This is a genomic window from Streptomyces sp. NPDC091271 (assembly GCF_044757505.1).
Lineage (GTDB): Bacteria > Actinomycetota > Actinomycetes > Streptomycetales > Streptomycetaceae > Streptomyces.
In genome coordinates, this window is record NZ_JBIVVD010000005.1 from 109,844 (window position 1) to 165,400 (window position 55,557).

Annotated in this window: 53 protein-coding genes and 1 pseudogene (2 of these 54 only partly in view); 15 read left to right on the forward strand and 39 right to left on the reverse strand. The window is 70.8% G+C overall.

All coding sequences use genetic code 11. The features are described 5' to 3' along the window. From ACIQM3_RS21655 to ACIQM3_RS21730, 16 genes are all read right to left on the reverse strand, one after another. On the reverse strand, positions 1–982 hold the 5' portion of the coding sequence (locus tag ACIQM3_RS21655; RefSeq protein ID WP_401626700.1) for a pectinesterase family protein. It extends 122 nt beyond the left edge of the window; the window shows 982 of its 1,104 coding nt (coding positions 1–982); it begins with the start codon at positions 980–982; the stop codon falls past the left edge of the window. Positions 983–1,076: 94 nt separating this feature from the next. Further along, complete coding sequence (locus tag ACIQM3_RS21660) at positions 1,077–2,405, reverse strand: polysaccharide lyase family 1 protein (protein ID WP_401626702.1); 1,329 nt, start codon at positions 2,403–2,405, stop codon at positions 1,077–1,079. A gap of 60 nt (positions 2,406–2,465) precedes the next feature. Further along, positions 2,466–3,293, reverse strand: a complete 828-nt coding sequence (locus ACIQM3_RS21665; protein ID WP_401626704.1) for a rhamnogalacturonan acetylesterase — start codon at positions 3,291–3,293, stop codon at positions 2,466–2,468. A 135-nt stretch (positions 3,294–3,428) separates the two neighbouring features. Beyond that, on the reverse strand, positions 3,429–4,763 hold the full coding sequence (locus ACIQM3_RS21670) for an ABC transporter substrate-binding protein (protein WP_401626706.1): 1,335 nt from the start codon (positions 4,761–4,763) through the stop codon (positions 3,429–3,431). A gap of 45 nt (positions 4,764–4,808) precedes the next feature. Next, positions 4,809–5,873 carry a polysaccharide lyase family 1 protein gene (locus ACIQM3_RS21675; RefSeq protein WP_401626708.1) on the reverse strand — a complete coding sequence of 355 codons (1,065 nt, stop codon included), beginning with the start codon at positions 5,871–5,873 and terminating at the stop codon, positions 4,809–4,811. Positions 5,874–5,904: 31 nt separating this feature from the next. Further along, a complete protein-coding gene (locus ACIQM3_RS21680) occupies positions 5,905–7,452 on the reverse strand; it encodes a glycoside hydrolase 43 family protein (protein WP_401626710.1) in 1,548 nt (515 codons plus the stop codon). Continuing rightward, positions 7,449–8,273 (reverse strand): PmoA family protein, encoded by an 825-nt coding sequence (locus tag ACIQM3_RS21685; protein ID WP_401626712.1) that lies wholly within the window; start codon positions 8,271–8,273, stop codon positions 7,449–7,451. Before ACIQM3_RS21685 ends, ACIQM3_RS21680 begins: the two co-directional genes overlap by 4 nt. After that, positions 8,270–9,442 (reverse strand): Gfo/Idh/MocA family protein, encoded by a 1,173-nt coding sequence (locus ACIQM3_RS21690; protein WP_401626714.1) that lies wholly within the window; start codon positions 9,440–9,442, stop codon positions 8,270–8,272. The genes ACIQM3_RS21685 and ACIQM3_RS21690 overlap by 4 nt, the downstream gene beginning before the upstream one ends. Beyond that, the gene (locus ACIQM3_RS21695; protein ID WP_401626716.1) at positions 9,439–10,806 is read right to left on the reverse strand and encodes a polysaccharide lyase family 1 protein; all 1,368 of its coding nucleotides are present in this window, start codon (positions 10,804–10,806) and stop codon (positions 9,439–9,441) included. The genes ACIQM3_RS21690 and ACIQM3_RS21695 overlap by 4 nt, the downstream gene beginning before the upstream one ends. Before the next feature lie 5 nt (positions 10,807–10,811). Beyond that, positions 10,812–11,729, reverse strand: coding sequence for a carbohydrate ABC transporter permease (locus ACIQM3_RS21700; RefSeq protein ID WP_401626718.1), 918 nt, complete (start codon positions 11,727–11,729; stop codon positions 10,812–10,814). Next, positions 11,726–12,664 (reverse strand): carbohydrate ABC transporter permease, encoded by a 939-nt coding sequence (locus tag ACIQM3_RS21705; protein WP_401626719.1) that lies wholly within the window; start codon positions 12,662–12,664, stop codon positions 11,726–11,728. The genes ACIQM3_RS21700 and ACIQM3_RS21705 overlap by 4 nt, the downstream gene beginning before the upstream one ends. Before the next feature lie 123 nt (positions 12,665–12,787). After that, a complete protein-coding gene (araD, locus tag ACIQM3_RS21710) occupies positions 12,788–14,530 on the reverse strand; it encodes an L-arabinonate dehydratase (RefSeq protein ID WP_401626721.1) in 1,743 nt (580 codons plus the stop codon). After that, a complete protein-coding gene (locus tag ACIQM3_RS21715) occupies positions 14,527–15,429 on the reverse strand; it encodes a dihydrodipicolinate synthase family protein (RefSeq protein ID WP_401627429.1) in 903 nt (300 codons plus the stop codon). The genes araD and ACIQM3_RS21715 overlap by 4 nt, the downstream gene beginning before the upstream one ends. A 50-nt stretch (positions 15,430–15,479) precedes the next feature. Next, positions 15,480–16,136: a GntR family transcriptional regulator gene (locus ACIQM3_RS21720; RefSeq protein WP_401626723.1), complete on the reverse strand. Its 657-nt coding sequence runs from the start codon at positions 16,134–16,136 to the stop codon at positions 15,480–15,482. Positions 16,137–16,361: 225 nt separating this feature from the next. Then, positions 16,362–17,546: a hypothetical protein gene (locus ACIQM3_RS21725; protein ID WP_401626724.1), complete on the reverse strand. Its 1,185-nt coding sequence runs from the start codon at positions 17,544–17,546 to the stop codon at positions 16,362–16,364. Beyond that, positions 17,543–18,502, reverse strand: a complete 960-nt coding sequence (locus tag ACIQM3_RS21730; protein WP_401626725.1) for a 5-dehydro-4-deoxyglucarate dehydratase — start codon at positions 18,500–18,502, stop codon at positions 17,543–17,545. Before ACIQM3_RS21730 ends, ACIQM3_RS21725 begins: the two co-directional genes overlap by 4 nt. Before the next feature lie 341 nt (positions 18,503–18,843). On the opposite strand from ACIQM3_RS21730, the gene ACIQM3_RS21735 reads away from it, so the two are divergent. From ACIQM3_RS21735 to ACIQM3_RS21745, 3 genes are all read left to right on the forward strand, one after another. Beyond that, positions 18,844–19,653, forward strand: a complete 810-nt coding sequence (locus ACIQM3_RS21735) for an NAD-dependent epimerase/dehydratase family protein (protein ID WP_401626726.1) — start codon at positions 18,844–18,846, stop codon at positions 19,651–19,653. A gap of 57 nt (positions 19,654–19,710) precedes the next feature. Further along, entirely contained in the window at positions 19,711–19,944 is a 234-nt protein-coding gene (locus tag ACIQM3_RS21740) for a hypothetical protein (protein ID WP_401626727.1), read from the forward strand. A 64-nt stretch (positions 19,945–20,008) separates the two neighbouring features. Beyond that, complete coding sequence (locus ACIQM3_RS21745) at positions 20,009–21,232, forward strand: TerD family protein (RefSeq protein ID WP_401626728.1); 1,224 nt, start codon at positions 20,009–20,011, stop codon at positions 21,230–21,232. Positions 21,233–21,340: 108 nt separating this feature from the next. On the opposite strand, the gene ACIQM3_RS21750 is transcribed toward ACIQM3_RS21745, so the two are convergent. The 7 genes and pseudogenes from ACIQM3_RS21750 to ACIQM3_RS21780 form a co-directional block, all read right to left on the reverse strand. Continuing rightward, on the reverse strand, positions 21,341–21,571 hold the full coding sequence (locus ACIQM3_RS21750) for a hypothetical protein (protein ID WP_014156926.1): 231 nt from the start codon (positions 21,569–21,571) through the stop codon (positions 21,341–21,343). A 79-nt stretch (positions 21,572–21,650) separates the two neighbouring features. Beyond that, positions 21,651–21,867 (reverse strand): annotated as a pseudogene (locus tag ACIQM3_RS21755) (TROVE domain-containing protein); the annotation flags it as partial. A 131-nt stretch (positions 21,868–21,998) separates the two neighbouring features. Then, positions 21,999–23,465, reverse strand: a complete 1,467-nt coding sequence (locus ACIQM3_RS21760; RefSeq protein WP_401626729.1) for an alkaline phosphatase PhoX — start codon at positions 23,463–23,465, stop codon at positions 21,999–22,001. 279 nt (positions 23,466–23,744) lie between these two features. Further along, positions 23,745–26,063, reverse strand: a complete 2,319-nt coding sequence (locus ACIQM3_RS21765; RefSeq protein ID WP_401626730.1) for an esterase-like activity of phytase family protein — start codon at positions 26,061–26,063, stop codon at positions 23,745–23,747. A gap of 156 nt (positions 26,064–26,219) precedes the next feature. Beyond that, positions 26,220–27,692 carry a hypothetical protein gene (locus ACIQM3_RS21770; RefSeq protein ID WP_401626731.1) on the reverse strand — a complete coding sequence of 491 codons (1,473 nt, stop codon included), beginning with the start codon at positions 27,690–27,692 and terminating at the stop codon, positions 26,220–26,222. Positions 27,693–27,807: 115 nt separating this feature from the next. Next, positions 27,808–28,512, reverse strand: coding sequence for an antibiotic biosynthesis monooxygenase (locus ACIQM3_RS21775; RefSeq protein ID WP_401626733.1), 705 nt, complete (start codon positions 28,510–28,512; stop codon positions 27,808–27,810). 83 nt (positions 28,513–28,595) lie between these two features. Next, complete coding sequence (locus ACIQM3_RS21780) at positions 28,596–29,210, reverse strand: DUF4232 domain-containing protein (RefSeq protein WP_401626735.1); 615 nt, start codon at positions 29,208–29,210, stop codon at positions 28,596–28,598. A gap of 141 nt (positions 29,211–29,351) precedes the next feature. On the opposite strand from ACIQM3_RS21780, the gene dapA reads away from it, so the two are divergent. Beyond that, complete coding sequence (gene dapA, locus ACIQM3_RS21785) at positions 29,352–30,239, forward strand: 4-hydroxy-tetrahydrodipicolinate synthase (protein WP_401626737.1); 888 nt, start codon at positions 29,352–29,354, stop codon at positions 30,237–30,239. Here dapA and dapD read toward each other — a convergent pair. The 4 genes from dapD to ACIQM3_RS21805 all read right to left on the reverse strand — a co-directional run bounded on the left by dapD (position 30,236) and on the right by ACIQM3_RS21805 (position 33,662). Then, a complete protein-coding gene (gene dapD, locus ACIQM3_RS21790; RefSeq protein ID WP_401626739.1) occupies positions 30,236–31,234 on the reverse strand; it encodes a 2,3,4,5-tetrahydropyridine-2,6-dicarboxylate N-succinyltransferase in 999 nt (332 codons plus the stop codon). The two genes, dapA and dapD, sit on opposite strands and share 4 nt — an antisense overlap. A 9-nt stretch (positions 31,235–31,243) precedes the next feature. Further along, on the reverse strand, positions 31,244–32,521 hold the full coding sequence (locus ACIQM3_RS21795; protein WP_401626741.1) for an MFS transporter: 1,278 nt from the start codon (positions 32,519–32,521) through the stop codon (positions 31,244–31,246). Between the two features lie 272 nt (positions 32,522–32,793). Then, positions 32,794–33,342, reverse strand: a complete 549-nt coding sequence (locus tag ACIQM3_RS21800) for a TetR/AcrR family transcriptional regulator (protein ID WP_401626742.1) — start codon at positions 33,340–33,342, stop codon at positions 32,794–32,796. Continuing rightward, on the reverse strand, positions 33,342–33,662 hold the full coding sequence (locus tag ACIQM3_RS21805) for a multidrug efflux SMR transporter (protein WP_356712075.1): 321 nt from the start codon (positions 33,660–33,662) through the stop codon (positions 33,342–33,344). Before ACIQM3_RS21805 ends, ACIQM3_RS21800 begins: the two co-directional genes overlap by 1 nt. 158 nt (positions 33,663–33,820) lie before the next feature. On the opposite strand from ACIQM3_RS21805, the gene ACIQM3_RS21810 reads away from it, so the two are divergent. Continuing rightward, positions 33,821–34,972 (forward strand): hypothetical protein, encoded by a 1,152-nt coding sequence (locus tag ACIQM3_RS21810; RefSeq protein ID WP_401626744.1) that lies wholly within the window; start codon positions 33,821–33,823, stop codon positions 34,970–34,972. 100 nt (positions 34,973–35,072) lie between these two features. Here ACIQM3_RS21810 and ACIQM3_RS21815 read toward each other — a convergent pair whose 3' ends face one another. Continuing rightward, on the reverse strand, positions 35,073–35,936 hold the full coding sequence (locus tag ACIQM3_RS21815) for an NAD(P)H-binding protein (RefSeq protein WP_401626746.1): 864 nt from the start codon (positions 35,934–35,936) through the stop codon (positions 35,073–35,075). A 135-nt stretch (positions 35,937–36,071) separates the two neighbouring features. Here ACIQM3_RS21815 and ACIQM3_RS21820 point away from each other — a divergent pair, with 135 nt between their 5' ends. Further along, entirely contained in the window at positions 36,072–36,818 is a 747-nt protein-coding gene (locus ACIQM3_RS21820) for a TetR/AcrR family transcriptional regulator (RefSeq protein ID WP_401626748.1), read from the forward strand. 56 nt (positions 36,819–36,874) lie between these two features. On the opposite strand, the gene ACIQM3_RS21825 is transcribed toward ACIQM3_RS21820, so the two are convergent. The 8 genes from ACIQM3_RS21825 to ACIQM3_RS21860 are packed head-to-tail and all read right to left on the reverse strand — an operon-like array spanning position 36,875 to position 43,482. Beyond that, positions 36,875–37,213, reverse strand: coding sequence for a metal-sulfur cluster assembly factor (locus ACIQM3_RS21825; protein ID WP_093539690.1), 339 nt, complete (start codon positions 37,211–37,213; stop codon positions 36,875–36,877). Continuing rightward, positions 37,210–37,665 (reverse strand): Fe-S cluster assembly sulfur transfer protein SufU, encoded by a 456-nt coding sequence (gene sufU / locus ACIQM3_RS21830; RefSeq protein WP_104789963.1) that lies wholly within the window; start codon positions 37,663–37,665, stop codon positions 37,210–37,212. The genes ACIQM3_RS21825 and sufU overlap by 4 nt, the downstream gene beginning before the upstream one ends. 26 nt (positions 37,666–37,691) lie before the next feature. After that, a complete protein-coding gene (locus ACIQM3_RS21835; RefSeq protein WP_401510148.1) occupies positions 37,692–38,960 on the reverse strand; it encodes a cysteine desulfurase in 1,269 nt (422 codons plus the stop codon). Beyond that, on the reverse strand, positions 38,957–39,748 hold the full coding sequence (sufC, locus tag ACIQM3_RS21840; RefSeq protein ID WP_401626751.1) for a Fe-S cluster assembly ATPase SufC: 792 nt from the start codon (positions 39,746–39,748) through the stop codon (positions 38,957–38,959). Before sufC ends, ACIQM3_RS21835 begins: the two co-directional genes overlap by 4 nt. A 7-nt stretch (positions 39,749–39,755) precedes the next feature. Continuing rightward, positions 39,756–40,073 (reverse strand): bifunctional 3-phenylpropionate/cinnamic acid dioxygenase ferredoxin subunit, encoded by a 318-nt coding sequence (locus ACIQM3_RS21845; protein WP_018555702.1) that lies wholly within the window; start codon positions 40,071–40,073, stop codon positions 39,756–39,758. Further along, positions 40,073–41,254: a Fe-S cluster assembly protein SufD gene (gene sufD / locus ACIQM3_RS21850; RefSeq protein ID WP_401626753.1), complete on the reverse strand. Its 1,182-nt coding sequence runs from the start codon at positions 41,252–41,254 to the stop codon at positions 40,073–40,075. The genes ACIQM3_RS21845 and sufD overlap by 1 nt, the downstream gene beginning before the upstream one ends. Before the next feature lie 60 nt (positions 41,255–41,314). Beyond that, positions 41,315–42,736, reverse strand: coding sequence for a Fe-S cluster assembly protein SufB (sufB, locus tag ACIQM3_RS21855; protein ID WP_031094525.1), 1,422 nt, complete (start codon positions 42,734–42,736; stop codon positions 41,315–41,317). Next, entirely contained in the window at positions 42,733–43,482 is a 750-nt protein-coding gene (locus tag ACIQM3_RS21860) for a helix-turn-helix transcriptional regulator (RefSeq protein WP_401626755.1), read from the reverse strand. Before ACIQM3_RS21860 ends, sufB begins: the two co-directional genes overlap by 4 nt. A 234-nt stretch (positions 43,483–43,716) precedes the next feature. Here ACIQM3_RS21860 and ACIQM3_RS21865 point away from each other — a divergent pair, with 234 nt between their 5' ends. The 4 genes from ACIQM3_RS21865 (at position 43,717) to ACIQM3_RS21880 (ending at position 47,106) form a co-directional block, all read left to right on the forward strand. Next, the gene (locus ACIQM3_RS21865) at positions 43,717–44,643 is read left to right on the forward strand and encodes an ABC transporter ATP-binding protein (protein WP_401626757.1); all 927 of its coding nucleotides are present in this window, start codon (positions 43,717–43,719) and stop codon (positions 44,641–44,643) included. Then, positions 44,640–45,407, forward strand: a complete 768-nt coding sequence (locus ACIQM3_RS21870) for an ABC transporter permease (RefSeq protein ID WP_401626758.1) — start codon at positions 44,640–44,642, stop codon at positions 45,405–45,407. The genes ACIQM3_RS21865 and ACIQM3_RS21870 overlap by 4 nt, the downstream gene beginning before the upstream one ends. Positions 45,408–45,488: 81 nt before the next feature. Then, positions 45,489–46,472, forward strand: a complete 984-nt coding sequence (locus ACIQM3_RS21875) for a heme A synthase (RefSeq protein WP_401627430.1) — start codon at positions 45,489–45,491, stop codon at positions 46,470–46,472. A 46-nt stretch (positions 46,473–46,518) separates the two neighbouring features. After that, entirely contained in the window at positions 46,519–47,106 is a 588-nt protein-coding gene (locus ACIQM3_RS21880; RefSeq protein ID WP_401626760.1) for a hypothetical protein, read from the forward strand. Here ACIQM3_RS21880 and ACIQM3_RS21885 read toward each other — a convergent pair. After that, positions 47,103–47,471: a hypothetical protein gene (locus tag ACIQM3_RS21885; RefSeq protein ID WP_401626761.1), complete on the reverse strand. Its 369-nt coding sequence runs from the start codon at positions 47,469–47,471 to the stop codon at positions 47,103–47,105. The two genes, ACIQM3_RS21880 and ACIQM3_RS21885, sit on opposite strands and share 4 nt — an antisense overlap. Positions 47,472–47,566: 95 nt before the next feature. After that, a complete protein-coding gene (locus ACIQM3_RS21890; protein WP_401626763.1) occupies positions 47,567–48,520 on the reverse strand; it encodes a heme o synthase in 954 nt (317 codons plus the stop codon). 285 nt (positions 48,521–48,805) lie between these two features. Here ACIQM3_RS21890 and tkt point away from each other — a divergent pair, with 285 nt between their 5' ends. From tkt to pgl, 5 genes are read left to right on the forward strand one after another with little or no spacing between them, the layout of a single operon-like run. Further along, positions 48,806–50,893 carry a transketolase gene (gene tkt / locus ACIQM3_RS21895; protein ID WP_401626764.1) on the forward strand — a complete coding sequence of 696 codons (2,088 nt, stop codon included), beginning with the start codon at positions 48,806–48,808 and terminating at the stop codon, positions 50,891–50,893. A 34-nt stretch (positions 50,894–50,927) separates the two neighbouring features. After that, positions 50,928–52,046, forward strand: a complete 1,119-nt coding sequence (tal, locus tag ACIQM3_RS21900) for a transaldolase (RefSeq protein ID WP_401626766.1) — start codon at positions 50,928–50,930, stop codon at positions 52,044–52,046. A 5-nt stretch (positions 52,047–52,051) separates the two neighbouring features. Beyond that, complete coding sequence (zwf, locus tag ACIQM3_RS21905) at positions 52,052–53,584, forward strand: glucose-6-phosphate dehydrogenase (RefSeq protein ID WP_401626768.1); 1,533 nt, start codon at positions 52,052–52,054, stop codon at positions 53,582–53,584. Further along, the gene (gene opcA, locus ACIQM3_RS21910) at positions 53,581–54,612 is read left to right on the forward strand and encodes a glucose-6-phosphate dehydrogenase assembly protein OpcA (protein WP_401626770.1); all 1,032 of its coding nucleotides are present in this window, start codon (positions 53,581–53,583) and stop codon (positions 54,610–54,612) included. The genes zwf and opcA overlap by 4 nt, the downstream gene beginning before the upstream one ends. Then, positions 54,609–55,391, forward strand: coding sequence for a 6-phosphogluconolactonase (gene pgl / locus ACIQM3_RS21915; RefSeq protein ID WP_401626771.1), 783 nt, complete (start codon positions 54,609–54,611; stop codon positions 55,389–55,391). The genes opcA and pgl overlap by 4 nt, the downstream gene beginning before the upstream one ends. Before the next feature lie 81 nt (positions 55,392–55,472). On the opposite strand, the gene ACIQM3_RS21920 is transcribed toward pgl, so the two are convergent. Continuing rightward, positions 55,473–55,557, reverse strand: partial view of an esterase/lipase family protein gene (locus ACIQM3_RS21920; RefSeq protein ID WP_401626773.1) — the 3' end only. The gene runs 956 nt beyond the window's last position; only the last 85 of its 1,041 coding nucleotides appear in the window; the start codon falls outside the window, past its right edge; it ends in the stop codon at positions 55,473–55,475.

Below are 55,557 nucleotides of genomic sequence, written 5' to 3' on the forward strand. Positions count from 1 at the left end.
ACTCGGCGAAGCGCTGGTCCTGCCACGGGAAGCCCGAGGACATCGTGCCGTACGGCGTGACCGCGTCGATGCCCGCGCCGAGGTGGCTGTCGCGGACGGTCAGCATCGGGTGCGCGGTGAGATCCGAGGACGGCACCCAGGGGCGGGCCAGCTTGTAGTAGGCGTCGGGGGCGGTGCTGGTGATCCGGGAGCGCAGGACCAGGTAGCCGCGCGGGTTGGCTCCGGCGGTACTGGGGGCGAAGACGAAGCCGTACGGGGCCGAGGCCAGGTCGGTGCGGGTCAGGGTGCGGAAGTGGCAGCGGTCGTAGACGGCGGTGGCGCGGCCGAAGACGAAGTCGACGTCGCCCTCCACGTAGCAGTCGCGGTAGTACTGCCGGGCGAAGGCGGTGAGGGCGAGGGAGTCGGCGTACAGGGTGTCCTGGTGGCCGAGGAAGCGGCAGCCGTAGAACGCGGAGCGGTCGCCCTGCACCTTGACCGCGACGGCCTGGGTGCCGGTGTACTCCGGGTTGTCGGAGCGCAGCCAGTCGTTGGCGAAGGTCACGTCGCGGGCGGTGAAGCCGGCCGCCTGGACGGTGACGGTGGCCGATCCGCTCGTGCCGTAGGTGCCGGACCCGTCGGGCTTGGGCGTACCGGCGGCGTTGTCGTACACGATGACGGTGTCACGGGGGTCACCGCTCGCGCCGATCAGCGTGAGCTCCGCGCGGTCGGCGGTGACGAGGACCGTGGAACGGTAGGTGCCGGGCGCGAGCACCAGGGTGCGGCCGGTGCCGGACGCGGCGTCGACGGCGGACTGAACGTCGGTGTGGTCGCCCCTGCCTCGCGGGTCGACGTAGAGCGTGCGTGCGTCGAGCCGGCGGGACGGCGAGCCGTAGCGGCCGAAGGGGCGCGGGTGCGCGGGCCGGGCCTCGGCGGCGGGCGCACCGAGGGCGAGGGCTGCGCCCGCACCCGCGAACAGGGTCAGCGCACTGCGTCTGCTGGGCATGGCGGTACTCCTTGCGAAGAGGGGGCGGGCCGGAGCGGCGCCTTCCGGGGTGGTGGAAGGGTGCGGTGCCGCTCCGGCCGGTCCGGGGGTGGGGTCAGCGGGCCGACGTCTTGCCGGCACCCGCCTTGAGCCCCACCAGCAGGGGGACGGCGAGGGGGTGGTCGACCTTCGTGCGCAGCGTCGGGGTCCAGCCGGCTCCCTCGGTGAGCTGCTCGGCGGGAACGCCCGCGTTGTGCACGGCGATCAGGTCGGTCTTCCGCCCGTTGACGTAGTTGTTCCCGGCCGTGAGGGAGGACTCGGACCACTTCTTGAGGATGGTCGCCTTGTCGAAACCGGCGGGCACGGTGAAGGCGTTGTGCTCCGCGACGAGGTGGGACTCGGCGCCGATGCCGTACGTGTAGCCGTACGCGGCGCCCTTGGTGGCCGCGAAGTAGTTGTTGTACGAGTCGACCTGGCCGAAGCGGACGCGGGGCGCGCGCTCCTTCACGTCCTTGAAGAGGTTGTGGTGCAGCGTCACGCGGAGCTTGCCCCGGTCGCTCGCCCCGGCGCCGTCGCTGTTGCCGATGAGCATGGTCTTGTCGTGGTCCTTGAGGACGTTCCACGACACGGTGACGAGGTCGGCGCCGCGCACGATGTCGAAGAGGCCGTCGTGCTGCTGGTAGACCTGCCCGAAGTAGTGGGGCTGGTCGGCGTCCGGGCGGTCGCCGTCGCTGAAGGTGTTGTGGTCGACCCAGACGTGGCTGGAGCCGTAGACGACGAGGTTGTCGTACTCGGAGTTCCAGGCGCCCTGGTCACCGTCGGTGGGGTCCCACTGGGGGAAGCAGTCGTAGGTGTCCTCGAACGAGATGTTGCGGACGACGACGTTGGAGACGTTCTTCACCTGGAGGCTGGCGCCGATGATCGTGGCGTCCTTGCCGACACCGACGAGCGTGGTGTTGGACGGGACGTTCACGTTGACGGCGGCCGCCTGCAGCTTCGCGGACGCGACGCGGGCGTCCTCCAGCGGGCCCGACGGGACCGCGTCGGTGCCCCAGACGGCCGGGTCGTAGGCCGCGAGGTACTTCTCCAGGGTGTAGCCGTCCTGCTGGTAGGCCTCGCAGCCGATCGGGGTGCCGGAGGCGTCGGAGTTGCCGTGGACGGTGCCGGCGATCCTGACGATCTTCGGCGCGTCCCCGGCGTCCTCGAAGGCGGCGATGAGCTCGGCCCGGTTGCTCACGGTGTAGACGTGGTCGGGGGTGGCCTTCGCGCCGCCCGTGGTGGAGCCCTCGGCCGCGGCCCAGCCGTCGCCCGAGGGAAGTACGGCGCGCTCGGTCCCCTTGCCGTGGTGGGGCGAGGCCTGGGCGGGGAGGCTCACGGCGAGGGCGAGCGAGGCGCAGCCCATCACCACGGCGATGGCGCGGACATGTCTCATGCGTGCGGGCATGGCGGATCCCTAACTGTCGTACGGGGAATGGAATGAGGAGGAGTGCGGGGGGGGCGGGGATCAGGCCTGCGGCCAGGTGATCCACGTCCCGGGCACCGGCTCGTCGAGACGGCGCAGATCACGCGGGGCGAGCACGCGCCGGTCCAGCAGGGCACGGGCGGTCGTCCTGGCCACCTCGACCGCGCCGTCGGGCCGGAAGTGGGTGTTGTCCTGCTTGCCGTCGGGGTAGTTCGGCGACTCGCCGGGCTCCAGCCAGTTGAAGTACGCCTCGGTCCCGTCGGGGCCGAGTTCCTGCCAGCGGGCGAGGGAGAGCGCCTGGACGTCGAGCAGGGGCACGTCCTCCTCGGACGCCAGGGCGCGCATCGCGGCGGGGTACTCCCCGTGGGTGGGCTTCGCGGTGCCGTCCTCGGCGAACCGGCGGCGCTCGACCGGGGTGATCAGCACGGGCTCCGCGCGACGGGCGCGGGCGCCCTTGACGTACTGGCGCAGGTACTCCTGGTAGGTGGTGTACGGGTCGGTGCCGCGGGCGGGGTCCTCGGTCTTCTCGTCGTTGTGCCCGAACTGGACGAGGACGATGTCGCCCGGGCGGACGCCGTCCAGGAGGGCGGTGAGGCGGCCCTCGTCGATGAAGCTCTTGGAACTCCGGCCGTTCGTCGCGTGGTTGGCGACGGTGAGCGACCGGCCGAGGAAGAAGGGCAGGGCCATGCCCCAGCCGGTCTCGGGCGCGGCGTCCGCGTACTTCTGGGCCGCCGTGGAGTCGCCCGCGATGTGGAGAGTCCGGGGCCGGGGCCGGCCGCCGCCACCGCCGTGCGCGATGGCGGGAGTGGCGGAGAGGGCGAGCGGCAGCGCGAGGAGCGCGGCTGCCGTCCGTCTGCGGGTGAGTGACACAGGCTGACTGCCTCTCTCGGAGGACAAACGTGTGGTGGTGCGCAGGAAGAGGGACCGGCGGCGGGGTGCGACCCGGACCGCCGCCGGTCCCCCGGTCGATGGGGGTGGGGCAGGGGTGGAGTGGGGCGGCCGGGGTCAGCCGTTGCCCAGTTCCTTCCACTCCTTCTGGGAGGCGTTCAGCTCGTCGGCCATCTTGTCCAGGAAGTCCTTGGCCGTGACCTTGCCGAGGAGAAGCTTCTGGAACTCCGGCTCGTTGTCCGCCTTGCTGATGTTGTTCCAGTCGGGCAGGTAGTACGGCAGGTCGACGATCTTGGTGGAACCGTCGGTGAGGGCCTTGGCGGCGAGCGCGGTCGGCTCGCTCTCGTTGATCCACGGGTCCTTGGCCGCTTCGGTGTTGGCCGGGATGGCGCCCGCGGACTCGTTCCACTTGCTGTTGGACTCGTGCGAGGCCGCGAACTCGATGAACTTCCAGGCCGCGTTCTTGTTCTTGCTGGACCGGAAGAGGCCGAGACCGTCGACGGGGTTGGAGACCTGCACGCGCGTGCCGCCCTCCCCGATGGGCGCGGGTATGCCGGCGAACTTGCCCTCTCCCAGCGCCTTCAGGTGGTCCTGGTAGGAACCGAGGTTGTGGCTGAGCATCCCGATGGTGCCGGTGTCCCACTGGGCGACCATCTTGGTGAAGTCGTTGTTGACGTCGGCGGCCGGCGTCGTCTTCTTGAAGAGGGCGGCGTACTTCTCCAGTGCCGCGACGTTCTTCGGGTCGTTCAGGGTCGTCTTCTCGCCGTCCCAGAAGTCCGTGATGCCGGTCTGGCCGTAGATCGCGTCCAGGGCCTGTGCGATGGAGCCCGCGCCACCGCGGATGGTGTAGCCGAACTTGTTGTTCTTTGCGTCGGTGAGCTTGTCGGCGGCCTCGTAGAACTTGGGCCAGGTGGTGGGCGCCTCGAGCTTCGCCGCCTCGAACAGGTCGGTGCGGTACCAGAGCGCTCCGTTGTTCGCGGAGGTCGGCACGGTGTACATGTCGTCGCCCCGGCCGGCCGCGGCTCTCACGCTCTCGACCATGTTGTCGACGAGCTTGCCCTTCAGCTCCGACTTCTCCAGCCGGTCGCTGATCGGCTCCAGGGCCTCCTGGGACACGATGTTGGCCAGGTACGCGGTGCCGACGCCGCCCACGTCGGGCAGGCCGCCGCCCGCGATGGCCGTGTCGTACTTGGACTGGACGTCGGCGATCGGGATCGGGACGTACTTGACCTTGATGTCCGGGTTCTTCTTCTCGAAGTCCTTGATGATCTCGGTCCAGATGGCGGTGCGCGGACCACCGTTGTTGTCCCAGAAGGTGATCTCGCCCTTTCCACTGCCCTCCGTGCCTGAGCTGCTGCCGTCGTCGCCACAGCCGGTGGCCGCGAGTGCCAGGACCGCGGTGAGGGACACCGCGGTCGCGGTACGCCCCCGGAGCGTCTTCGAGATGTTCATGTCGGCTCTTCTCTCTCGGATCTGTAACGCGTACGTGGGGGGAGGTCAGTGGTGTGTGCGGTGCGGCGCGGTGCCGATGTACTCCTGCGGACCCGCGTTGCGGGTCACGAGCCTCGGCACGTCGGCGGCGCGGTCCAGCGTGTACGGGTAGAAGTCACGCGGTTCGAAGGCGGCGCCCCAGGCGTCGGTGCGGCCGGTGGTGTTCTTCAGGATCGATCCGCGCTGCACCAGCTCGGCCGTGTCGTCGGCCTGGTAGGGGTGCTGGACGTCCCGGTAGTAGCTGTTCTCGATGACCATCTTCGTGGCGCCGCGCGCCCAGTTGCCGTACGTCCACAGCGGGTCCCCGTCCGCGACCTGCGCGGAGAGGTAGTTGTTGTAGAGGTGGGCGTAGGCGCAGTTGTCGGCGGACGGGTTGCGCTGCTTCGTGCCGCTGAACCAGTTGTGGTCGATCGTGATCTGCGTGGTGACGTTCTCGGTCCAGCCGATGCCGAGCGCCTTGTTGTGGTTGTCGAAGTGGTTGTACGACACGGTGATGTACTGGCTGTCCTTGCGGATGTCGAGCAGCCCGTCGCCCATGTGCGTCAGCCGGTTGTGGTCGATCCAGACGTGGTCGGCGGTGTCCATCTGGATCGCGTCGAAGTCGGTGGTCTTCCCGTCCCAGTCGCCCTCGACATAGGAGTCGCGGATGGTGAGGTTACGGATGATGACGTTGCTGGTGCCCGGGTTCAGGTGGAGTTCGCCGTGGACGATCTCGCCCGTGTCACCCACCCCGACGATGGTCTTGTCGGACGTGACGTCGATGTCCGCGCCGAAGGGTTCGACGGTGATGGATCCGGCCACCCGGATGACGTAGGGCTCCTCGGCACCGGCGTACCTCTCCAGGCCCGCCTGGTCGGTGACGGTGACCACCTCGCCGCCCCGGCCCCCTGTGGTGCCGCCCGCCAGCGAGGCGAAGCCGTGCGGTGCCCCGCCGCCGTGGTGCGCCGCGGGCTGTGCCCCGGTCGCGGCCGACGCCCCGCCCGGGGCGGTGGGCAGGAGGAAGGCGGCGGCGAGGGCGAAGGCGGTGAACAGCGTTCTCGCTCTGGTGCGCTCGGTACGGAGGTGCGTCATTGCGACTCTCCTAAAGCGGTGCGGGGTCGGGTCAGGTTCTGGGTGGTGTTCCGGTGGTGCGGAATGCGGTGAAGCCGGCTGTTCCGGACGGCCCTGTCCCGGCCGGCGCGGTGGCGAAGAGCCCTAGGAGCGCTCCCACCCAGCGCCAGGGGGTGGCCGCGAAGACCTGGCCGGACGCCTGGAAGCCGGCCCCGTCGCCGGTGTCGGCGTAGAAGCGGCAGCGGGCGCCCCGGGTGACCTCGATACGGACGCGGACGGCTGCCCCGGGCGCGGGGCGCGGGTGTTCCGCGTCCCGCTCGTGCTCGGCGACGGTTTCGGCGTACCGGTGCACGAGCCTGGCCGTCCCGTCGGCTCCGGCCTCCAGGCCGATCCACGAGAAGGCGTCCCCGAGCACGGCGAACCCGGCCTTCGCCCCGGGTTCGGCGGAGTCCAGTGTGATGCCGGTCTCCACGGTGAACTCCTCGGCGGGCATCCGCTGCACCAGGACGTTGGGCAGGGCGCGCAGATCATGGGCGTACGCGGTCCGTACGCAGCTGAGGCGCAGCCCGTCGCCGCCGTGCCCGACCGTCCAGCCGGGCCGCGGGTTGGCCGTCCACTGCCACTGACGGCCGTAGCGGCCGCCGGGGAAGTCGTCGCTGGAGGCGGGCGCTTCGACGGGCTGCTCGGGCGCGCCGGGGCGGCGGTTCACGAGGACGGGCTCGCCCTCGTCGCCGATGACCGGCCAGCCGTCCTCCCAGCGCATCGGCTGGAGGTGCACCACACGGCCGTACGCTCCGCGGGCCTGGAAGTGCAGGAACCAGTCCTCACCGGCGGCGGTCCTGACCCAGCCGCCCTGGTGCGGGCCGTTGACCTCGGTGGTGCCCTGCGCGAGGACGACCCGCTCCTCGTAGGGCCCGTCGAACGTCCGCGAGCGGAAGGCGCCCTGCCAGCCGGTCTCCACTCCCCCGGCCGGGGCGAAGATCCAGAACCAGCCGTCGTGCCGGTAGAGCTTGGGGCCCTCCAGGGTGAACCAGCCCGGGATGGTGTCGGCGTCGACGAGGGTCGTGCCCTCGTCGAGCAGCTCCCGGCCGTCGGGGCTCATCCGGTGGCCGGTGAGCCGGTTCTTGATGCCGGAGCGGGACTTCGCCCAGGCGTGCACCAGGTAGGCCTCGCCGGTCTCCTCGTCCCACAGGGGGCACGCGTCGATCAGGCCCTTGCCGGACTTGACGAGGTGCGGGGCGCTCCAGGGGCCCCGGATGTCCTCGGCGTTGATCTGCTGGATGCCGTGGTCGGGGTCGCCCCAGAAGATCCAGAAGCGTCCCGCGTGGTGGCGCAGCGAGGGCGCCCACACCCCGCAGTCGTGGCGGGGCACGGCGAAGTCGGCGTCCGGTCCGAGCCGGTCGAGGGCGTGGCCGACCAGGGTCCAGTTGACGAGGTCGCGGGAGTGGAGCAGGGGCAGTCCGGGGACGCGGCCGAAGCTGGACGCGGTGAGGTAGTAGTCGTCGCCGTCGCGTACGACGTCCGGGTCGGACCAGTCGGCGTTCAGGACCGGGTTGCGGTAGGTGCCGTCCCCGAGGTCGGCGGTCCAGGGCATCGTCATGCGGAGACCGCCTTACGGACGTGGGTGGCCGCGGCGTCCCGGTCGAGGCGTCCGTCGGCGACGACGGTGACGATCCGGCGCACGACGGTCTCCCCGGCTGGGACGGGAAGCCGGTGGTCGGCGGCGAGGGAGGAGCCGACCCCCGGGTATTCGGTGGTCCGTACGAACCACGGGTCGCGCCGGGTCTCGTCGGTCGCGCCGGCGAAGACGAGCGTCCAGCCGTCCCCGGCGAGGGCCAGCCAGTCGGCGGCCCTGCCGTGCACGGCTTCCTCGCCGTCGAGCGTTCCGCTGAACACGGCGGGCGGCGCGGCCTCCTTGGGGGCTCGCCAGAAGAAGCCGCCGTATCCGGCGCCGGGGCGGCCGTTGGTGGCGGGGCTGCCGATGGAGAGGTCCGTGGAGCCGCGGTTGGAGAGGGAGAAGGAGAAGTCCAGCGCCCAGGCGGTGTCGGAGATCTCGGCGACGGCGACCGTGCGGTGCTCGCGCAGCAGCTCGGCGCCGTCGGCCTCCCAGCTGAGCTCCTCCACGAAGCCGTCCGGGTCGCGCAGCTTCCAGCCGAGGTGGCGCTGCGTCCCGTGGTTGTCGAGCTCGGTGGGGCCCTGGTCGCGGACGAAGGTGCGCCCGCCCCAGAAGTTGTGTCCGGCCACGTCGGGCACCGCGACGGAGGCGCCCAGGTGGTGGATGTGGTCGGCCGGGCGCTCCTCGGTGACGGAGGTGCCGGCGAGCGTGGTGACGGGGTGCAGATAGGGCCGGTTGCCCGCCTCGGGGCCGTAGCTGTAGCGGCCGACGGGCCGTCCGGCGCAGCTGAGGAGTGCGGTGGTCATGGTGTGCTCACCTCGCTGGGGCGCGCCCAGGAGGCGCCTAGTTCGGAGAAGAGGGTGAGGGTGTCGGCGGCGGCGGCGACGGTGCCGTCGATGCCGCGCACGACGCGCCGTACGCCGTCGCCCGTGTCGGCGGGCCGGGTGTGCCAGGCGGTGGCGGGCAGCGCGGTGGGCTCGGGGGCGGTGCGTACGGCGTCGAGGACCCGCATGAACGCGCCGGTGCGCTCCGGCGGTACGAGGAGCGCGGTGCCGTGCTCCAGGTGGTCGACGAGGTTCTCCAGGAGGTCGGTCCGCCCGTGCACGGTCTCCTCCGGGCCGTGTCCGGCGCGCTGGACGAGGACCCGGTCCTGCTTGTACCAGAAGGTGATGCGGCCGCGGTCGCCGTGGACGATCACATACGGTTCGCCCGCCTCCTCCGCGCAGAGGGTGACCGCGACGGTCACCGGGAGCCCGTCCGTGGTGGTGACCCGGACGCAGCTGGTGTCGTCGGACTCGATGTCGTGGGCCCGGAAGAGCTCGGTCTCGATGGACGCGACGTCCTCGTCCGTTCCCCGGTCCGCGAGTTCGAGCGCGGTGGCGACGGCGTGCGCCAGCGGGTTGGTGAGCACCCCGTCGACCACGTCGGTCCCGCCCATCCTGCGGCGCCCGGCCCAGGGTGCGCGCCGGAAGTAGGCGTCGTCGCGGACCCAGGCCCCGGCGGCGCCGATGCCCCGTACGGTGCCGATGGCCCCGGTGCGTACGAGGTCCTTGACGGCGGTCACGGCGTGCGAGCCGAAGGACTGGAAGCCGATCTGGCAGGCGATGCCCGCCTCCCGTACCCCGTCGGCCATGCGGGCGTAGTCGTCCCAGGTCGCGGCGGGCGGCTTCTCCAGGAGGAGGTGAACGCCCCGGGCCGCGGCGGTCAGGGCCAGCGTGGTGTGGGTCGGGATGGGGGTGCAGACGATGGCGGCGCGGGCGCCGGTGGAGTCCAGGAGGGCCCCGAAGTCGGCGGACTGCTCCGGCATCTCGTCGGCGAACACGTCGAGTTCGGCGTCGGTCAGCGGATTCAGTTCGCAGACCCCGGCCAGTCTGACCAGGCCCTGGTGCTGGAGGCGGCGGATGTTGGCGAGGTGCCAGCGGCCGTGGCCGCGGGCTCCGGCCAGGACGACGGGGAGGGGTGTGGTCGCACTCATCGGGCGGCCCTCCCCGCGCCGGCCCCGCGGGCCACGTCGGCGGCGGCGTCTGCGGCGCTGTCGACCGGGCCGTGCAGGGTGGGTGTCCAGCCGGTGTCGGTGGCGAGATCGGTCTCGCTGCCGGAGTTGTAGGCGTTGTAGATGGAGACCAGGTCGACCGGGAAGCCGTTGAACACGGTGCCGCGCTGGGTGAGGGCGCTGCCGTTCCAGCTCTTCAGCAGGTCGGCGACCTCGACGTGGCCCGGGGTCTCGAAGGCGTTGTTCTCGGCGACGATCCGGGACTCGGTGGAGATGCCGAGGGAGTAGCGGTAGTCGCCGTCCTCGGGGATGACGTAACGGTTGTTGTAGAGGTGGACCTGGCCGAAGCGGACCCGGGGGGCGCGCTGCACGACGGAGTGGAACTCGTTGTGGTGCAGGGTGACGCGGAGTTTGCCCCGGTCGGTGGTCACGCCGTCGCCGTTGCCGATGAGCATCGCCTTGTCGTGGTCGGCGAACCGGCTCCAGGAGACGGTGACGAGGTCGGAGCCGTTGGTGATGTCGAGGAGCCCGTCGTGGCGCAGGTAGTTGCGCCCGAAATAGGTGGGCTCCCGGTCGTCCGGGTGGCCCTTGTCGCTCGCGGTGACGTGGTCGACCCAGACGTGGGTGGCGCCGCGCAGCCACAGCGTGTCGTACGCGGTCTTCCAGTCGCCGAGACCCCCGGTGTTCGGCTGCCATGCCGGGAAGCAGTCGTAGGCGTCGCGTAGTTCCAGATTGCGGATGATGACGTTGTCGGCGTCCTTGACCTGGAGGCTCGCGCCCTTGAGCACCGCGTCCGCACCGATGCCGACGATCGTGGTGTTCGGGCCGACCGCCAGTTCGACGCGTTCGGCCTGGCGTGCGGCGGACGCCTTGCGGGCGTCCTCCTGGGGTCCGGCGGGCTTGGCGCCGCCCCATGTACGGGGGTCATAGGCGGCCAGGTACGCGTCGAGGGCGTAGCCGTCGGTGGCGTAGTCGGCGCAGTCCAGCCGCCGTCCCCGGTCGTCCGTGTTGGCGTCGATCGTGCCGGCCACCCGGATGATCTTGGGTACGGAGCTGCCGCCGTCGAGCGCCGCGACGAGCTGGGCCCGGTTGCGCACGGTGAGGACGTGGTCCTCGTCGGCCGCGGAGCCTCCGGTCGTTCCCGTGCCTTCCGCGGCCCAGCCGTCGTTGCCGGCGAGCACCTCCCGGCCGAAATCCCGGCCGGGAGCCGTCGCGGCCGTCCCCGGCGCCGTGTCCGGCGACGCGGTGGCCGCCTGGGCACCCGGCTGGAGGGCCGTGGTGCCCAGCAGCAGGGCGAGCGCGGCACCGGCGCGGCGCCCGGTACGGGGGCGGAGCTTCCAGGTCATGTGCGTCATCCCTTCACGGCGCCGGCGCTGAAGCCGGTGATGAGCCACTTCTGGATGAAGGCGAAGACGATCACCACGGGCACGGCGGCGATGACACCGCCCGCGGCCAGCGCCCCCAGGTCGACACTGTCGGCGCCGATGAGGGTGTTGAGACCGACCGGGATCGTCTGCTTGTCCTGCTCGCTGAGGAACATCAGGGCGAACAGGAAGTGGTTCCAGCTGTGGACGAAGGCGAACGAGCCGACCGCGATCAGTCCGGGGCGCAGCAGCGGCAGGACGACGGCGCAGAAGGCCTTGAAGCGCGAGCAGCCGTCCACCCAGGCGGCCTCCTCGAGGGAGACCGGCACGTTCTTGATGAAGCCGCTGATCAGGATGATCGAGAGGGGGAGCTGGAAGACGGTCTCCGCGATGACGACACTCCCCAGGGAGTTGATCATCTGGAGGTTCTTGAAGATCTCGAAGAGCGGCACGAGCATCAGGGCGCCCGGGATGAACTGCGAGCAGAGCAGCGCCAGCATGAAGGCGCCCTTGATCTTGAAGTCGAACCGGGCCAGGGCGTAGCCGCCGGCCAGCGCGACCAGGGTCGTGGCGATCAGTGTCGCGACGCCGACGATCATGCTGTTCTGGAAGAAGAGGGCGAAGCTGCGCTCGTTCCAGACCTTGGAGAAGTGCTCCCCCGTCATCGGCCAGGGCACCAGCGAGGTGGAGCCGGCGGGCCGTACGGCGAAGAGGAACATCCAGTAGAAGGGGATGAGGGTGAAGAGCAGGTAGATGCCGAGCGGCACGTAGATCTGCCAGCGCGGTACGTCGTCGAAGGCACGCTCACGCTTGGTGCGGCGGTGCGAGGAGGGCGGCGGGAGGTCGTTGCCCCCGGACAGTCCCGGCGTGCGGGCGTCGTTCTTCTCCACGAGTGCGGCAGTCACTTGTTGTCGCCTCCGAACTTGCTCAGGCGCAGATAGACGATCGAGCAGAAGAGGAGGATCACGAAGGCGACGGTGGTGAGCGCGGAGGCGTATCCGAAGTCGTGGCCCTCGATGCCTGTGTTGGCGACGTAGAGCGGCAAGGTGGTGGTCTCGCCCGCCGGTCCGCCGCCGGTGAGGGTGTAGAGCAGGTCGACGTTGTTGAACTCCCAGACCCCGCGCAGCAGGGTGGCCAGGATGATCGCGTCGCGCAGGTGCGGGAGGGTGATGTGGAAGAACTGCCGCAGCCGGCCCGCGCCGTCCACCGACGCCGCCTCGTACAGCTCCTTGGAGACGGACTGCAGGTCGGCGAGGATGAGGATGGCGAAGAAGGGGACTCCGCGCCAGAGTTCGGAGATGGTCGCCGCCCAGAAGACGGTCCCGGTGTCGGAGAGGACGGACGTGCCGTACTCACCGATCCCGGCGTCCGCGAGGTAGCGGCTGAAGCCGGTCGAGGAGTTGTAGAGCAGGATCCAGATGGTGCTGGTCAGCACCCCGGAGACGGCCCAGGGCGAGAAGACCATGGCGCGGGATATACCGCGGCCGATGAAGGTCTGGTTGACGATCAGCGCGAGGGCGAGACCGAGCGCGAGTTGCAGGGTCACCTGGGTGAAGACCCACTGGGCGCTGAAGCCGAGCGTCGGCCAGAACTGCTCGTCCTCGGTGAAGATCCTGGTGAAGTTGTCGAAGCCGGCGAAGCCGTTCCGCCACGGCTTGGTGACGTTGTAGTTCTGCAGGCTGTAGTAGAAGACGCTGACCACCGGGTAGGCGATGAAGCCCAGCATCAGCAGGCCCGCGGGCGCGATCAGCAGATACGGCAAACGGCGGGGTGTGGCCGAGCGGCGCTTGGACGCCTTCCCCTTGGGGGGCGGTGTGGCCACGGCTGCGGATTGGGCCATGACGCGTCTCCGATCTCTGGAAAGTGCTGGATGTGCCGTGCTTTCGGTGCATGATGCAAGCGCTTACCGCATGCCGTTCGATATCCCGGACGGGGCGGTGCGCGGAATTCTCTTCGCCCGGCTTCAGCCCGCGTACGGGTCGGGCACTTCTCCCTGCCGTGCCAGGAACGCGAAGTCGCATCCGGTGTCGGCCTGGGTGATCTGGTCCTGGTAGAGCGCGCCGTAACCGCGCCCGTAGCGGGCGGGCGGTTCGGTCCACCCGGACCTGCGGAGCTCCAGCTCCTCGTCGGTCACGTCGAGGTGGAGCAGCCGCGCCTCGACGTCCAGCGTGATGCTGTCACCGGTGCGGACCAGGGCGAGCGGTCCGCCGACGAAGGACTCGGGCGCGACGTGCAGGACGCAGGCCCCGTAACTGGTGCCGCTCATCCGGGCGTCGGAGATCCGCACCATGTCCCGTACGCCCAGCTTCAGCAGGTAGTCCGGGATCGGCAGCATGCCGTACTCGGGCATGCCGGGGCCGCCCTTGGGGCCTGCGTTGCGGAGCACCAGCACATGGTCGGGGGTGAGGGCCAGGGCCGGGTCGTTGATGGTGCGCTGCATCTCCTTGTAGTCGTCGAAGACGACCGCGGGACCGGTGTGGCGCAGCAGGTGCGGCTCGGCGGCGATGTGCTTGATGACCGCGCCGTCGGGGCAGAGGTTGCCGCGCAGGACCGCGACACCGCCCTCCTGGGCCAGGGGGTTGTCGCGCTCCCTGATGACGTCGGCGTCATGGACGAGCGCCCCGTCGAGCTGTTCGCGCATCGTGGCGTGCGAGACGGTGGGCCGGTCCAGGTGAAGCACGTCGGTGAGCCGCGCCAGGAACCCGGGCAGCCCTCCGGCGAAGTGGAAGTCCTCCATCAGGTACTTCCCGCCGGGGCGGAGGTTGGCGAGGACGGGCACGGTGCGGGCGATGCGGTCGAAGTCGTCCAGGGTGAGCTTCACCCCGGAGCGGCCCGCCATCGCGATCAGGTGGATGACGGCGTTGGTGGAGCCGCCGAGGGCGAGGACGGTGGCGACCGCGTCCTCGTAGGCGTCCGCCGTGAGGAGTTGCGACAGCTTCAGCTGCTGCCACACCAGTTCGACGATCCGGATCCCGGACTGTGCCGCCATGCGGTCGTGACCGGAGTCCACGGCCGGGATGGAGGAGGCACCGGGCACGGTGACGCCCAGCGCCTCGGCGGCCGCCGTCAGGGTCGAGGCGGTACCCATCGTCATGCAGTGGCCGGGTGAGCGGGCGAGCCCGTTCTCCAGCTCGGCCATCTCGCAGTCGCCGATCAGGCCGGCGCGCTTGTCGTCCCAGTACTTCCACATGTCCGTGCCGGAGCCCAGGACCTCGTTGCGCCAGTGCCCCGGCAGCATCGGCCCGGCGGGCACGAAGACCGTCGGCAGGTCGACGGACGCGGCGCCCATCAGCAGCGCGGGCGTGGACTTGTCGCAGCCGCCCAGCAGCACGGCGCCGTCGACGGGGTAGGAGCGCAGCAGCTCCTCCGTCTCCATCGCCAGCATGTTGCGGTAGAGCATCGGGGTCGGCTTCTGGAAGGTCTCCGAGAGCGTGGAGACCGGGAATTCGAGCGGGAAGCCGCCCGCCTGCCAGACGCCCCGCTTGACCGCCTGCGCGCGGTCGCGCAGATGGACGTGGCAGGGGTTGATGTCGGACCAGGTGTTGAGGATCGCGATGACCGGCTTGCCCAGGTGCTCCTCGGGGAGGTAGCCGAGCTGCCGGGTGCGGGCGCGGTGGCTGAACGAGCGGAGCCCGTCCGTGCCCCACCACTGGTGGCTGCGCAGCTCCTCGGGGGCGATGCGGCCCGCCGTGCCGTTCTCCGTCATATCGACCACCCGGCGACCAGACCGGCGACCTCGGCGCGCTGCTCCTCGGGCAGCACCCGGCTCGGTGCGCGTACGTCGCGGCGGCAGAGCCCGAGCGAGGCCAGGGCCTCCTTGACGACCGTCACGTTGTTGGCGGACTGCCGGTCGGCGCGCAGGTCCTCGAAGCGGCGGATCTGCTCCCAGACCTTCATCGCCGCGAGGTAGTCGCCCGCCCGCAGCGCCTCCAGCATGGCGAGCGAGACACCGGGGGCGACGTTGACGAGTCCGGAGGTGAAACCGCTGGCGCCGGTCGCGAAGTAGGAGGGGGCGTAGAGCTCGGCGAGCCCGGCGACCCATACGAACCGCTCCAGGCCGGCGTCCCGGGCGAACGCTCCGAAGCGGGCGGCGTCCGGGACGGCGTACTTCACACCGATGACGTTGGGGCAGCTGTCCGCGAGCTCGGCGAGGCGCTCGCCGGCGAGCAGCGGGTTGCGGATGTACGGGACGACCCCGAGCCCGGGAACGGCCTCGGCGATGGCCCGGTGGTAGTCGATCCAGCCCTCCTGCGAGACGTAGGGGTGCACCGGCTGATGCACCATCACCATCTCGGCCCCGGCGTCCCTGGCGTGCTCGGCCGCGGCCACGGCGGTCGGCACGTCGTGGCCGACCCCCACCAGGACGGTGGCACGGCCTCCGGCCTCCTCGATGGTCAGCTCGGTGACGGTGCGCCGCTCGTCGGGGGTGAGTGCGTAGAACTCACCGGTGTTGCCGTTCGGGGTGACGATGCGGACGCCGCCGTCGAGCAGCCGTCGCAGAAGTGCGCGGTGCGCCGGGACGTCGATGCTCCCGTCCTCGGCGAACGGGGTCACCGGGATCGCGACAACGTCAGCGAGGGCCGCCTTCAGCGGTGAGAGGTCCATGCGGACTGGCCTTTCGTCGAGGTGCTGGTGATACACGTCCAGCTGGTGGTTCACGCTGTGTCACCCCCGTCTTCGTCGTCGGGGAAGGCACGGCGTACGAAGGATGCGATGTGGTCGTGCAGGGCCCCCACTGCGGCCGTCGCGTCGTCGGCGAGGGCGAGCCGCAGGATCTCCCGGTGCTCGGCCGCCTCGCGCTCCCAGGACGGGTTCGCCGACCAGGCCACGGTCGACACCAGTGCGGCCTGGTCGCGGATCTCGTCGAGCATCCGGGCGAGCAGCGGGTTCCCGCAGGGCAGGTAGAGGGCCCGGTGGAAGTCCCGGTTGGCGAGCGACCTGTCCGCCTTGTCGATCGCCGAGTCGGCACGCTCCAGGGCCTCCTGGGCCGCTTCCAGCGAGACCTTGCGGGTCATGGAGCGGCGCAGCGCCTCCGGCTCGAGGAGCAGGCGTACGTCGTACACCTCCCGGGCCATGGCCGCGTCGACGAGCCGCACGGTGGCACCCTTGTACTGGCTCATGACCACCAGCCCGGTGCCGGCGAGCGTCTTCAGCGCCTCGCGTACGGGCGTCTTCGACACCCCGAACTGCGCGGCCAGTTCGGTCTCCACGAGCGCCTGTCCCGGTTGCAGCTGCGCGGTGAGGATCGCGTGCTTGATCGCCTCCAGCACGTACTGGGTCCTGGACGGAATCGGGGCAGGCGCAAAGGTCATGGGGGAAGGGCTCTCACATCTCGCGTATGGCGTCTCATATATGACGTACGAAGTACGACGCGATGAAGCTAGAGCGGTGGGAATGTTTCGTCAACGCTTCTGGCAAAAGAAGTTCGGCGAACGTGGAAACCCGGGCGGCGCGGCGCACCCCGGGGCCGGCATGACTCAGGCCCCCGGCCGCACGCCGGGGACCTGAGTCATCTCGAGGGTGGGAACGCTCCGGGATCAGCCGCCGCGGACGGCGGAGAGGGCGGTCGTGACGGCGCTCAGGTCCGGCCCGGAGGCCAGGCCCGCGTGGTAGAGGCGCAGTTCGTTCGCGCCGAGCGAGGCCGCGTGCGCGGCGTCGCTCTCCAGCGTGCCGGGGCTGCCGCCCATGCCGCTCACCACGTTGAAGTTCGCCGCCAGCACCCCGGACAGCTCCGCGAACGGCCCGAGAACAGCCTCGCGTGCCGTCGCGCCGCCGGTGCAGGGCAGCACGAGGCCGTCCGCCGTGGAGAGGATGTGCGCGGGGTCGACCCCCACGTTGGCCCCGGTGCGGTAGGAGGCGGGATCGGCGTGGAGCAGGACCTGGAAGTCCGGTCCGGGTGCCGCGGCCCGTACGGCGGCGACAGCGGCCTCCTGGAGCGCCCTGGCGACAGGGTCACGCCACCGCCGGGTGGCGTCGGCGAGGCCGGCGCCGAGCAGCTTCTCCACCCCGGCCCAGCCCTGCTCACCGGAGCCGGATCCGGCCCAGACCGGTTCCAGGGCGTGGCGCACGGCGGTGCGCAGCTCCTCGGCGTCCTGCCCCACGGAGGCGTACCCGGCCCGGCAGTCGGCGCAGAAGCAGAGGGACATCAGATACTGCGCCGCGTCCCCGAGCGCGACCCCCGAGGTCTTGTCGTGGGCGTGCAGATGGGCGAAGCCGTACCAGCCGCACGATTCCAGCTCGGTGCCCGACGCCCCCGGGCGTACGGCCGCCTCGGCCGCCAGGTCCACCAGATACGCGCGGACGACGGGCTGCGCGATGCACGGCGCCCAGGGGTAGCGGTCGCCGTAGGCGTTGACCACCGAGGTGTCAGGATGCTCGGCGCCCAGGCGGGAGTTGTGCGCGAGGACTACCCAGGAGTGCACCTGGAGACCCGCTCCCGTGAGGGCCTCGGCCGCCTCGGCGTAGGGGTCCTGCCCCGCCACCCAGGACTGCGCGTACGGGCGCAGCGTGCGCCCCCTCCAGCGCGCGGCGTCCGGCGGGTAGAGCACCGCGGCGTGCTCGGCGGTGACGATCCGGTGGCCCGGATGACGCGGGGTCAGGGCCCGGGTGGAGTGGTAGGCGGAAGCGAGCGTCACCTGCTGGACGCCGAGGCCGGCGAGGCGGGCGGGGGCGTCCGGGTCCCCCACGACGTCCCAGGGGTACAGGAAAGCCGAGGCCTTCACTTCGCCTCACCCGCGCGGTACTTCTCCAGGACCGCGCGGCCGTCGGCGATGATCGAGGTCAGCTCCTCGATGTGCGCGGCCGGGGGCTCGGTGAGCGGGGTGCGCACCGTCCCGACGGCCAGACCCTCGAGCCGGACGGCCGCCTTCACGAGCGACACCGCGTAACCGTGGCCCTTGGCCCGGAGTTCGACGAGCGGACGGTAGAAGTGGTCGAGCAGCGCGTTGACCAGGTCGTCGTCACCGGAGTCCAGCGCCCGGTAGAAGGCCAGGGCGATGTCCGGGGCGAAGGCGAAGACGGCGGAGGAGTAGAGCGTGACGCCGATGCCCCGGTAGGCGAGCCCGGTGAGCTCGGCGGTGGGCAGCCCGTTGAAGTACAGGAACTCCTCGCCGGGCAGTTCCGTGCGCACGGCGCTGACGATGCGCTGCATCAGGTCGAGGTCGCCGTAGCCGTCCTTGAGGCCGATGATCCCGGGGGTCCGGGCCAGGGCGACGACGGTCTCCGGGGTGAAGAGCGCGTTGTCGCGCTGGTAGACGACCGTCTCCAGGGAGGTGGCGGCGGCGAGGGCGGTGTAGTGGGCCAGTAGCCCTTCCTGGCCGGCGACGACGAGATAGGGCGGCATGGCGAGGAGTCCGTCCGCCCCCGCCTCCTCGGCGAGCTTCGCGTACTGGATCGCGAGCGCCGTGCCGTAACCGGCACCGGCGACCACGGGCACCTGCCCCGCGGTCTCCTCGACGGCCGCCCGCACGACGAGCCCGAACTCCTCCGGGGCCAGTGCGTGGAACTCGCCGGTGCCGCAGCAGGCGAAGACGGCCGCCGCGCCGGCGTCCACGCCCTGGCGCACGTGCGCGCGGAAGGCGTCGAGGTCGACGGCGCCGTCCGGCCCGTAGGCGGTGACGGGGAAGAAGAGCGGCCCGGCGACATCGGTGAGTCGGGCGGCAAGAGGGGCTGAGGTCACGGGCGCTCCCTGTGCAGATTCAGTCGTGCACAATTATGATCGGTGTCCATATCTCTGAACGCTGCCACGCTAAGGCAGCCGTACGGCGCCGGTCAAGACAGGAACACCCAACCCCGAGACGAACCTGTCCGGACCGAGCGACACTTGACGCGGTCCGCCGCGAGTTCCTAGCGTGTCCACGCATGTGAATGCTGCCCATGGATTTGACGCATCGGGCGGTCGCGTGACGTCGGCGTGCCTCGCGCACCCCGCCGCCCGCACGCCCACCCCGCGCAGCACCGCATCGCCCCGTCCGCGCACGCCGCGCCCGCACCCTGCGCCCGCACCGAGGAGATCCCCGAATGCCAGCTCCGCGCACCGTCCTTCTCACCGGCGCCGCCGGCGGCCTCGGCACCCTCATGCGGGGACTGCTTCCCGCGTACGGCTACGACCTCAGGCTCCTCGACCTCACCCCCATCGAGGGCGAGCCGGACGCCGTCACCGCCGACCTCGGTGACAAGGCCGCGCTGCGGGAGGCGGTGCGGGGCGTCGACGCGGTCATCCACCTCGCGGGCATCTCCCTCGAGGCCTCGTTCGACAAGATCCTGCGCTCCAACATCGAGGGCACCTACAACCTCTACGAGGCGGCGCGCGAGGAGGGCGTCGGGCGCATCGTGTTCGCCTCCTCGAACCACGCCATCGGCTACACCCCGCGCCCGGTCGCCGGTGACCCGCTGATCCCGGTCGAGACCCCACGCCGCCCCGACACCTTCTACGGCCTGTCGAAGTCCTTCGGCGAGGACCTCGCGCAGTTCTACTGGGACAAGCACGGCATCGAGACCGTCTCCGTGCGGATCGGCTCCTGCTTCATGGAGCCGACGTCGGTGCGGATGCTGTCCGTCTGGATGAGCCCCGGCGACGGGGCGCGCCTGTTCCACGCGGCCCTCACCGCCGAGGACGTGCGGCACACGGTGGTCTACGGCTCCTCCGACAACACCCGGCTCTGGTGGGACCTGACGACGGCCCGCTCCCTCGGCTACGAGCCGCAGGACGACTCCGAGCAGTACGCGGAGAAGCTCGTCGCCGAGCACGGGGAGCTGGACCCGGCGAACCCCGACCACGCCCACATCGGCGGCCACTTCGTCACGGACCCGCCGATCTGGCCGTACTAGGGTCGGGCCCACGCAATTCACGCGACGCGGCACCACGGGTCGGGGCACCATTCGGGCATGCCGAAACCTTCCGGATTCCAGTACGAGCAGCACGGCGACGCGAGCGTCACCCTCACGCACCACGGCCGCCCCGCGGGCACCCTGCGCGGCGGCCGGGCGGAGAAGTTCCTCGCGGAGGTGACCTCCGGTGACGCCCAGCTCGTCATGGCCCGCTGGACGGGCGCGTACCGGCACGGCAACGAGCGCGCCGCCCGCGAACACCCCCGCAACCGGGCGCGCGGTGGGCGCTGAGCCGTACGGAGCAAGTCCGCGAAGGTAAGGGAACGGCAAAGCCGGGTCGTTCGTTACCCCGTGCATGACCGCAATGACCCCCGGCTCGAACATCCCTCTCTCCGCCGCCCGCGTGGCGGTGGACGTCGCCGCCCCGGTGCGGCTCGACGTCTCGGGCCTGCTGCTCACCGCCGACGGCAAGGTGCGCTCCGACGACGACTTCATCTTCTACAACCAGCCCTCGGGCCCCGGCGTGACCTACCGCTCGGGCGGCGGGTCGGCGCCCGACGCGATCGTGGTGGACACCACCGCGGTCCCCCCGGGCATCGAGAAGATCGTGGTCACGGCGAGCCCCGACGCCGCGGGCCAGACCTTCCAGGGCGTGGAGCCCACCGCCACCGTGCGCAACGCGGACGACGGCAGCGCGCTCGCCACGTTCACGCCGCCACAGCTGGGCGGCGAGACGGCGCTCGTGGTCATCGAGATCTACCTGCGCAACGGCGCCTGGAAGGCCCGCGCGGTCGGCCAGGGCTATGCGAACGGGCTGGCGGGCATCGCCACGGACTTCGGCGTCTCGGTGGAGGAGCCCGCCCCGGCGGCGGCGCCCGCACCGGCCGCCGCACCCGTCGCACCGCCTGCCGCTCCGCCCATGGCTCCCCCGGCTGCCGCGCCCGTCGACCCGCGGATCGCGCCGCCGGCCCCCGCGGCACCGCCCGCACCGCCCGGCTCCGGCAAGATCAACCTCGACAAGGGCCGGGTCAGCCTCCAGAAGAACCAGACCGTGTCCCTGGTCAAGGGCGGCAGGCCGCTGCTCTCCCAGGTCAAGATGGGCCTCGGCTGGGAGCCCGCGTTCCGCGGCAAGGACATCGACCTCGACGCCTCGGTGATCGCCTTCGGCCCCAACCGCAATCACCTGGACAGCTGCTACTTCGGCAAGCTCTCCATCCTGAACGGCGCGATCAAGCACTCCGGCGACAACCTCACGGGCGAGGGCGCGGGGGACGACGAGGTGATCGTCGTGGATCTCGGCCGGATCCCCGCGGACGCGACCGGCCTGGTGTTCACGGTCAACTCGTTCACCGGGCAGAAGTTCACCGAGGTCGCCAAGGCCTACTGCCGGCTGATCGACGCGGGCACCGGCGAGGAGCTGGTCCGCTTCGACCTGACCGGCGCCGAACCGCAGACCGGCGTGATGATGGCCAAGCTGATCAAGCAGTTCTCCGGCGAGTGGGAGATGACCGGAATGGGCGAGTTCGTGAAGTCCCGGACCGTCCGCGGCATGGTCAAGCCCGCCGCCAAGGCCCTGTAACACCGCCGCCCCCGGGAGACGGCTTCCGGGGCACCCGCGGGGTCTCCCCTCAGGTGCCCCGGATCCGGAGAGTTTCCGGTGGGACGCGGTGCGTGCTCGTTCGCTCTCTCAGAGCTTGGTCAGCTTGGAGTACGGGCTCAGGATCCTCCCCTGTCGCCCCGAGAAGTCGATGAGCACTGCGTCGTTGTCGCCCTCGACAGCGAGGACTCGGCCGAGTCCGAACTGGTCGTGCGACACCCTGTCGCCCACATCGAAGCATTCGACCGGTGGGGCCGCCTGGGCCGGGCGGTTGAAGGGACTGGAAGGCAGGTGACGCCGGGAACCGGCTGACTGTTTCATTACGGTCGAGTATGCGCCCTGTAAGCGCCCGACGCCATGCCCGACCGCTCCGGAGCGGTCAGTAGTGCCGCATTCGTAATCAGCGGTTCCGGGGCCGGTCCGCGCTCCTGCCCGCTTCCAGCAGGGGCATCATGCGGAACGCCGCGTCGGAAAGACCCCCGAAGGTGTGGCGGTTCTCGCTTCCCCACGGCGCGTGCCCGACCCGGTACCCGGCGAGGTTCCAGGTGTGTACGGGCACGTCCGTCGGGATGTCCTCGGTGGTCCCCGTAGTGGGTGAACGACGCCTGCTCGTCGGTGCCGGCCGCGGCGTGGTTTCTGGAAAGGAAGCAGCCGCCGCCTTCGCACCGGGAGGTGCGTTGCCCTGACTCCAGGAGAACGCCTGCGCGGCGCGTGAGGGGATTACCCCCGCACGCCGCGCAGGCGGGTGTCAGTGCTTGTCCGGCTGGCGCTTCCACGGACCCGTGATGGCGAGCATGATGCCGGGGGTCTGGATGTTGGCGAACAGCGTCTTCCCGTCCGGGGAGAAGGTGACCCCGGCGATCTCGCTGTAGGAGGGGTCCTCCTCCGTGCCGGCGTTGAGGTCGTTGCGCGCGATCGGGTAGGTGCGCCCGCTGTCGGTCGCGCCGAAGAGGTGCTGGATCCCGTTCCCGTCCTCGGAGATGACGATGCCGCCGTACGGGGACACGGTGATGTTGTCCGGGCCGTCGAAGGCGCCGTCCACCGACGGGTCGGCGTTGACGCCGAGAAGGACCTTGAGGGTGACCGTGCGGCGCTTGGGGTCGTAGAACCAGACCTGGCCGTCGTGGGCCACGGGGCTCTCGTCCCGGGCGAACGAGGAGACGAAGTAGGCGCCGCCGTCGCCCCACCACATGCCCTCGAGCTTGCGGGCGCGGGTCACCTGGGTGTCGGTGAACTGCTTGCGCACGGAGACGGTCTTCGCGTCGCGGTCGGGTACGTCGACCCAGTCCACGCCGTAGACGGTGCCGATCTCCGTGGCGCGGGACAGGTCGTCGACGAACGCGCCCCTCTTGTCGTAGCACTTGGTGGCCTGGAGGACACCGGCGTCGTCGGCGAGGGTGCGCAGCTTCCCCCGGCCGTGCTTGAAGCCGTGCGGCGGGACCCAGCGGTAGAGCAGGCCGTTGGGGCCGGACGCGTCCTCGGTCAGGTAGGCGTGCCCCCGCTTCGGGTCGATGACGACGGCCTCGTGGGCGTACCGGCCGAACGCCTTGATGGGGCGCGGGTCGCGGTTGGCGCGCTTGTCGTACGGGTCGACCTCGAAGACGTAGCCGTGGTCCTTGAGCAGTCCGTTCCTGCCGGCCTTGTCCTCGGTCTCCTCGCAGGTGAGCCAGGTGCCCCACGCGGTGCTGCCGCCGGCACAGTTGGTCGACGTACCCGCGATGCCGACCCACTCGGCGGTGCGGCCGTCGCGACGGGTCTCCACGACGGTGCAGCCGCCGGCCGCGACCGGGTCGTAGACGAGGCCCTCGGTGAGCGGGACGGGGTACTCCCAGCCGGCCCGGGTGCCGCTCAGCTCGTGGTTGTTGACCAGGAGCGTGACACCGCGGGCGCCTTCGAAGGCGGCGGTGCCGTCGTGGTTGGAGGGGGTCGGCTCGCCGGTCTCCAGCTTGGTGACCCCGCTGTGGGTGATGACGCGGTACGAGAATCCGGCGGGCAGCGCGAGGATGCCCTTCGGGTCGTCGATCAGCGGCCCGTAGCCCAGCTCCTTGCCGTGCCCGTGGCCCTTGCCGTCGTCCCCGTGGTCATGGCCGTGCCGCGAGTCCTCGGCGGCCAGGGCGCCGGGTGCCGTGGCCAGTGCGCCGACGGCACCGGTCAGGGCTATCCCCGCACCGGTGAGGGCGGACTGTCTGCTGAATTCCCTGCGGGTGATCGACATGGCGGGCTCCTGGTGCTGTGTGGCCGGGTGGGCTGGCGCGATCACGTTCCCTCCCCCGCACCAACTCCAGCTGAACACCGACCGGCGTACGGGGGTCCTGTGTCCCAACCCGGTTCCCGTCCCAGGACAAACCCGCCCATCGGTGCGGCAGCGACCGGCCGCGACCGGCCTCACCTGGCCGGAACACGCCGGTCCACCGGCCGCCTCCGCCGCGGGGCGGTGAGGCGGCCGGTCCGGCCGCCGGCGGGCCTGGGGCGGTGGCGGCAGCCGGCGGACGGGTCAGCCGCGGCCGAGGACCTTGCGGGCGGTCCCGAGGTCGAGGAGGGCCGTCTCCCCCGTGGAGTCGCTCAGGCCGTCGTTGTCGGTGACGGCGTAGACGTGGCCGTTGCCCGCCACGGTGAGACCTTCGAGCTTCTCCTGCGTCCAGCCCTTCGTGGCCCGCAGGTCGGGCAGCACGTCATGGGCAAGGGTCTTGGGCAGGACGGTGAGCGTGCCCTCCGGGGCCGCGGTCCTCGGCAGGCCGACCGTGTAGATCTGCTTGATCTCGGCAGCGGGGCCGTTCAGCTTGTCGCGTTCGATGACGGCGAGCCTGTTCCCCACCACGGTGATCTCGGAGAGGCCGATCCAGTCGCCGGCCGTGGTGGTGGTTCCGAGCCGGTAGCCGTACCAGCTCCAGGTGCCCGCCCGGACGTCGTAACGGCCGAGCCGGACCACACCGGCCGGGTCGGTCGAGGCCTGGCGCTGGAGGGCCGCCCAGACGATCTCGCGACCGTCGCGGTCCGTGGTGGCGGTGACGCCTTCGAAGCCCTGCGGGCCGAGGCCCGAGGCGACGCCGGACGGCAGCGGGACGACCTGCTGGGTGACGCCGTGGCGGTCCAGACGCACCAGCTGGTTGCCGGCGCCCGTCCTGCCCTCGACGGCCAGCCAGAAGCCGCCCTGCGGGCGGGCGTGGATGCCTTCGGCGTCGTAACCGACGGGCTTGCCCGTGGCGTCCTTGACGGCCAGCTCGCGCGTGATGACGGCCGGCTCGCGGTCCGCGTCGATCGTGAGGACGCGGGTGGCGGAGTACGCGGCGTCGGTGACGGTGTACAGCTCGTCGGCACGGCCCGGCACGGCCGACAGCGCGCCGAGCGCGCCCCAGCCGATGGGGGTGCCCGTGGAGTCCGGGCCCGAGACGAGCGAGGGGTAGGTGGGCGTGCCTCTGCCCAGCTCGAACAGGCTCACCGAGGCGCGCACCCCGGCCTCGGCGTCGTCCTCCTCGCTGGAGACCGCGAGCAGTCCGCGTGAGGGGATCGGCAGCAGGCCCTCGGGGCCGTTGGTGGCCGGCAGCACCTGCTCGAAGACCGGCCGGGTGGGGTTGCTGACGTCGTAGACGGCGACGAAGTTGCTGCGCTCGGAGCCGACGAAGGCGTAGCGCACCCCGTCGTAGGTGGCGATGGCCAGCCCTTCGGGCTCGGTGCCCTTGTTCTCGGAGCGGTCCTCGTTCAGCAGGCCGTAGCGCGCCGCGATGTGCTCGAAGCTGTTGCCGGCGTCCCAGGCCACCTTGCCGGTACGGCTGTCGAAGACGGTCCAGCCGCGGGTGCCGCCCTTCCAGTCGCCCTCGTTGGCCGTGGCCAGGTAGCGGTCGTCGATCCAGCCGAGGGCGTCCGGTTCGCGTGGCACGTCGGTGATGGACCCGGTCTGGTCGATGACGCCGTCCTCGGCGGTGTCGATGCCGTCGACGGAGGCCGTGCCGGCGCTGAACGCCTTGGTGAGGCGCCCCGACGCGAGGTCGATCATGACGACGCCGTTGTTCTCCTGCAGGGTCACGGCGAGCTGACCCCGGCTGTTGACGGAGACGTACTCCGGCTCCGGGTCGGTGGGTTCGGTGATTCCGGCGGCCGTGAGTGCGGGGAGCGCGGAGCCGTCCGCCCGGGTCAGCGGCACCGCGCGGGTGGTCCACCGGGTGGGCGAGGAGCCCTTGAGGTCGACGATCCGGACGAACCCCGCGGGAGCCTGCGGGAGGTCGCCCTCCTCGCCGCCGGGCGGGGTGGCCTCCTCGTCACGCTCGTTCTCGATGGCGACGGCAGCGTACCGCTTGTCCTTGCTGATCGCGATCGAGTCGGGCTGGCCGCCCAGGTCGTGACTGGCCACCCGCTCGCGGGTGGCCAGCGATATGACGTCCAGGCGTCCGGACGGTTGGCTGTAGCTCTCGCTGGTGTTCACGACGACGAGGACGTACCGGCCGACCACCGACACCGAGGTGGGCTCGTCCTCGGCGTCGCCCAGTTCGGCCAGGGAGAGCGTGCCCAGCCCCTCGGGCCGGCCGGCGTCGCTGATGTCGAGGAAGCCGATCCGCTTGGCTGCGGCGTCCGTGTAGACGAGTGTGCGGCCGTCCTCGCTGGTCGCGGAGATCTCGGCGACGGTCCGGTCCGCGGCGTCCTCCCCGGCCGGCCGGTTCCGGAAGACGGGGTAGGTGGCGGCGCGTTCGAAGGCCACCGGCTTCCGTCCGCGGTCTCCGCCGTGCGTCTGACCCGCGTTCGCCACACCTGCGCCCGCCAGGGTGCCCGCGGTCACGGCCAGGACCGCGAGTGCGGCACAGGTTCTCTTCGGGAGCATCGTTCCTCCGGTTCGGTCCACTGAGGAACCGGATGCTCGCAGCCGTGAGCCATGGCCGATGGGCGACTCGGTGAACGGACGGCGAAGATCAGGAACATCGCCGGAGACCGACGGGCCGCGGCAGCCCTTCTGCCGCGGCCGTGCCGTACCCGTGCGTCAGCTCTGCTGCCGCGACCGTGCCTTGTACGCCGCCTTGCGGGCGGCCTTCGCGGCACCGCGGTCGCTGTGGAGGCGGCCCATCGCCTCCAGGACCTCGGCAGTAGCCGGGTGCTCCACCCGCCAGGCCTCGTCGAAGAAGCCGCTGTGCTGTCCGGAGAGCCCTTCGACGAGCTCCTGGAGCTCGTCCAGGTCGCCGTCGGCGTCCAGTTGGGCGGCGATCGTGTCCACGGCCAGCCAGAAGATCATCGACTCCGGGGGCGCGGGCACGTCCGCCGCGCCACGCTCCGCGAGCCAGACCCGGGCCAGACCGCCGAGCTCGGGATCACCGAGCACCGCGCGGACCGCGGGCTCGGCCTCCGGGCCGACCAGTGCGAGGGCCTGCTGGCAGTGGAGCCTGCGGAGCGGTGCCCGCCGGTCGGCGCCGCGCGCCGCGTCCAGGAGCTCCACCGCGGCGGCCTCCGCCCTCTCGGCTCCGCGCCGGCCGAGCCAGAGACCGACCTCGGTGCGCGCGGCCTCCTCGGGGTAGTACGCGATGCCGTCGAGGAGGGCGTCGGCCCCCTTGTCGGCGAGGTCACCGACGGCGGGGGCGTCCACGCCGGCCTCCAGCATCCGCTCCCGGATGCCGTAGAGGCCGAGCGGCGTCAGCCTCACCATGCCGTAGCGGGTGACGTCCTCGTCGTCGGCGGGCGGTGTCGCCTCCTCGCCCTCCTCGGTCAGCAACGTCTCGTCCACCGGGCGGTATTCGACGATCCCGATGGGTTCGAGGACCCGGAACTGGTCGTCCAGCCGCATCATCGCCTCGGACACCTGCTCCAGGACGTCGTCGGTGGGCTCCCCCATGTCGTCGGGCACCACCACGGAGGCGGCGAGGGCCGGCAGCGGCACGGGGCCGTCGGCGGGACCGGCCTCCGAGAGGGTCAGCAGATAGAGGTTGCCGAGCACCCCGTCGAGGAACTCGGCCTCCTCCTCCGGGTCCCAGTCCAGGGCGTCGAAGTCGACGCTCCCGTCCTCACCGATGAGATCGGCGAAGTCGTCGAAGGCCGGGGCGGTGGCGTCCGCGTGCACGGCCTCCAGGCCGTCGAGCCAGATCGCGAGGACGTCCTGCGGGGAGCCGGAGGTCAGCAGCGCCAGGTTCTCGCCGGCCGTGACGGTGCCCTCCGCGTCGCCCTCCCCGGTTTCGTCCGCGTCCTGCGGGTCCTCGAAGTCGACGAGCCCGGTGTCCACAGCTAGGCGCCACGCCTCGCTGGCGTACGCGGCGCCGTCCTCGTCGTCGCCGAGCCCCAGGTGCTGTGCGGCGTCGGGCAGCTGCGCCTCGACGAGCTCACCACCGGCGCCGACCCGGGTCTTCGGCCCCGCCCAGCGGGCGAGGCGGACGGCGCGGGCGAGCAGCGGAGCGGCCAGCGCGTCCCGTGCCAGCTCGGCCTCGGTGTGCAGCCGCACCGGCGGCAGGGAGGGGCGCTCTGCGGACATCAGGGGGTTCTCCTCGGGGCGTGCGCGGGCTGTGTGCGAGGGGCCGGCCCGGTGCGTACGGGGCCTTGGCCGCCCCCCAGCGTAGACGCATTTCGTCCCGAGCCGCCCGGTTCTCCTACAGGCCGGACGCGAGGCTGAGCGCGGGTGTGTAGCGGCGGACGGTACTGCGCTTCAGGCCGGGGTGATTCTGGACCCTGTGCCACTGCGGTGTCGTCGATCCGACCCCGTCGCCCGAGGCGGCGAGGGCGTCGACGTGGGCCTGGGCGCTCTCCCACTCCGCATAGTTGAGCACCCGCGTCCCGTCCGTACTGACGTGGAAGTGCGCCGAGATGCCGCCCGGCCGCGGCGCCGGATCGGACTCGAGCGCCTCGAACACCGCGTCCACCCAGTCACGTTGGCCGGCCGGGTCCGGTCCGTCGAGCTCGATGTCGACGATCACGACGCAACCCGGCTCCCGGATGTCCTGCTTCACCCCCGAGCGGTACAGCTCGAACGCGCGCAGCCCGAGTCGCTCGATGCCGGGAACGGCCGCGTCGATCTCGGCGACGCGCTCGTCACGGCCCGTGCGGGCGAATTCCCGGTGGACGGATTCGTCGGTCCACTGCGAGTAGTGGAGCAGCGTCTTCCCGTCCTCCCCGGCGAGCACGCTGTACGAGAGAAGCCCGGGGTGCGGCCACTCGCGGGCCGCCCAGGCGGCACGGATGGCCTCGATCGTCCGGCGCTGCCGTTCGGGGGTGCCGACGTCCCAGGTACTCACCTTTACGGTCCCCGCGTCGGGACGGGCCAGCTCGGGACGGGAGGTGAACTGCACGGCAGGCATGGCGTGATCCTCTCCGGCGTACCCTCGCGGTCCGCCTTCGATCACCACCCTGATACGTCAAGTGCGCTTGAGGTCAAGGTCGGTCATCCTGCCGTCCGCACCCGCCACGCCGTCGTGTTCAGCTCGTCCATCAGGCGTATGTCGTGACCCTCCAGCGGGAAGACACGCGCCCCTGTGTCCGGGGCGGCGGAGATCTCCAGGGCGTCGCCCTCGATGAGGTCGCCACCCTCCTTGGTGGAGACCCAGGCCAGCGTCGATGTGACGCTCGCGCCGGGCTTCAGCATGACCTCCTCCGGCCCCTCGTCGTTGCCGAACATCGATCCGCCCGCGTTCACGGGTACGGGGATGCGTTCGCCCTCGTCGCCCAGCGCGCGGACGGACGGGTAGCCGTGGACGCGGTAGGGCTGCTTCCCGCAGTTGGTGAGCGTGAGGGTGACGGCACGGTGGAACATCGCCGTCTGCACGGGGCCCATCCCCACGACCACTCCGGAGGCGGGGCAGCCGTCGGCCGGCGCGGCGGGGGCGGGCGCTCCCTCGGCGGGGGCGGGCGCGGCGTCCGCCGGCCGCGTCGCGCTGGTGGGGGTCGGCGACGGACCCGGCTCCCCCTCGCCCGCGGGGACGAGGAAACCGGCACAGCCGGACAGCGTCAGCGTGGCCACCGTGAGCACGGCGGCCGAGATCGTTCTCCGTACGCGCACGCCGTGTACCCACCCCCGGAACGGTCTGTCGCAACCACGTTCGATCATGCCAGACGCCGCCTCCACCGTTCAGCGTCTCTTGCCCTTCACCCCGAGCAGAACTAAGTGGACCCGCACGCACCGGAAGCCGAGACTGCGGACATGACATCCCACACGGCCAGGCCCTTCGGCCGAGCCCTCTGCGCCATGATCACCCCGTTCACCGCCGCAGGTGACCTGGACCTGGACGCCGCCCGCCGTCACGCCGCCGGTCTCGTCGCGGACGGCTGCGACGGCCTCGTGCTCAGCGGCACCACGGGCGAGTCACCGACCACGACGGACGAGGAGAAGACCGCGCTGCTGCGGGCCGTCCGGGAGGCGGTCGGCGACTCCGTCCCGCTCGTCGCGGGCGTGGGCAGTTCCGACACCCGGCACACGGTCCGGCTCGCGCGGGAGGCCGAGGCCGCGGGCGCCGACGGGCTGCTGGTGGTGACGCCGTACTACAGCCGCCCCCCGCAGGCCGCGGTGGAGGCGCACTTCCTCCGGGTCGCAGACGCCACGGGCATCGGGCTGATGCTGTACGACATCCCGGGCCGCACCGGCACGAGGATCGAACCGGCGACACTGCTCCGTCTGGCCGGACATCCGCGCGTCGTGGCGGTCAAGGACTGTTCGTACGACCTGCTCGCGGCCGCCAAGGTGATGGCGCGGACCTCATTGGCCTACTACTCGGGATGCGAGGAGCTCAACCTTCCGCTGTACGCGCTCGGCGGAGCCGGCTATGTGAGTACGGTCGCCAACGCCGCCCCGCGTCAGATGCGGGCCGTGCTGGACGCGTTCGACGCCGGCGACACCGCGGAGGCGGCCCGCCTCAACGGGCTCACCGCCCCGCTGATCGAGGCCATGATGGCCGCCGGCCTGCCCGGCACGGTCACGGCGAAGGCGCTGCTGGACGCGGGCCCGGTCCGCGAACCGCTGCAGCCCGCCGACCGCGAGGCGGTCGACGGGCTGCGCGGGGTGTACGAGGAACTCCTCGACGCTACGGACTAGTCGTTGCTGTGCAGTACGTCGTTGAGCCCGTCCCAGACCGCGTTGTTCGGGCGGGCCTCGACGGCGCCGGTGACCGAGTTGCGGCGGAAGAGGATGTTCGAAGCGCCGGAGAGTTCGCGGGCCTTGACGACCTGGCCGTCGGGCATCGTGACCCGGGTGCCGGCCGTGACGTAGAGCCCGGCCTCGACGACGCACTCGTCGCCGAGCGCGATCCCGATGCCCGCCTCGGCGCCGATCAGACAGCGCTGCCCGATGGCGATGCGCTCCTTGCCGCCGCCGGACAGCGTGCCCATGGTGGACGCGCCGCCGCCGATGTCGGAGCCGTCGCCGACGACGACGCCCGCGGAGATGCGGCCCTCGACCATGGAGGTGCCGAGGGTGCCCGCGTTGAAGTTGACGAAGCCCTCGTGCATCACGGTCGTACCGGAGGCCAGGTGGGCCCCGAGCCGCACCCGGTCGGCGTCGGCGATCCGCACGCCCTTGGGCGCGACGTAGTCCGTCATCCGGGGGAACTTGTCCACCGAGGTGACCTGGAGGTGCAGGCCCTCGGCACGCGCGTTGAGCCGGACCTTCTCCAGGTCGTCGACGGCGACCGGGCCCAGCGAGGTCCAGGCGACGTTGGCGAGGAAGCCGAAGATGCCGTCGAGGTTCTGCCCGTGGGGCTGCACGAGACGGTGCGAGAGCAGGTGCAGCCGCAGGTAGGTGTCGTGCGCGTCGAGCGGCTTGTCGTCCAGTGAGGAGATGACCGTGGACACGGCGACGATCTCCACGCCGCGGCGTGCGTCCACGCCGATGGCCTTGGCCGCGCCGTCGCCGAGACGGTTCACCGCCTCCTCGGGGCTCAGGCGCTGCGTCCCGGCCGGGCCGGGCTCCGCGACGAGCTCGGGAGCGGGGAACCAGGTGTCGAGGACGGTGCCGTCACCGGCGATGGTGGCGAGGCCGGCGGCGACGGCGCCGGTGGTGCGGGCGGAGCCCTGGGAAGTCGTGTCGGTCATGAACAGAACCTAACCGTCCGAGCCCCGTGCGGGCGAACCGGTCTCAGTTGCCGGAGCGTATTCGCCCGGGGGGACGGGGCGACCGGGTCCCGCACCGCTCGTCACCCGCGCCCCGGACGAGGGTTCGCGCAGCCGCCGCGCCGCCAGTACGGCCACCCCCGCACCGCACGCGAGGGCCGCACAGAGGGGCCAGAGCAGCGCGGGTGCGGCGGTGTACAGCGCGCCGCCCAGGGGTGGGGCGAGGACCTGGCCGCTGATCGACGCGCCCGCGTACAGGCTCTGGAACCGGCCCTGCGCGTGGAGCGGCGCCTGGTCGGCGACGTAGGCGGTGGCCGTGGTCTTGTAGAGGATCTCGCCCAGGGTCAGCGACACCATCATCGAGACGGCGAACAGGGCACCCGCCCCGGGGATCAGCACCGCGTAGCCGAGTCCGACGAGGAGCAGCCCGGCCCCGACGACGGTCAGCGGCGCCCGGCGACGCAGGGCGTGTGCGGCGGGGAGTTCGAGGCAGAGGATGACGCCCCCGTTGACCGCGATCAGCCAGCCGTAGAACTGGGTGCCGTAGCCGTGGTCGGCGAGGAAGACGGGCAGGGTGGAGTACTGCTGACGGTAGACGAGGTCGACGCAGACGATCGCGGCGAGCAGGACCAGCACCGCGGGCCTGTCCCGGAGTTCGCGCCAGAAGCCCGGTGTGTGCGGGTCGTGCGTGCGCAGGGTGTGCGCGGTGCCGCGGGACGGCAGGATCGCGGCGGCGTAGCCGGCGAAGAGCAGGGTGCCCAGTCCGTCCGCGAGGAAGAGCCAGTCGTACGAGGACGCGGCGGCGATCAGCGCGCCGAGCGGGGGCCCGACGGTGAAGCCGCCGTTGGAGGCGAAGCGGGTGAGGGCGAAGCTCTGGCGGCGCCCTCCGGCGGGGACGGAGACCGCGACGAGCGCCGCGTCGGCCGCGCGGACGACCCCCGAGGCGTACTGGGCCAGGGGCAGCACCGTGTACAGGGCGCCCAGGGGCAGCAGGGGGAGGGCGACGAGCACGGCACCGCTCACACAGGCGCCGGTCAGAAGCATCCGCCGGTGGCCGAACCGGTCCCCGAACCAGCCGCCGGTGAAGTTGCCCGCGACCAGGCCGATCCCGCCGATGCCGCTGATCACACCCGCCTGGGCGACGGAGAGGCCGCGGGGTCCGGTGAGGTAGACGAAGAGATAGACGAAGGTGAAGCTGACGACGGCGTTGAGGAAGGCGCCGAACGCCAGGAGCCGCACCGTTCTCGGTACGCCGCGCAGCATGCCCATTCCGCCCCCCCAGGCAGTGAGTTCCCTTCGGGAACGGACTATGGCAGCCTGGCATCCGCCAGGTCAACCGAGCAGGGAGCGCACAGCTGCCGGCACCGATCGCACGCCCCCGTCGCCGCCACGCCGCACACGGTGTTGCACCGCTTCGCGGCGCCTACGCGCGCGCCAGGACACCCGACCGCCGGGGTGCGCCGGGATCCCGGGCGCGAGAGGCCGCACCTTCGAGCCGTGCACCTACCGCGGCCGTCCGGCGGGGCACCGCCTGACCGGTGTCAGCGGCCTGCCCCGTCCACGACCCTGGCCAGCATCTCCCTGGTGTACTCCGGGTCGAAGTCGTCGCCGGTGAGCAGCACCTGGAGGCTGATCCCGTCCAGCAGGGCCGTGAGCGCCCGCGCGGTGGCCCGGTCGGTGCGGTCGGCGATCAGGACGGCCAGGGCGTCGGCCCACTCGGCGGCGACCGGCCGCAGAGCGGGCCGGCGGAGGGCCGCGAGGTACAGCTCGTACTCCAGAGCCAGCGGCCCGCGGCCCGCGGCGAACCACTCCCCCAGCAGCCGGGTCAGCTCGTCGGCCAGCGGGACCTCGGGGTCGGAGAAGTACGGGCTCTCCCGCACCGTCCGGGCGAAGCTCTCGTTGCACCGGCGCAGGGCGGCGACCAGCAGTTCGTCGAGCGAGCCGAAGTGATACGTCGTCGAGCCGAGCGGCACGTCGGCCTCGGCGGCCACGGTGCGGTGGCTGAGCCCGCCGATACCCCGGTCCGCGACGACGCGGATGGCCGCGTCGATGATGCGCTCACGCCGCTCGGGGTCGTACCGCCGGACCATCAGTGGGCTCCTCCGAGATTGAGGACGACGACCCCCGCGATGACCAGAGCGATGCCCGCCAGCTTGACGAGGCCCGCGGACTCGCCCATCCAGAGGATGCCGATGGCGGCGACGGCCGCGGTGCCCGCCCCCGCCCAGATGGCGTAGGCGGTACCGATCGACAGCGTCTTGAGGGTCTGGGCCAGCAACGCGAAGGCCAGGACATAGCCGACGACGGTGATGAGCGAGGGCCACAGCCTGGTGAACCCCTCGCTGTACTTCATGGCCGTCGTCCCGGCCACCTCCGCCGCTATGGCCGCGGCCAGCATTCCGTATCCCATGCGTACGAGCGTACACAACGTTGCGTACGACCGTACACAAGAACGGTGCACCCACATCGTGACCGGCCAGGAAGGGATTCGGGGGCATCCCGGGGCGCTACGGTGTCCGCACCGGTAGGACCGGATGACAACCGGACGATGCGAGCAACGGAGCAGTGGTGGCGCAGGACGCAGGGTGGGGCGGGGGCGCCTACGGGGGCGCGGCGTACGGCGGAAGTCCCTACGGGGGGCCGCCGGGATGGGGTGGCTGGACGCCACCGCCGAAGCCGGGGGTGATACCGCTCGCCCCGCTGAAGCTGGGGGACGTGCTGGGCGGGGCCTTCTCGACGATGGGCCGGTACTGGAAGCAGCTGTTCGGCATGGCCGCCGCGCTGTACGGCGGGGCCGCGCTCCTGATGGCGGCTGCGGTGGCCATCGCCTACTCAGCCGTCGCCGACCACCTGGAGCGGGTGGTCTCCCTCGACTACGACGAGGGGGCCTCGTCCTCCGACATCGTTCCGCTCGTGACCGCGGGCTGCCTCCTCGCACTGCTGGGCATCGTCACCATGGCGGTCGTCTCCGGCCTGATGTACGCGGCGGTCCCCGCCGTGCTGCAGGACGCGGTCCTGGGCAGGCCCGTGGCCTTCTCGACGGTGTGGCAGAAGGCCTGGGCCCATGTCGCCCCCGTGATCGGCGCCCTGATCCTCACCGCCCTGGTCGCGATGGTGCCCGTGCTGCTGGTCATGACGGTCTTCATCGGGGCGATCATCAGCTTCGTCACGATGGACAGTGGCGGTGGCGCCGCCACCGCCATCACGCTGGGTGTCGTCGGCGTCCTGATCACCGGGCCGCTCGCGGCCTGGATCTGGATAAAGGTGAGCCTGGCACCCGCGGCCGTGGTCTTCGAGGGCCGGGGGCCCGTCGCCGCGCTGCGCCGCTCGTCCCAACTGGTAAGCGGCGACTGGTGGCGGATCTTCGGCATCACCCTGCTTGCCGGCGTGATAGCGAGCACGGCCGGCTATGTCATCCAGATGCCTTTCTCGGTCCTCGGCCTCTTCCCCGGCATGATCGGGACAGCATCGCTGGAGGACGACCCGAGCCCCGCGGCGGTGATGGTCGCGATGAGCGGCTATCTGGTCGCGACCCTGCTGGGGCAGCTCGTGAGCCAGATCATCTCGACGACGTTTCCCCAGCTGGTGACCGGTCTGCTCTACGTCGACCGGCGAATGCGGACGGAGAACCTGGGCCCTGTCCTGGCCGAGGCCGCCGGCGTCCCCGCACAGGGCCCGGTGCCTCCGCCGTACGGAGGCGGCGCCGCCCCGCAGTGGTGACCCGGCCGGGGCAGAAGCCCTCGGCCGCGCCGGGTCACCTCCCGCGGGAGGTGACACCGGCTGAACCCTCCTGATCCGGGCGCGAGCAGCTGCCCGAGCGTCAGCCGTTCGACAGTTGCTCGCGCAGGACCGCGCCCGCGGTGACGGGCTCGCGGCCGATCAGGGTGGCCAGCGTCGGGTCGACGGTGGCGAATTCCCCCGCCCGGGCAGCGGTGAAGATGCCCAGGAGCTGCTCCGCGGTCTCCGCGGGAACCCCTCGGCCCACCGCCTGCTCCAGGAACTGGCCGTCGGGCTCGGTGATCCTCGTCAGAGTGCGGCCCGTGACCTCGGTGGTTATGCCGGCCAGGTCGTCGAAGGTGAGTGCACGCCCGCCGGTGAGCGGCGGCGTGGGGCCGTCGAAGCGGCCTTCGTCGGCCAGGACGGCGGCGGCCGCCTCCGCGAGGTCGCCATGGGCGGTCCAGCTGACCGGCCCGTCCTCGGGGAGCACGAGCCGGCCGGACTCCAGGGCCTGCCCGACGAAGTGCGCGGCGCTGGCGGCGTAGAAGCCGTTACGCAGCGAGGTGAAGGGCACGCCGCAGGCGCGCAGCGCCTCCTCGGTGGCGGCGTGGTCGCGGCACGCCTGGAAACGCGAGGACTCTCCTGCCCCCATCTGGCTGGTGTAGAGAATGCGCCGAGCGCCCGCCGCGACGGCCCCCTCGATCGCGACGCGGTGCTGCTTGACGCACTCGTCCCCCATTTTGTCGACGGAGACGATGAGCACCTGGGTGGCACCCTCGAAGGCATGGGCGAGACCGGCGGGGTCGGTGAAGCTGCCTTCTCGCACCCGCACCCCCCGGTCGGCCAGGGCCTTCGCCCTCCGCGGGTCCCGGACGCTGACGCCGACCCGGCTCGCCGGCACGCGCGTGAGCAGCCGCTCGACGATCTGACGCCCCAGCTGTCCGGTGGCTCCGGTCACGATGATCATGATGCGCTCCCATGTGTGGCGACGACACGGTTCCGGTGGAACCATTTGAACGGTACCATCGATACTAACGTCGTGACCATGCTTTTGGTATCAACGATACTAACGACGGAATCGGCCAAGCGGTATCGTCGATCCATGCCATCACCTTCACGCGGCAGGGACGGCGCCACCGCCGCCGGGCCCGACACCGCGCCCCCTGCCCGGGAGCTGACCCGGCAGCGGGTCATCGAGGCCGCCATCGCCCTTCTGACGAGCGGGGGCCGCGACGCGGTCACCACCCGGGCGGTCGCCGATGCCGCAGGCCTGCAGCCGCCGGCCATCTACCGGCTGTTCGGCGACAAGGACGGCCTGCTCGACGCCGTGGCCGAGCACGGATTCGCCACGTTCCTCGCGAGCAAGCAGGTCGACCCGGACCCGCGGGATCCCATCGAGGACCTGCGAGCCGGCTGGGACGTCGCGGTCGAGTTCGGTCTGGCCAATCCGGCCCTGTACACCCTGATGTACTCGGAACCCGCCAGGTCGGGCTCAGCCGCCTTCAGGACCGGCATGGAGATCCTCATGGGCCGTATCCGGCGCCTCGCAGCCGGCGGCTGGCTGCGCGTCGACGAGGAACTCGCGGCCCAGACCATCCACGCCATGGCACGCGGCGCGGTGCTCACCTGGCTCTCCCTGCCCGAGGACCGGCGTGACCCCGCCCTGTTCACCACGCTGCGGGAGTCCATGGTCGCCGCCGTCACCAACCAGGAACCTGCCGTGCGGGACGCGGGCCCGGCGGGCGCCGCCCGCGCCCTGCGCGCCGCACTGCCGGAACAGACGCCCCTCAGCAGCGCTGAGCGGTATCTGCTGAGGGAGTGGCTGAACCGCCTGGCCACCGAGGGCTGACCACAGACGAGGAAGGCCCCCGGCACGGTGCCGGGGGCCTTCCAGGACGTCATGGCTCAGACGTTGAAACCGAGCGCGCGAAGCTGCTCGCGACCGTCATCGGTGATCTTGTCGGGGCCCCACGGCGGCATCCAGACCCAGTTGATCCGGAGCTCGTTGACGATGCCGTCCGTCGCGGACTTCGCCTGGTCCTCGATGACGTCGGTCAGCGGACAGGCCGCCGACGTGAGGGTCATGTCGAGGGTGGCGATGTTGGCGTCGTCGATGTGGATGCCGTAGATCAGGCCCAGGTTGACCACGTCGATCCCCAGCTCGGGGTCGACCACGTCGTACAGGGCCTCGCGGACCTCCTCCTCGGAGGCCGGCTTGGTCGTAAGAGTCTCGTTGTCGCTCATGCCGTCTTCCCTTCGGACAGCGCCTGCGCCGTCGCGTCCTTCCACGCCATCCAGCTCAGCAGCGCGCACTTGACCCGGGCCGGATACTTGGAGACGCCGGCGAACGCGACCGCGTCCTCCAGCACCTCCTCCATCGCGTCGTCCGGCTCCAGCTGACCCTTGGACTGCATCAGTTCCAGGAAGGTCTCCTGGATCTTCTGCGCCTCGCCGAGCTGCTTGCCCACCAGCAGCTCGTTGAGCACGGAGGCGCTGGCCTGGCTGATGGAGCAGCCCTGGCCCTCGTAACTGACGTCGGCGATGGTGTCGCCGTCGTACTTCACGCGGAGCGTGATCTCGTCGCCGCACGTCGGGTTGACGTGGTGCACCTCGGCGTCGCCGTCCCGCAGGCCACGCCCGTGGGGGTGCTTGTAGTGGTCCAGGATCACTTCCTGGTACATGGAATCAAGCTTCACCAGTCAACCCTCAGCCGCTCTGCCATCTAACCGAAAAAGTTCCGCACGTGCTCGAGCCCGTCCACCAGGGCGTCGACCTCGGCGGGCGTGGAGTACAGATAGAACGACGCTCGCGTCGTCGCAGGAATTCCGTACCTCAGGCACACCGGGCGTGCGCAGTGGTGTCCGACCCGGACCGCGATGCCCTGCTCGTCGAGCACCTGCCCCACGTCGTGGGGGTGGATGTCGCCGAGCGTGAAGGAGATCGTCGCACCGCGGTCCTCGGCCGTCGCCGGACCGATGATCCGCAGGTCGGGGACCTCCAGGAGCCGGCGCACCGCGTACTCGGTGATGGCCTGCTCATGGCGGTGGATCTTCTCCATGCCGATGGCCGAGAGGTAGTCCACGGCCGCGCCGAGGCCGACGGCCTGCGCGATCGGGGGCGTACCCGCCTCGAACTTGTGCGGCGCGGGGGCGTACGTCGAGGAGTGCATCGACACGGTCTCGATCATCTCGCCGCCACCGAGGAACGGCGGCAGGTCCTCCAGGAGCTCCTGCCGTCCCCAGAGCACGCCGATGCCGGTCGGGCCGACCATCTTGTGGCCGGTGAAGGCCACGAAGTCGGCCTGCAGCGCCTGCACGTCGAGCACCATGTGCGGGGCCGCCTGCGAGGCGTCGATGCAGACCAGCGCGCCGACCTGCTGGGCACGGCGGATGATCTTCTCGACCGGGTTGATCGTGCCCATGATGTTGGAGACCAGGGTGAAGGAGACGATCTTCGTCTTCTCCGTGATGATCTCGTCGATGTTGGACAGATCCAGCCGGCCGTCGTCCGTGATACCGAACCACTTGAGCTTCGCGCCGGTGCGCTGCGAGAGCAGCTGCCACGGCACGATGTTGGAGTGGTGCTCCATCTCGGTGGTGACGATCTCGGTGTCGCTGTCGACCCGGTAGGGCTCGTCCGCCCAGCCGAGCATGTTGGCGACGAGGTTCAGCGACTCCGAGGCGTTCTTGGTGAAGATCACCTCGTTGCGGCTGGGTGCGTTGATGAAGGCCGCGACCTTGTCGCGAGCGCCTTCGTACAGCGCGGTGGCCTCCTCGGCGATCGTGTACACGCCGCGGTGGACGTTGGCGTTGTGCCGCTCGTAGTACTCGTTGAGCGCGTCGAGCACCTGCCGCGGCTTCTGCGAGGTCGCCGCGCTGTCCAGGTAAACGATCTTCTTGCCGTCGTGGACCGTGCGGTCCAGGATCGGGAAGTCCTTGCGGATCGCCTCGGTGTCGAGGAGGCCGGAGAGCCCCTGTCGGGCGTCAGTCACGCGACCGTACCTCCTGAGTTCGCTCCGCTCACGGGGCCACCCTTCGTGTAGGCCTCGTAGCCCTCGTTCTCCAGCTGGTCGGCCAGCTCGGCACCGCCGGAGGCGGCGATCCGGCCGTTGGCGAAGACATGCACGTAGTCGGGCTTGATGTACTTGAGGATGCGTGTGTAGTGCGTGATCAGCAGGGTGCCGACCTCGCCGGTCTCGCGCACGCGGTTGACGCCTTCGGAGACCGTCTTCAGCGCGTCGACGTCCAGACCGGAGTCGGTCTCGTCGAGGACCGCGATCTTCGGCTTGAGGAGCTCCAGCTGAAGGATCTCGTGGCGCTTCTTCTCACCGCCGGAGAAGCCCTCGTTGACGTTGCGCTCGGCGAAGGCCGGGTCCATCTGGAGCTGGGCCATCGTCTCCTTGACCTCCTTCACCCACGTCCGCAGCTTGGGGGCCTCACCGCGGACAGCGGTGGCGGAGGTGCGCAGGAAGTTGGAGACCGAGACACCGGGGATCTCGACCGGGTACTGCATGGCGAGGAACAGGCCGGCGCGGGCCCGCTCGTCCACGGACATCTCCAGGACGTCCTCGCCGTCCAGGGTCACCGTGCCACTCGTGATCGTGTACTTGGGGTGACCCGCGAGCGAGTACGCGAGGGTGGACTTGCCGGACCCGTTCGGGCCCATGATGGCGTGGGTCTCGCCCTGCTTCACGGTCAGGTCGACGCCCTTGAGGATCTCCTTCGTGGCGTTGTCGGCCTCGACGGAGACGTGCAGGTCGCGGATTTCAAGCGTTGCCATGGGTGACTCAGGACTCCTGGGTGACGGAGACGAGCACATCGTCCCCTTCGATCTTTACGGGGTATACGGGGACGGGGCGCGTCGCGGGAAGACCGGACGGCTTGCCGGTGCGGAGGTCGAAGCTCGATCCGTGCAGCCAGCACTCGATCGAGCAGTCCTCCACCTCGCCCTCCGACAGCGAGACGTTCGCGTGCGAGCAGATGTCGTTGATCGCGAACACCTCGCCCTCGGTGCGGACGACGGAGACCGGCGTGCCGTCGAGCTCCACCCTCTTCGGGGTGTCGTCCTCCAGCTCGCTCAGCGCACAGGCTTTGACGAAGGCCATCAGACCGACGCCTTCAGCTCGGTCTCGATCTTGTCGAGGAGACGGGCTTCGACGTCGGGCAGACCGATCTGCTGGACCAGCTCGGCGAAGAAGCCGCGCACGACGAGTCTGCGTGCCTCCTCGGCCGGGATACCGCGGGACTGCAGGTAGAACAGCTGCTCGTCGTCGAAGCGGCCGGTCGCCGAGGCGTGGCCGGCGCCGACGATCTCGCCGGTCTCGATCTCCAGGTTCGGTACGGAGTCGACACGGGCACCGTCGGTGAGAACCAGGTTGCGGTTCATCTCGTAGGTGTCGGTGCCCTCGGCCGCGGCCTGGATCAGCACGTCACCGATCCAGACGGCGTGGGCGTCGTCGCCCTGGAGCGCGCCCTTGTACACCGCATTGGACTTGCAGTGCGGCGTGTTGTGGTCGACCAGGAGGCGGTGCTCCTGGTGCTGGCCCTTGTCGGTGAAGTACAGGCCGAAGAGCTCGGCCTCGCCGCCCGGGGCCGCGTACGCGACGCGCGGGTGGAGACGGACGAGGTCCCCGCCGAACGTCACGATGATCGACTTGAAGGAGGCGTCGCGGCCGACCAGCGCGTTGTGCTGGCCGACGTGGACGGCCGTGTCGTCCCAGTCCTGGACGGAGACGACGGTCAGCTTGGCACCGTCGCCCAGGACGTATTCGACGTTGGCCGCGAGCACGGCGTCACCGGTGTGGTCGATGACGACGACGGCCTCGGCGAAGGCGCCCAGCTCGATGACCTGGTGGCCGTAGGCCACACCGCCCTCGCCGTGCACGGTGATCCGGACCGGCTCGCTGAGCACGGCCTCCTTGGCGACCGTGACGACCGAGGCGTGCTGGAAGGACGAGTACGCCTGGGCGGCGACCCGGTCCACCGGCGTCCCGGCCTTGCCCAGCCGCGCGTCGTCGCGGCCGACGGTCTCGACCGTGACGCCCGAGGGCGCCTCGACGACGACCTTGACACCGTCACCGGTGGCGACGGCGGTGCCGTCGTGCAGGCCGCGCAGCCGCTCCAGCGGCGTGAACCGCCACTCCTCCTCGCGGCCGTGCGGGACCGGGAAGTCCGCGACGTCGAAGGACGGGGGCGCGCTCATGCGCGTGGCGACGGTGGACTCGGCCGCCACCGCGATGGAACCGGCGGTCGTCGAACCGGCCGGGATGTTCTGAGCCTCAGCCATGGCTGTCGTAGTGCTCGCTTTCTCAGTCAAGAACTCTTCGGGACGCGGTCGGCGGGCGTACTAGCCGACCGAGCCCTCCATCTGCAGCTCGATCAGCCGGTTGAGCTCCAGGGCGTACTCCATGGGCAGCTCCTTGGCGATCGGCTCGACGAATCCGCGCACGATCATCGCCATGGCCTCGAACTCGGTCATGCCGCGGCTCATCAGGTAGAAGAGCTGGTCCTCGGAGACCTTGGAGACGGTCGCCTCGTGACCCATCGACACGTCGTCCTCGCGGACGTCGACGTACGGGTAGGTGTCGGAGCGGGAGATGGTGTCCACGAGCAGCGCGTCGCACAGCACGTTGGACTTGGCGCCCGGCGCACCCTCACCGATCTCGATGAGACCGCGGTAGGAGGTGCGGCCGCCGCCTCGCGCCACCGACTTGGAGACGATGTTGGAGGAGGTGTTCGGAGCCATGTGGACCATCTTGGCGCCGGCGTCCTGGTGCTGGCCCTCGCCCGCGAAGGCGATGGACAGGGTCTCGCCCTTGGCGTGCTCGCCCATCAGGTAGACGGCCGGGTACTTCATGGTCACCTTGGAGCCGATGTTGCCGTCGACCCACTCCATGGTCGCGCCCTCGTACGCCACGGCGCGCTTGGTGACCAGGTTGTAGACGTTGTTCGACCAGTTCTGGATGGTCGTGTAGCGGCAGCGGCCGCCCTTCTTCACGATGATCTCGACGACCGCGGAGTGCAGCGAGTCCGAGGAGTAGATCGGCGCGGTGCAGCCCTCGACGTAGTGGACGTAGGCGTCCTCGTCGACGATGATCAGCGTCCGCTCGAACTGGCCCATGTTCTCCGTGTTGATACGGAAGTAGGCCTGGAGCGGGATCTCCACGTGCACGCCCTTCGGCACGTAGATGAAGGAGCCACCGGACCACACGGCGGAGTTCAGCGAGGCGAACTTGTTGTCACCGACGGGGATGACGGTGCCGAAGTACTCCTTGAAGAGCTCCGGGTGCTCCTTGAGCGCGGTGTCGGTGTCCATGAAGATGACACCCTGCGCCTCGAGCTCCTCGTTGATCTGGTGGTAGACCACCTCGGACTCGTACTGCGCGGCGACACCGGCGACCAGGCGCTGCTTCTCCGCCTCCGGGATGCCGAGCTTGTCGTACGTGTTCTTGATGTCCTCGGGCAGGTCCTCCCAGGACTCCGCCTGCTTCTCCGTGGACCGCACGAAGTACTTGATGTTGTCGAAGTCGATGCCCGACAGGTCCGAGCCCCAGTTCGGCATGGGCTTCTTGCCGAACAGCTTCAGGCCCTTGAGCCGGAGCTTCAGCATCCACTCCGGTTCGTTCTTCTTCTCCGAGATGTCGCGGACGACAGCTTCGGACAGGCCGCGCTTCGCCGCCGCGCCTGCCGCGTCGGAGTCGGCCCAGCCGAATTCGTACGTGCCCAGGCCATCGAGCTCAGGGTGGGCAGTCTCCGTAGGGAGCGTCATGCGGGGTTCCTCCCGGCCGTACTTGCAGATGCTGAATGAGTGGTCTGTGAAGCCTGTGGTGCCGTGGGGCTGCTGCGCGGAACGAACGTCGTGCACACCCCGTCGCCGTGGGCGAGGGTGGCGAGACGCTGCACATGGGTCCCGAGCAGGCTGGAGAAGAATTCCGTCTCCGCCTCGCACAGCTGCGGGAACTGCTCGGCTACGTGCGCGACCGGGCAGTGGTGCTGGCACAGTTGCTCGCCCTGCTGACGGCCCGGCGCGCTGCGCGCCGTAGCAGCGTACCCGTCGGCCGACAAGGCCTTGGCCAGGGCCTCGGTGCGGGCCTCGGGGCCCGCGGCCTCGATCACGGCCCGGTACTTCTCGGACTGGGAGGCCATCCTGGCGCGGGCGAAGGCGACGAGCGCCTCGTCCCCCGCCGTCTCGGCGATCCAGTGGAGAGCGTCGGCGGCGAGCTTGTCGTAGGACTGGTCGAACGCGTCCCGGCCGCAGTCGGTGAGCGCGAAGACCTTGGCCGGACGGCCGCGGGTCCGCGCTCCGTAGATCCGCTGTTCGCGGGCCTCGACCACATCGTCGGAGACGAGTGCGTCCAGGTGGCGACGGACGGCGGCCTGGGTCAGACCGACGCGCTTCGCCAGATCGGCGACGGTGGACGGGCCGTGGTCCAGGATGGAGCGCGCGACCCGGTTGCGCGTCGAGCGCTCACCGGTCGCGAGTTCCTCCTGAGGAGCCTCGCCAGCGTATTTCACAACGCCATTGTTGCGTAATTCCTCCGGGCCTGACAACCCACCGCTCAGCCGGGCGCGGTGCCCTTCATCACTTAGGCAAACCTAAGTTGACCTGCGGAAACGGACGATCACAGCAGGCCGTCGCAGGTGGGCGCGGTGCGGACCGGCCCGCGGCCGGACCGCCGGGAGGGCTCCGGAGGCCTGGGGGAACCCGGCGCGCCGGACCCCTCATCTGCCAGCCTAGACTTGCCCGCCATGAGCAGTGAGCCCGTCGTACAGGCCAGGGGCCTCGTCAAGCGGTACGGCACCAGAGCGGCGGTCGACGGCCTCGATCTGAAGGTCGCGGCGGGCGCCGTGACCGCGGTCCTCGGCCCGAACGGCGCCGGCAAGACCACCACGATCGAGACCTGCGAGGGCTACCGCCGTCCGGACGAGGGGACCGTACGGGTCCTCGGTCTCGACCCGGTCGCGGACGCCGCGGCGCTCCGCCCCCGTATCGGCGTGATGCTGCAGTCCGGCGGCGTCTACTCGGGCGCCCGTGCCGACGAGATGCTGCGCCACATGGCGAAGCTGCACGCCCATCCGCTGGACGTCGACGCGCTCGTCGAACGCCTCGGGCTGGGCAGCTGCGGCCGGACCACCTACCGCCGGCTCTCCGGCGGCCAGCAGCAGCGCCTGGCGCTGGCCATGGCCGTCGTCGGGCGCCCCGAGCTGGTCTTCCTGGACGAGCCGACCGCGGGTCTCGACCCGCAGGCCCGCCGCTCGACCTGGGACCTGATCCGGGAGCTGCGCACCGACGGGGTTTCGGTCGTCCTCACCACCCACTTCATGGACGAGGCCGAGGAGCTCGCCGACGACGTCGCCGTCATCGACGCGGGCCGGGTCATCGCCCAGGGCAGCCCGGAGCAGCTGTGCCGCGGCGGCGCCGAGAACACCCTGCGCTTCACCGGCCGCCCCGGCCTCGACCTCGGCTCGCTGCTGAAGGCGCTGCCCGACGGCAGCGAGGCTGCCGAGCTCACCACGGGCGCCTACCGCATCACCGGGCAGATCGACCCGGAGCTGCTGGCGACCGTCACCTCCTGGTGCGCCCAGCACGGCGTGATGCCCGACGGCATCGCGGTGGAGCGGCACACGCTCGAGGACGTCTTCCTGGAACTGACCGGCAAGGAGCTGCGCGCATGAGCGCCGGTACGTACACCCCGCGCCCCGGCGCCGCCCCGCTGCCGCGCATGATCGCCGCGCAGGCAGCGCTGGAGACGCGGATGCTCCTGCGCAACGGCGAACAGCTGCTGCTCACCGTGGTCATCCCGACGCTGCTGCTCGTGCTGTTCAGCGCGGTCGACATCGTCGACACGGGCACGGGTGAGCCGGTCGACTTCCTGGCGCCCGGCGTCCTCGCGCTCGCGGTGATGTCCACGGCCTTCACGGGCCAGGCCATCGCGACCGGGTTCGAGCGCCGCTACGGGGTGCTCAAGCGGCTGGGCGCCTCGCCTCTGCCCCGCTGGGGACTGATGGCGGCGAAGACCGTCTCGGTGCTGGTCACGGAGGTGCTGCAGATCGTCCTGCTCACGGTGATCGCCTTCGCTCTGGGCTGGTCGCCGCAGGGCAGTCCGTTCGCCGTGCTGCTGCTCCTGGCACTGGGCACCGTGGCCTTCTCCGGGCTCGGGCTGCTGATGGCGGGGACGCTGAAGGCCGAGGCGACGCTGGCGGCGGCCAACCTGGTCTTCCTGCTGCTGCTGGTCGGCGGCGGGGTCATCGTGCCGCTGGACAAGTTCCCGGACACGGTGCAGTCGGTGCTGGGCCTGCTGCCGATCTCGGCGCTCTCCGACGGGCTCAGGGACGTCCTCCAGCACGGCACGGCGATGCCCTGGGGCGACGCCGCGGTCCTGGCCGTCTGGGCGGTCCTGGGGCTGGGCGCGGCGGCCAGGTTCTTCCGCTGGGAGTGAGCGGCCGGTGCCCGCCGGGATGTCCGGGCCCATCCGGTAATGCCCACCCCTCGTGAAAACATGCACAAGCCGTTCCCTACGATAGGGCGCGTGGAAACCCCCATCTCCTACATCGCCAAGCGCTGGACACCGTCGGTGAAGACGGCCAAGCGCGCCGCACTCTCCGCGGTGGTGATGAGCGTCTTCATCATCATCACCGGTGGCGCGGTCCGGCTGACCGGTTCCGGCCTGGGCTGCGACACCTGGCCCAAGTGCACGGACGACAGCCTCTTCGCGACGCCCGAGCAGGGCCTGCACGGCGCCATCGAGTTCGGCAACCGGATGCTCACCTACGTCCTGTCGGCCGCGGTCGGCTGGGCGATCATCGCGGCGCGCTCGCTGAAGCCCCGCCGGCGCGGTCTCACCCGCCTGGCGTGGTCGCAGTTCTGGCTGGTGATGGGGAACGCCGTGATCGGAGGGATCACCGTCTGGGCGGGTCTCAACCCGTGGTCGGTGGCCGGGCACTTCCTGCTCGCCAACTGCCTGCTCACGGTGGCCGTGATCACCTGGGTGCGGATCGGTGAGGGCGACGGCGCCCGGCGTCCGCGCGCCCCGCGCCCGGTGCGGCAGCTGTCCTGGGCCATCGTCGCCACCACGGTCGTCCTGATCGTGCTCGGCACCACCGTGACCGGCTCCGGCAAGCACGCCGGTGACAGCAGCGACGTGCCGCGCATGCCGTGGGACTGGAGCGCGGCCGCGCACATCCACGCCATCGCCGCCTGGATCGTCTGCGCGCTGGCCCTCGCGATGTGGTTCGCCCTGCGCGTCGTCGACGCCCCCACGGACACCCGGGCACGCGCCCGGGACCTGCTGATCGTGCTGGTGGCCCAGGGCGGCATCGGATACGTCCAGTACTTCAACGACGTGCCCGAGCTCCTGGTCGGCCTCCACATGTTCGGCTCGGCCCTGCTGTGGATCGCCGTGCTCCGCCTGCTGCTGTCGCTGCGCGAGCGCCCGGTGGCCGACGCCGGCATTCCCGCGCCGGCGGCTGCCGGAGAGCTGCCGGAGCACGCCGCCGCGCGCTGAGCAAGAACGCCTCCCCGGCACGGTTCGCCCGGCTTTCGGCCATAGTGTGTCCGCCCTCTGGACCGGCGCCGCCCTGCCCTCCACCCTGGTCCCGGTCGCCGACCGCGCGTCCGTCCGGGTGGAGGGTGGGGCAATGGGCTCGTGCTCCGGGGAACACCGCATGGCCTGTTTCTACGAGAAGAGCTGGGACGTGGCGGCCTTCAAGGACCGCGCCCAGCCTCTGCGCCGCGACGCGCTCCCCGCGGTACCGACCGGCGCGCCGCTGCTGATACCCGTGGCGGCGGTGCTGCTGCTGGTGGCCGACTTCTCCTGGAAGCTGGCCGGCGTCGAACTCCTGCTCGTCCCCGTCCTGGTGATCCTGGCCCGCCGACGGATACGCGGAAGGCTCCAGGCCCGTGAGAAGGCGGCGGGCTTCGCCGAGCGCGCGTACCCGCGTGGCCGGTCGGGGGCGGACATCCGGCACTGTTCCGGCTGCTCACTGGTCCTCGTACGGGAGAAGGACACCGACTCCCCGGACGACTACTCCTCCCCCACCGACGCGGACGGCTGGGAGGCCTGGGCCCGCGGCCGGGGGGCGCGGTTCGGGCCGCCCCCTCGGCCTGCCGAGGGGCCGGCCGAACCCGGGAAGCCCTAGCTCCTGTCGTTCGACGGACCGCCCACCTGGATGCCCGCCATGCGGGACCACTCGTACGGGCCGGTGCGCACCTTGGCCGCGAACTCGCCGTCGAAGTCCTCGTGGACCGTGATGCCCGCCTTCAGCGTGGCGCTCTCGGCGACGGCGTAGGAGGGCGCGACCAGGTCGCCCCAGCCGCCGTCCTCGCCGACCAGCACGATGCGGGTGCCCATCTGGCCGAGGTAGGCGAGCTGCCCCTCGGCGCCGCCGTGCGCCTTGGCGAAGGCGCCGATCTGCTTGGCGAGCTTCGCAGCCCTGCGCTCCGCGCGGGCCGCGTGCTTGCTGTCGTCCGTCTGCCGGTTCTGAGGCTCTGCCGTCTCTGCCATGGACAGGATGCTACCGACGGGTAGATCAACTGGCGACGGGCGGGGGACGTGGCATCGGCCACGTCCCCCGCCCGTCGGCGGGTCTTCGGAGCGGGCTACCTCAGGAAGGGGTCAACCGCGACGGCCACGAAGAGGAGCGAGACATAGGTGATGGACCAGTGGAACAGCCGCATCTCCTTGAGCTTGGCGCCCGTCACCCCGGACTTCGCCCGGTTCTGCAGGCCGTGCGCCTCCCACAGCCAGAAACCACCGGTCAGCAGGGCCACAGCCGTGTAGAACCAGCCGGTGTAGCCCAGCGGGGTGAGCAGCAGCGAGACCCCGACCATGACCCAGCTGTAGACGACGATCTGGCGGGCCACCACCCGGTTGGAGGCGACGACCGGGAGCATCGGGACGCCGACCCGGGCGTAGTCCTCCTTCACCTTCATCGACAGCGGCCAGTAGTGCGGCGGCGTCCAGAAGAAGATGACGGCGAAAAGGATCACCGCGGCCCAGGACATCGAATCGGTCACGGCGGACCAGCCGATGAGCACGGGCATGCAGCCGGCGATTCCGCCCCAGACGATGTTCTGCGAGGTACGGCGCTTCAGCAGCATCGTGTAGACGACGACATAGAACAGAAGTGCGCCGAGTGAGAGGGCTGCGGACAGCCAGTTGACGAGCAGCCCGAACCAGACCGTGGAAATCACCGCTAGGGCGATTCCGAAGGCGAGGCACTCACGGGGGCTCACCATGCCCGTGACCAGCGGGCGCTGGGACGTACGGTCCATCAGCGCGTCGATGTCGCGGTCGATATACATGTTGAGCGCATTGGCACCGCCCGCGGAGAGATATCCGCCGATGGTGGTGGTAACTACGAGCCAAAGATCGGGCACGCCCTGAGCGGCGAGGAACATCACCGGAACGGTGGTGATCAACAGCAGCTCGATGATGCGCGGCTTGGTAAGAGCCACGAATGCCTTGATGCGGGCCCCGAACGGGCGATGGCCCCTTGGGCTCGGAGTCAAGGCGACCCCTGCGGGTCGGGACTCGACGGCCGTCACGCACACCCCTGACAGAGAAATCCCAGCAAGCTCCGGGCGTGAAGGCCCAGTAAAGACTTGCGCGAACCAGACCACTGTAGACGTTGGGTATACGCCGCTCTTCGCGGGGGTGGGGTCGTGTTGGGGTGGCGCAGAAGTGAACGGAGGCGCTCATACGGGAGGCGAACTCCGCAGGTCGCCCGCACTGTGGAAAGGGCAGAAGTGCGGCCTTCCGACGGGGGTAGGCTCGACAATGCCCGGTGCGGTAACCAGTCACCGGTTTACAACAGTGGAGAGGAGCCCTGACTCAGGGTGAGCACCAAGCCGACCACCACAGACCTCCAGTGGACCGAATTGGACCAGCGGGCCGTGGACACCGTCCGCGTCCTCGCCGCGGACGCCGTACAGAAGGTCGGAAACGGCCACCCGGGTACGGCGATGAGCCTCGCTCCTGCCGCGTACACCCTCTTCCAGAAGGTGATGCGTCACGACCCGGCGGACGCGGACTGGACCGGACGCGACCGGTTCGTGCTGTCCGCGGGCCACTCCAGCCTGACGCTGTACATCCAGCTCTACCTCGCCGGATACGGCCTGGAGCTGGACGACCTCAAGGCTTTCCGCACCTGGGGCTCCAAGACGCCGGGCCACCCGGAGTACGGGCACACCACCGGTGTCGAGACGACGACCGGCCCGCTGGGCCAGGGTGTCGCCAACGCCGTGGGCATGGCGATGGCCTCCCGCTACGAGCGCGGTCTCTTCGACCCGCAGGCGGCCCCCGGTACCTCCCCGTTCGACCACACCATCTGGGTCATCGCCGGTGACGGCTGCCTCCAGGAGGGCATCTCGGCCGAGGCGTCCTCGCTGGCCGGCCACCAGAAGCTCGGCAACCTGGTGCTGCTGTGGGACGACAACCACATCTCCATCGAGGGCGACACGGAGACCGCGGTCTCCGAGGACACCCTGAAGCGCTACGAGTCCTACGGCTGGCACGTCCAGCGCGTGGACCAGTCGCCCAGCGGCGACCTGGACCCCGAGGGTCTGTACCGCGCCCTGCAGGCCGCCAAGGCCGAGACGGAGCGCCCCTCCTTCATCGCGGCCCGCTCGATCATCGCGTGGCCCGCCCCGAACGCCCAGAACACCGAGGCCGCGCACGGCTCGGCGCTCGGCGACGACGAGATCGCGGCCACGAAGCGGGTGCTCGGCTTCGACCCGGAGAAGACCTTCGAGGTCTCCGACGAGGTCATCGCGCACACCCGTGAGGCGCTGGACCGCGGCCGCGAGGCCAAGGCCGAGTGGGAGAAGTCCTTCGCCGCCTGGCGCACCGCCAACCCGGAGCGCGCCGCCGACTTCGACCGGATCGACGCCGGTGAGCTGCCCGCGGGCTGGGAGGAGCACCTCCCGGTCTTCGAGGCCGGCCACGGAGTCGCCACGCGTGCCGCCTCCGGCAAGGTCCTCCAGGCGCTCGGCGGTGTCATCCCCGAGCTGTGGGGCGGCTCCGCCGACCTCGCCGGCTCGAACAACACCACGATCGACAAGACGTCGTCGTTCCTCCCGGCCGGCAACCCGCTGCCCGAGGCCGACCCGTACGGCCGGACGATCCACTTCGGCATCCGCGAGCACTCCATGGCCGCGGCCATGAACGGCATCGCGCTGCACGGCAACACCCGCATCTACGGCGGCACCTTCCTGGTGTTCTCCGACTACATGCGCAACGCCGTCCGTCTCTCCGCGCTGATGCACCTGCCGGTGACGTACGTGTGGACGCACGACTCGATCGGCCTCGGCGAGGACGGCCCGACCCACCAGCCGGTCGAGCACATCGCCTCGCTGCGCGCGATCCCGGGCCTGAACGTCGTCCGCCCGGCCGACGCCAACGAGACGGCCATCGCCTGGCGCGAGATCCTCAAGCGCGGCAAGAAGGACTTCGGGAAGAGCGCCCCGCACGGTCTGGCACTGTCCCGCCAGGGCCTGCCCACCTACGCGGCCAACGAAAACGCCGCCAAGGGCGGCTACGTGCTCTTCGACGCCGAGGGCGGCGAGGCCCAGGCCGTTCTGATCGCCACGGGTTCCGAGGTCCAGCTGGCCGTCGAGGCCCGCGACGAGCTCCAGGCTGCCGGTGTGCCGACCCGTGTGGTCTCGATGCCGTGTGTCGAGTGGTTCGAGGAGCAGGACCAGGCGTACAAGGACAGCGTGCTGCCGCCGTCCGTGAAGGCCAGGGTCGCCGTCGAGGCGGGAATCGGCCTCACCTGGTACCGGTACGTGGGCGACGCCGGCCGGATCGTCTCGCTGGAGCACTTCGGTGCGTCGGCGGACGCCAAGGTCCTCTTCCGCGAGTTCGGCTTCACCGCCGCGCACGTGGCGGAAGCCGCCCGGGAATCTCTCGCCACCGCCGCGCGCTGACGCGGACATACGACTAGTAGGAGATGCAATTCTCATGACAGACGCACTCAAGCGCCTCTCCGACGAGGGCGTGGCGATCTGGCTGGACGACCTGTCGCGCAAGCGGATCACGTCCGGCAACCTCGCCGAGCTGATCGACCAGAGCCACGTCGTGGGTGTCACGACCAACCCGTCGATCTTCCAGAAGGCGATCTCCCAGGGCGACGGTTACGACCAGCAGCTCACCGACCTCGCCGCCCGCAAGGTGACGGTCGAGGAGGCGATCCGCATGATCACGACCGCGGACGTCCGTGACGCCGCCGACATCCTGCGTCCGGTCTTCGACGCGACGGACGGCCAGGACGGCCGGGTCTCCATCGAGGTCGACCCGCGCCTGGCCCACAACACCCTGGCCACGGTCGCCGAGGCCAAGCAGCTGGCCTGGCTGGTGGACCGGCCGAACACGCTCATCAAGATCCCGGCGACCAAGGCGGGCCTGCCGGCGATCACGGAGACCATCGGGCGGGGCATCAGCGTCAACGTGACCCTGATCTTCTCGCTGGAGCGCTACCGCGAGGTCATGGACGCCTACCTGGCGGGCCTGGAGAAGGCGAAGGCCGCCGGCCTGGACCTCTCCAAGATCCACTCGGTCGCCTCCTTCTTCGTGTCCCGCGTGGACACCGAGATCGACAAGCGGCTGGACGCGGTGGGCAGCGACGAGGCGAAGGCCGCGAAGGGCAAGTCCGCCCTCGCCAACGCCCGTCTGGCCTACGAGGCGTACGAGCAGGTCTTCGCGGGCGACCGCTGGGCCGCCCTCGACAAGGCGCACGCCAACAAGCAGCGTCCGCTGTGGGCCTCCACCGGTGTCAAGGACCCGTCCCTCAAGGACACCCTGTACGTCGACGACCTCGTCGCGCCGAACACGGTGAACACCATGCCGGAGGCGACGCTGGAGGCCGTGGCCGACCACGGTGACATCACCGGCAACACCGTCGCCGGTGGCTACGACCAGGCGCGCGCCGACCTCGACGCGATCAAGAAGCTCGGGGTCAGCTACGACGACGTCGTCCAGCTGCTCGAGGACGAGGGCGTCGACAAGTTCGAGGCCGCCTGGAACGATCTGCTCAAGTCGACCGAGGCCGAGCTCAAGCGCCTCGCTCCTTCGGAGGGCTGACCACCTTGTCTGGTGTTCCCGGAGCCAACCCGCTCCGTGACGCTCAGGACCGACGGCTCCCGCGTATCGCGGGGCCGTCGGGCCTGGTGATCTTTGGCGTCACGGGCGATTTGTCCCGTAAAAAGCTGATGCCCGCTGTCTACGACCTGGCCAATCGCGGCCTGCTGCCACCGGGCTTCTCGCTCATCGGCTTCGCACGCCGCGACTGGGAGGACGAAGACTTCGCCCAGGTCGTCCATGACGCCGTGAAAGAGCATTCCCGAACCCCGTTCCGCGAAGAGGTCTGGCAGCAGCTCAGCCAGGGCATGCGCTTCGTCCAGGGCAACTTCGACGACGACGAGGCCTTCGAGACCCTCAGGGCGACGATCGAGGAGCTCGACAAGGCGCAGGGTACGGGCGGCAACTTCGCCTTCTACCTCTCCGTGCCGCCGAAGTTCTTCCCCAAGGTCGTCCAGCAGCTCAAGAAGCACGGGCTGGCCGACCAGAAGGAAGGCAGCTGGCGGCGGGCGGTCATCGAGAAGCCGTTCGGTCACGACCTGGAGAGCGCGCAGGAGCTGAACCAGCTCGTGCACGACGTCTTCCCGCCGAACGAGGTCTTCCGTATCGACCACTACCTCGGCAAGGAGACGGTCCAGAACATCCTGGCGCTGCGTTTCGCCAACACGATGTGGGAGCCGATCTGGAACAGGTCGTACGTCGACCACGTCCAGATCACGATGGCCGAGGACATCGGCATCGGCGGCCGGGCCGGTTACTACGACGGCATCGGCGCTGCCCGTGACGTCATCCAGAACCACCTGCTCCAGCTGCTGGCGCTGACGGCGATGGAGGAGCCCGGCTCCTTCCACCCCAAGGCCCTGGTCGCCGAGAAGCTGAAGGTGCTCACGGCGGTGGAGCTGCCCGAGGACCTCGGCAAGCACACGGTGCGCGGGCAGTACACGCACGCGTGGCAGGGCGGCCAGGAGGTGCCCGGCTACCTCGAGGAAGACGGCATCGACCCCAAGTCGAAGACCGACACCTTCGCCGCGATCAAGCTGACGATCAACAACCGCCGCTGGGCGGGCGTCCCGTTCTATCTCCGTACCGGCAAGCGCCTCGGCCGCCGGGTCACCGAGATCGCGGTCGTCTTCAAGCGCGCCCCGTACCTCCCCTTCGAGTCCGGTGCCACGGAGGAGCTCGGCGGCAACGCCCTGGTCATCCGCGTGCAGCCCGACGAGGGGGTCACGGTCCGGTTCGGATCCAAGGTGCCCGGCACCTCCATGGAGGTACGGGACGTCACGATGGACTTCGCCTACGGCGAGTCCTTCACGGAGTCCAGCCCGGAGGCGTACGAGCGGCTCATCCTCGATGTCCTGCTCGGCGACGCCAACCTCTTCCCGCGGCACCAGGAGGTCGAGCTCTCCTGGAACATCCTCGACCCGATCGAGGAGTACTGGGACAAGCACGGCAAGCCCGCCCAGTACGCGGCCGGCACGTGGGGTCCGGCCGAGGCCGACGACATGCTCGCACGCGACGGACGGAGCTGGCGCCGGCCATGAAGATCGATCTCACGGAAACCACGTCCAGCAAGATCAACCAGGCCCTCATCTCGGCCCGCCGGTCAATCGGCTCCCCCGCCGTCGGCATGGTCCTCACCCTCGTCATCGTCACGGACGAGGAGAACGCCTACGACTCGCTCAAGGCGGCGAGCGACTCCTCGCGCGAGCACCCCTCGCGGATCATCGTGGTGATCAAGCGGGTCAGCCGTTCGCCGCGTGCCCGCCGCGACGCCCGGCTCGACGCCGAGATCCGGGTCGGCTCCGACGCCGGCTCGGGGGAGACCGTCGTCCTGCGTCTGCACGGTGAGCTGGCCAACCACGCCCAGTCCGTCGTCCTGCCGCTGCTGCTGCCGGATGCTCCGGTGGTGGCGTGGTGGCCCGAGGACGCTCCGGCGGACCCGGCCAAGGACCCGCTGGGCGCGCTCGCCCAGCGCCGTATCACCGACACGTACTCCGCCGAGCACCCGCTCGACGAGCTGTCGGTGCGCGCGGCGACGTACCGGCCCGGGGACACCGACCTGGCCTGGACGCGCATCACGCCGTGGCGCTCGATGCTGGCGGCGGCGCTCGATCAGCAGCCGGCGAAGGTCGTCTCGGCGACGGTCGAGGGCGAGTCCGACAACCCGAGCTGCGAACTGCTGGCCATGTGGCTCGCGGACCGTCTCGGGGTGCCGGTGGAGCGCACCCTCTCCGGTGGCCCCGGTCTGACGGCCGTGCGGCTGGAGACAAAGAACGGCGTGATCGTCCTGGACCGTCCCGACGGTTCGCTGGCGACGCTCTGCATGGCCGGGCAGCCGGACCGTGCGGTCGCGCTGAAGCGGCGGGAGACCGCCGAGCTCCTCGCGGAGGAGCTGCGCCGTCTGGACCCGGACAACATCTACGAGGCCACGGTGAAGTTCGGCGTGGAGCGCCTCGGCGGGCCCACGGAGCCGTCGTCCGTCGGTGCGGGGCAGAAGCGGCCGGAGCCTGCGGGTTCCGCCGCCCCTGCCGCGAAGAAGGCGGCGGCCAAGAAGGCGGCGTCGAAGTGAGTGCTCCGCAGCTCGTCGTGCACCGCGACAAGGAGCTGATGGCCCAGGCCGCGGCGGCCAGGCTGATCACGAAGATCGTGGACGCCCAGGCCGCTCGCGGTTCCGCCTCGGTGGTCCTCACCGGCGGGCGCAACGGCAACGGCCTGCTGGCCGCGCTCGCCGGCTCACCGGCCCGGGACGCCGTCGACTGGTCGCGGCTCGATCTGTGGTGGGGCGACGAGCGGTTCCTCCCGGAGGGCGATCCCGAGCGCAATGTCACGCAGGCCCGTGAGGCCCTGCTGGACAAGGTGGAGCTGGACCCCTCCCGGGTCCACGCGATGCCCGCTTCCGACGGGCCGTACGGCGGCGACGCCGACTCCGCGGCCGCGGGGTACGCGGCGGAACTCGCCGCCGCGGCGGGCCCGGAGGACCACGGCCCCGTGCCGGCGTTCGACGTGCTGATGCTGGGCGTCGGGCCGGACACGCATGTCGCGTCGCTCTTCCCGGAGCTGCCCGCGGTGCGGGAGACCGAGCGCACCGTCGTCGGTGTGCACGGCGCTCCCAAGCCGCCGCCCACCCGCGTCTCGCTCACGCTGCCCGCCATCCGGGCGGCGCGTGAGGTGTGGCTCCTGGCCGCGGGCGAGGACAAGGCGGAGGCGGCCGAGATCGTGCTGTCCGGGGCCGGGGAGATCCAGGCACCGGCGGCGGGGGCCTACGGCCGCAGCCGCACGCTGTGGCTGCTGGACGCGGCGGCGGCCTCGAAGCTGCCGCGCGCGCTGTATCCGCCCGCGTCGGCATAGGCGAGCAGTACCGAGGCCCGGCCCCGCTCCTCCTGAGGAGCGGGGCCGGGCCGCTTCGCGCCGCCCCTCGGCGACGGCAGCTCAGGGGGAGGCGGCCGGGTTCGGGCCGCAGTCGGGGCGTCGTGCCGTCGCGGGGTCGAGGGCGTTGCTCACCAGGCGCAGGACC

Excerpts from the sequence above, each read along its gene's own strand:
- ACIQM3_RS21825 (WP_093539690.1), bottom strand. The coding sequence starts at position 37,213 with ATGAGCGACAACGAGACTCTTACGACCAAGCCGGCCTCCGAGGAGGAG.
- ACIQM3_RS21690 (WP_401626714.1), bottom strand. The coding sequence starts at position 9,442 with ATGAGTGCGACCACACCCCTCCCCGTCGTCCTGGCCGGAGCCCGCGGC.
- ACIQM3_RS21760 (WP_401626729.1), bottom strand. The coding sequence starts at position 23,465 with ATGTCGATCACCCGCAGGGAATTCAGCAGACAGTCCGCCCTCACCGGT.
- sufB (WP_031094525.1), bottom strand. The coding sequence starts at position 42,736 with ATGACGCTCCCTACGGAGACTGCCCACCCTGAGCTCGATGGCCTGGGC.
- dapA (WP_401626737.1), top strand. The coding sequence starts at position 29,352 with ATGACATCCCACACGGCCAGGCCCTTCGGCCGAGCCCTCTGCGCCATG.
- ACIQM3_RS21695 (WP_401626716.1), bottom strand. The coding sequence starts at position 10,806 with ATGACCTGGAAGCTCCGCCCCCGTACCGGGCGCCGCGCCGGTGCCGCG.
- sufD (WP_401626753.1), bottom strand. The coding sequence starts at position 41,254 with ATGGCTGAGGCTCAGAACATCCCGGCCGGTTCGACGACCGCCGGTTCC.
- ACIQM3_RS21805 (WP_356712075.1), bottom strand. The coding sequence starts at position 33,662 with ATGGGATACGGAATGCTGGCCGCGGCCATAGCGGCGGAGGTGGCCGGG.
- ACIQM3_RS21775 (WP_401626733.1), bottom strand. The coding sequence starts at position 28,512 with ATGCCTGCCGTGCAGTTCACCTCCCGTCCCGAGCTGGCCCGTCCCGAC.
- ACIQM3_RS21765 (WP_401626730.1), bottom strand. The coding sequence starts at position 26,063 with ATGCTCCCGAAGAGAACCTGTGCCGCACTCGCGGTCCTGGCCGTGACC.
- ACIQM3_RS21680 (WP_401626710.1), bottom strand. The coding sequence starts at position 7,452 with ATGACGATGCCCTGGACCGCCGACCTCGGGGACGGCACCTACCGCAAC.
- ACIQM3_RS21770 (WP_401626731.1), bottom strand. The coding sequence starts at position 27,692 with ATGTCCGCAGAGCGCCCCTCCCTGCCGCCGGTGCGGCTGCACACCGAG.
- ACIQM3_RS21745 (WP_401626728.1), top strand. The coding sequence starts at position 20,009 with ATGACCGCAATGACCCCCGGCTCGAACATCCCTCTCTCCGCCGCCCGC.
- opcA (WP_401626770.1), top strand. The coding sequence starts at position 53,581 with ATGAAGATCGATCTCACGGAAACCACGTCCAGCAAGATCAACCAGGCC.
- ACIQM3_RS21795 (WP_401626741.1), bottom strand. The coding sequence starts at position 32,521 with ATGGGCATGCTGCGCGGCGTACCGAGAACGGTGCGGCTCCTGGCGTTC.
- ACIQM3_RS21740 (WP_401626727.1), top strand. The coding sequence starts at position 19,711 with ATGCCGAAACCTTCCGGATTCCAGTACGAGCAGCACGGCGACGCGAGC.
- ACIQM3_RS21750 (WP_014156926.1), bottom strand. The coding sequence starts at position 21,571 with ATGAAACAGTCAGCCGGTTCCCGGCGTCACCTGCCTTCCAGTCCCTTC.
- dapD (WP_401626739.1), bottom strand. The coding sequence starts at position 31,234 with ATGACCGACACGACTTCCCAGGGCTCCGCCCGCACCACCGGCGCCGTC.
- ACIQM3_RS21815 (WP_401626746.1), bottom strand. The coding sequence starts at position 35,936 with ATGATCATCGTGACCGGAGCCACCGGACAGCTGGGGCGTCAGATCGTC.
- ACIQM3_RS21885 (WP_401626761.1), bottom strand. The coding sequence starts at position 47,471 with ATGGCAGAGACGGCAGAGCCTCAGAACCGGCAGACGGACGACAGCAAG.
- ACIQM3_RS21675 (WP_401626708.1), bottom strand. The coding sequence starts at position 5,873 with ATGACGCACCTCCGTACCGAGCGCACCAGAGCGAGAACGCTGTTCACC.
- ACIQM3_RS21735 (WP_401626726.1), top strand. The coding sequence starts at position 18,844 with ATGCCAGCTCCGCGCACCGTCCTTCTCACCGGCGCCGCCGGCGGCCTC.
- sufC (WP_401626751.1), bottom strand. The coding sequence starts at position 39,748 with ATGGCAACGCTTGAAATCCGCGACCTGCACGTCTCCGTCGAGGCCGAC.
- ACIQM3_RS21870 (WP_401626758.1), top strand. The coding sequence starts at position 44,640 with ATGAGCGCCGGTACGTACACCCCGCGCCCCGGCGCCGCCCCGCTGCCG.
- ACIQM3_RS21715 (WP_401627429.1), bottom strand. The coding sequence starts at position 15,429 with ATGGACCTCTCACCGCTGAAGGCGGCCCTCGCTGACGTTGTCGCGATC.
- ACIQM3_RS21720 (WP_401626723.1), bottom strand. The coding sequence starts at position 16,136 with ATGACCTTTGCGCCTGCCCCGATTCCGTCCAGGACCCAGTACGTGCTG.
- ACIQM3_RS21705 (WP_401626719.1), bottom strand. The coding sequence starts at position 12,664 with ATGGCCCAATCCGCAGCCGTGGCCACACCGCCCCCCAAGGGGAAGGCG.
- ACIQM3_RS21800 (WP_401626742.1), bottom strand. The coding sequence starts at position 33,342 with ATGGTCCGGCGGTACGACCCCGAGCGGCGTGAGCGCATCATCGACGCG.
- ACIQM3_RS21865 (WP_401626757.1), top strand. The coding sequence starts at position 43,717 with ATGAGCAGTGAGCCCGTCGTACAGGCCAGGGGCCTCGTCAAGCGGTAC.
- tal (WP_401626766.1), top strand. The coding sequence starts at position 50,928 with ATGACAGACGCACTCAAGCGCCTCTCCGACGAGGGCGTGGCGATCTGG.
- ACIQM3_RS21685 (WP_401626712.1), bottom strand. The coding sequence starts at position 8,273 with ATGACCACCGCACTCCTCAGCTGCGCCGGACGGCCCGTCGGCCGCTAC.
- araD (WP_401626721.1), bottom strand. The coding sequence starts at position 14,530 with ATGACGGAGAACGGCACGGCGGGCCGCATCGCCCCCGAGGAGCTGCGC.
- ACIQM3_RS21670 (WP_401626706.1), bottom strand. The coding sequence starts at position 4,763 with ATGAACATCTCGAAGACGCTCCGGGGGCGTACCGCGACCGCGGTGTCC.
- ACIQM3_RS21660 (WP_401626702.1), bottom strand. The coding sequence starts at position 2,405 with ATGCCCGCACGCATGAGACATGTCCGCGCCATCGCCGTGGTGATGGGC.
- ACIQM3_RS21820 (WP_401626748.1), top strand. The coding sequence starts at position 36,072 with ATGCCATCACCTTCACGCGGCAGGGACGGCGCCACCGCCGCCGGGCCC.
- ACIQM3_RS21845 (WP_018555702.1), bottom strand. The coding sequence starts at position 40,073 with ATGGCCTTCGTCAAAGCCTGTGCGCTGAGCGAGCTGGAGGACGACACC.